The 53180-nt window shown below is 56.6% G+C and carries 69 protein-coding genes and 1 tRNA gene; 38 read left to right on the top strand and 32 right to left on the bottom strand.

From position 1 onward, the window contains the following. Positions 1-297 precede the first annotated feature (297 nt). A complete protein-coding gene (locus ACR0CE_RS18325) occupies positions 298-459 on the bottom strand; it encodes a hypothetical protein (RefSeq protein ID WP_480833391.1) in 162 nt (53 codons plus the stop codon). A 79-nt stretch (positions 460-538) separates the two neighbouring features. On the opposite strand from ACR0CE_RS18325, the gene ACR0CE_RS18320 reads away from it, so the two are divergent. Then, entirely contained in the window at positions 539-2080 is a 1542-nt protein-coding gene (locus tag ACR0CE_RS18320) for an anti-phage dCTP deaminase (protein WP_480833390.1), read from the top strand. A 42-nt stretch (positions 2081-2122) separates the two neighbouring features. Here the strand turns inward: ACR0CE_RS18320 and ACR0CE_RS18315 are convergent, their stop codons facing one another. Together ACR0CE_RS18315 and ACR0CE_RS18310 are read right to left on the bottom strand one after the other, a co-directional pair. Beyond that, complete coding sequence (locus ACR0CE_RS18315; RefSeq protein ID WP_480833389.1) at positions 2123-2788, bottom strand: hypothetical protein; 666 nt, start codon at positions 2786-2788, stop codon at positions 2123-2125. 54 nt (positions 2789-2842) lie between these two features. Continuing rightward, the gene (locus ACR0CE_RS18310) at positions 2843-3082 is read right to left on the bottom strand and encodes a DUF2188 domain-containing protein (RefSeq protein ID WP_170753510.1); all 240 of its coding nucleotides are present in this window, start codon (positions 3080-3082) and stop codon (positions 2843-2845) included. 138 nt (positions 3083-3220) lie between these two features. Between ACR0CE_RS18310 and ACR0CE_RS18305 the strand changes: the two genes are divergently transcribed. After that, positions 3221-3541: a helix-turn-helix domain-containing protein gene (locus ACR0CE_RS18305; protein ID WP_480833388.1), complete on the top strand. Its 321-nt coding sequence runs from the start codon at positions 3221-3223 to the stop codon at positions 3539-3541. Positions 3542-3551: 10 nt separating this feature from the next. Continuing rightward, complete coding sequence (locus tag ACR0CE_RS18300; protein WP_480833387.1) at positions 3552-4469, top strand: ImmA/IrrE family metallo-endopeptidase; 918 nt, start codon at positions 3552-3554, stop codon at positions 4467-4469. A 478-nt stretch (positions 4470-4947) separates the two neighbouring features. Here ACR0CE_RS18300 and ACR0CE_RS18295 read toward each other — a convergent pair. The 4 genes from ACR0CE_RS18295 to ACR0CE_RS18280 form a co-directional block, all read right to left on the bottom strand. Continuing rightward, a tRNA-Arg gene (locus ACR0CE_RS18295) sits at positions 4948-5024 on the bottom strand. A gap of 64 nt (positions 5025-5088) precedes the next feature. Then, positions 5089-6471, bottom strand: coding sequence for an ATP-binding protein (locus ACR0CE_RS18290; protein ID WP_480508479.1), 1383 nt, complete (start codon positions 6469-6471; stop codon positions 5089-5091). 18 nt (positions 6472-6489) lie between these two features. Further along, entirely contained in the window at positions 6490-7908 is a 1419-nt protein-coding gene (locus ACR0CE_RS18285; RefSeq protein WP_480774290.1) for a dihydrolipoyl dehydrogenase family protein, read from the bottom strand. Between the two features lie 3 nt (positions 7909-7911). Next, positions 7912-8670: a TVP38/TMEM64 family protein gene (locus ACR0CE_RS18280; RefSeq protein WP_267366121.1), complete on the bottom strand. Its 759-nt coding sequence runs from the start codon at positions 8668-8670 to the stop codon at positions 7912-7914. 269 nt (positions 8671-8939) lie between these two features. On the opposite strand from ACR0CE_RS18280, the gene rpmH reads away from it, so the two are divergent. From rpmH to yidD, 3 genes are read left to right on the top strand one after another with little or no spacing between them, the layout of a single operon-like run. Then, positions 8940-9074 carry a 50S ribosomal protein L34 gene (gene rpmH, locus ACR0CE_RS18275; RefSeq protein ID WP_005980833.1) on the top strand — a complete coding sequence of 45 codons (135 nt, stop codon included), beginning with the start codon at positions 8940-8942 and terminating at the stop codon, positions 9072-9074. A gap of 26 nt (positions 9075-9100) precedes the next feature. After that, entirely contained in the window at positions 9101-9526 is a 426-nt protein-coding gene (rnpA, locus tag ACR0CE_RS18270; RefSeq protein WP_480833386.1) for a ribonuclease P protein component, read from the top strand. Further along, complete coding sequence (gene yidD, locus ACR0CE_RS18265; protein ID WP_209505895.1) at positions 9523-9756, top strand: membrane protein insertion efficiency factor YidD; 234 nt, start codon at positions 9523-9525, stop codon at positions 9754-9756. The genes rnpA and yidD overlap by 4 nt, the downstream gene beginning before the upstream one ends. On the opposite strand, the gene ACR0CE_RS18260 is transcribed toward yidD, so the two are convergent. Next, positions 9753-10688, bottom strand: a complete 936-nt coding sequence (locus ACR0CE_RS18260) for an alpha/beta fold hydrolase (protein ID WP_480833385.1) — start codon at positions 10686-10688, stop codon at positions 9753-9755. The two genes, yidD and ACR0CE_RS18260, sit on opposite strands and share 4 nt — an antisense overlap. A 114-nt stretch (positions 10689-10802) precedes the next feature. Here ACR0CE_RS18260 and ttcA point away from each other — a divergent pair, with 114 nt between their 5' ends. From ttcA to ACR0CE_RS18220, 8 genes are all read left to right on the top strand, one after another. Further along, positions 10803-11696: a tRNA 2-thiocytidine(32) synthetase TtcA gene (ttcA, locus tag ACR0CE_RS18255; RefSeq protein WP_480484755.1), complete on the top strand. Its 894-nt coding sequence runs from the start codon at positions 10803-10805 to the stop codon at positions 11694-11696. Between the two features lie 44 nt (positions 11697-11740). Continuing rightward, positions 11741-13297: a putative bifunctional diguanylate cyclase/phosphodiesterase gene (locus tag ACR0CE_RS18250; protein WP_480833384.1), complete on the top strand. Its 1557-nt coding sequence runs from the start codon at positions 11741-11743 to the stop codon at positions 13295-13297. A gap of 126 nt (positions 13298-13423) precedes the next feature. Further along, positions 13424-15253, top strand: a complete 1830-nt coding sequence (gene yidC / locus ACR0CE_RS18245; protein WP_480833383.1) for a membrane protein insertase YidC — start codon at positions 13424-13426, stop codon at positions 15251-15253. Beyond that, positions 15250-15987: an MOSC domain-containing protein gene (locus tag ACR0CE_RS18240; RefSeq protein ID WP_480833382.1), complete on the top strand. Its 738-nt coding sequence runs from the start codon at positions 15250-15252 to the stop codon at positions 15985-15987. Before yidC ends, ACR0CE_RS18240 begins: the two co-directional genes overlap by 4 nt. Further along, a complete protein-coding gene (yihA, locus tag ACR0CE_RS18235) occupies positions 15984-16637 on the top strand; it encodes a ribosome biogenesis GTP-binding protein YihA/YsxC (protein WP_480547311.1) in 654 nt (217 codons plus the stop codon). Before ACR0CE_RS18240 ends, yihA begins: the two co-directional genes overlap by 4 nt. Before the next feature lie 60 nt (positions 16638-16697). Next, positions 16698-17561, top strand: coding sequence for an acetylglutamate kinase (argB, locus tag ACR0CE_RS18230; RefSeq protein WP_267363778.1), 864 nt, complete (start codon positions 16698-16700; stop codon positions 17559-17561). A gap of 22 nt (positions 17562-17583) precedes the next feature. Further along, positions 17584-18270 (top strand): ferredoxin, encoded by a 687-nt coding sequence (locus ACR0CE_RS18225; RefSeq protein ID WP_480833381.1) that lies wholly within the window; start codon positions 17584-17586, stop codon positions 18268-18270. Further along, the gene (locus ACR0CE_RS18220; protein ID WP_480833380.1) at positions 18267-18764 is read left to right on the top strand and encodes a SixA phosphatase family protein; all 498 of its coding nucleotides are present in this window, start codon (positions 18267-18269) and stop codon (positions 18762-18764) included. Before ACR0CE_RS18225 ends, ACR0CE_RS18220 begins: the two co-directional genes overlap by 4 nt. Positions 18765-18808: 44 nt before the next feature. Here ACR0CE_RS18220 and ACR0CE_RS18215 read toward each other — a convergent pair whose 3' ends face one another. The 17 genes from ACR0CE_RS18215 to rplO all read right to left on the bottom strand — a co-directional run bounded on the left by ACR0CE_RS18215 (position 18809) and on the right by rplO (position 35161). After that, a complete protein-coding gene (locus ACR0CE_RS18215) occupies positions 18809-19600 on the bottom strand; it encodes an amino acid ABC transporter ATP-binding protein (protein WP_480484762.1) in 792 nt (263 codons plus the stop codon). A gap of 12 nt (positions 19601-19612) precedes the next feature. After that, positions 19613-20917, bottom strand: a complete 1305-nt coding sequence (locus ACR0CE_RS18210) for an amino acid ABC transporter permease (RefSeq protein ID WP_480547313.1) — start codon at positions 20915-20917, stop codon at positions 19613-19615. 1 nt (position 20918) lies between these two features. Further along, entirely contained in the window at positions 20919-22187 is a 1269-nt protein-coding gene (locus ACR0CE_RS18205; protein ID WP_480833379.1) for an amino acid ABC transporter permease, read from the bottom strand. Positions 22188-22315: 128 nt separating this feature from the next. Then, positions 22316-23332, bottom strand: coding sequence for an amino acid ABC transporter substrate-binding protein (locus tag ACR0CE_RS18200; protein WP_480474036.1), 1017 nt, complete (start codon positions 23330-23332; stop codon positions 22316-22318). A gap of 205 nt (positions 23333-23537) precedes the next feature. Next, entirely contained in the window at positions 23538-24245 is a 708-nt protein-coding gene (locus ACR0CE_RS18195; protein ID WP_480484764.1) for an ATP12 family chaperone protein, read from the bottom strand. A 3-nt stretch (positions 24246-24248) separates the two neighbouring features. Further along, positions 24249-24920, bottom strand: a complete 672-nt coding sequence (locus ACR0CE_RS18190; RefSeq protein WP_480833378.1) for an HAD-IA family hydrolase — start codon at positions 24918-24920, stop codon at positions 24249-24251. After that, positions 24917-25960, bottom strand: coding sequence for an RluA family pseudouridine synthase (locus tag ACR0CE_RS18185; RefSeq protein ID WP_480833377.1), 1044 nt, complete (start codon positions 25958-25960; stop codon positions 24917-24919). The genes ACR0CE_RS18190 and ACR0CE_RS18185 overlap by 4 nt, the downstream gene beginning before the upstream one ends. A gap of 186 nt (positions 25961-26146) precedes the next feature. After that, positions 26147-27457 carry a replication-associated recombination protein A gene (locus ACR0CE_RS18180; protein WP_480484766.1) on the bottom strand — a complete coding sequence of 437 codons (1311 nt, stop codon included), beginning with the start codon at positions 27455-27457 and terminating at the stop codon, positions 26147-26149. Positions 27458-27460: 3 nt separating this feature from the next. Beyond that, on the bottom strand, positions 27461-28846 hold the full coding sequence (locus ACR0CE_RS18175; protein WP_480484767.1) for a trypsin-like peptidase domain-containing protein: 1386 nt from the start codon (positions 28844-28846) through the stop codon (positions 27461-27463). 65 nt (positions 28847-28911) lie between these two features. Further along, positions 28912-29319: a hypothetical protein gene (locus ACR0CE_RS18170; RefSeq protein WP_480487313.1), complete on the bottom strand. Its 408-nt coding sequence runs from the start codon at positions 29317-29319 to the stop codon at positions 28912-28914. A gap of 109 nt (positions 29320-29428) precedes the next feature. Then, positions 29429-29851, bottom strand: a complete 423-nt coding sequence (gene rplQ, locus ACR0CE_RS18165; RefSeq protein WP_480474043.1) for a 50S ribosomal protein L17 — start codon at positions 29849-29851, stop codon at positions 29429-29431. Between the two features lie 175 nt (positions 29852-30026). Continuing rightward, positions 30027-31043 carry a DNA-directed RNA polymerase subunit alpha gene (locus tag ACR0CE_RS18160; protein ID WP_480484769.1) on the bottom strand — a complete coding sequence of 339 codons (1017 nt, stop codon included), beginning with the start codon at positions 31041-31043 and terminating at the stop codon, positions 30027-30029. Positions 31044-31157: 114 nt separating this feature from the next. After that, on the bottom strand, positions 31158-31547 hold the full coding sequence (gene rpsK, locus ACR0CE_RS18155) for a 30S ribosomal protein S11 (protein ID WP_170462414.1): 390 nt from the start codon (positions 31545-31547) through the stop codon (positions 31158-31160). Positions 31548-31562: 15 nt separating this feature from the next. Further along, positions 31563-31931, bottom strand: a complete 369-nt coding sequence (rpsM, locus tag ACR0CE_RS18150) for a 30S ribosomal protein S13 (protein ID WP_209505862.1) — start codon at positions 31929-31931, stop codon at positions 31563-31565. Positions 31932-32571: 640 nt separating this feature from the next. Then, positions 32572-33216 (bottom strand): adenylate kinase, encoded by a 645-nt coding sequence (locus ACR0CE_RS18145; protein WP_267363761.1) that lies wholly within the window; start codon positions 33214-33216, stop codon positions 32572-32574. Then, on the bottom strand, positions 33213-34577 hold the full coding sequence (secY, locus tag ACR0CE_RS18140) for a preprotein translocase subunit SecY (RefSeq protein WP_480508517.1): 1365 nt from the start codon (positions 34575-34577) through the stop codon (positions 33213-33215). The genes ACR0CE_RS18145 and secY overlap by 4 nt, the downstream gene beginning before the upstream one ends. Positions 34578-34687: 110 nt before the next feature. Then, on the bottom strand, positions 34688-35161 hold the full coding sequence (gene rplO, locus ACR0CE_RS18135; RefSeq protein ID WP_480496037.1) for a 50S ribosomal protein L15: 474 nt from the start codon (positions 35159-35161) through the stop codon (positions 34688-34690). A gap of 319 nt (positions 35162-35480) precedes the next feature. Here rplO and ACR0CE_RS18130 point away from each other — a divergent pair, with 319 nt between their 5' ends. Further along, positions 35481-36515: a fatty acid desaturase gene (locus tag ACR0CE_RS18130; protein WP_480833376.1), complete on the top strand. Its 1035-nt coding sequence runs from the start codon at positions 35481-35483 to the stop codon at positions 36513-36515. A 373-nt stretch (positions 36516-36888) separates the two neighbouring features. Here the strand turns inward: ACR0CE_RS18130 and ACR0CE_RS18125 are convergent, their stop codons facing one another. Beyond that, positions 36889-37632, bottom strand: a complete 744-nt coding sequence (locus tag ACR0CE_RS18125) for a DUF2971 domain-containing protein (protein WP_480833375.1) — start codon at positions 37630-37632, stop codon at positions 36889-36891. Positions 37633-38061: 429 nt separating this feature from the next. On the opposite strand from ACR0CE_RS18125, the gene rplB reads away from it, so the two are divergent. The 19 genes from rplB (at position 38062) to rpmD (ending at position 47270) form a co-directional block, all read left to right on the top strand. Further along, a complete protein-coding gene (gene rplB, locus ACR0CE_RS18120) occupies positions 38062-38904 on the top strand; it encodes a 50S ribosomal protein L2 (RefSeq protein WP_170531634.1) in 843 nt (280 codons plus the stop codon). 3 nt (positions 38905-38907) lie between these two features. Further along, positions 38908-39186, top strand: coding sequence for a 30S ribosomal protein S19 (gene rpsS, locus ACR0CE_RS18115; protein WP_005980699.1), 279 nt, complete (start codon positions 38908-38910; stop codon positions 39184-39186). Between the two features lie 3 nt (positions 39187-39189). After that, positions 39190-39570, top strand: a complete 381-nt coding sequence (gene rplV, locus ACR0CE_RS18110) for a 50S ribosomal protein L22 (RefSeq protein ID WP_039538267.1) — start codon at positions 39190-39192, stop codon at positions 39568-39570. Further along, positions 39570-40280, top strand: a complete 711-nt coding sequence (rpsC, locus tag ACR0CE_RS18105; protein ID WP_209505853.1) for a 30S ribosomal protein S3 — start codon at positions 39570-39572, stop codon at positions 40278-40280. The genes rplV and rpsC overlap by 1 nt, the downstream gene beginning before the upstream one ends. 12 nt (positions 40281-40292) lie before the next feature. Further along, a complete protein-coding gene (gene rplP, locus ACR0CE_RS18100; protein ID WP_267364819.1) occupies positions 40293-40706 on the top strand; it encodes a 50S ribosomal protein L16 in 414 nt (137 codons plus the stop codon). Positions 40707-40942: 236 nt separating this feature from the next. Further along, positions 40943-41563: a 2OG-Fe(II) oxygenase family protein gene (locus ACR0CE_RS18095; RefSeq protein ID WP_480496041.1), complete on the top strand. Its 621-nt coding sequence runs from the start codon at positions 40943-40945 to the stop codon at positions 41561-41563. Between the two features lie 253 nt (positions 41564-41816). After that, positions 41817-42023, top strand: a complete 207-nt coding sequence (locus ACR0CE_RS18090) for a cold-shock protein (protein ID WP_480474053.1) — start codon at positions 41817-41819, stop codon at positions 42021-42023. A 184-nt stretch (positions 42024-42207) separates the two neighbouring features. Continuing rightward, positions 42208-42711 (top strand): hypothetical protein, encoded by a 504-nt coding sequence (locus ACR0CE_RS18085; protein WP_480554839.1) that lies wholly within the window; start codon positions 42208-42210, stop codon positions 42709-42711. 202 nt (positions 42712-42913) lie between these two features. Continuing rightward, on the top strand, positions 42914-43120 hold the full coding sequence (rpmC, locus tag ACR0CE_RS18080) for a 50S ribosomal protein L29 (protein WP_209505847.1): 207 nt from the start codon (positions 42914-42916) through the stop codon (positions 43118-43120). 4 nt (positions 43121-43124) lie between these two features. Next, positions 43125-43355 carry a 30S ribosomal protein S17 gene (rpsQ, locus tag ACR0CE_RS18075; RefSeq protein ID WP_209505845.1) on the top strand — a complete coding sequence of 77 codons (231 nt, stop codon included), beginning with the start codon at positions 43125-43127 and terminating at the stop codon, positions 43353-43355. A gap of 75 nt (positions 43356-43430) precedes the next feature. Continuing rightward, positions 43431-43799: a 50S ribosomal protein L14 gene (rplN, locus tag ACR0CE_RS18070; RefSeq protein ID WP_005621870.1), complete on the top strand. Its 369-nt coding sequence runs from the start codon at positions 43431-43433 to the stop codon at positions 43797-43799. Positions 43800-43801: 2 nt separating this feature from the next. Continuing rightward, positions 43802-44113: a 50S ribosomal protein L24 gene (rplX, locus tag ACR0CE_RS18065; RefSeq protein ID WP_480474055.1), complete on the top strand. Its 312-nt coding sequence runs from the start codon at positions 43802-43804 to the stop codon at positions 44111-44113. After that, on the top strand, positions 44106-44666 hold the full coding sequence (gene rplE, locus ACR0CE_RS18060; protein ID WP_209505843.1) for a 50S ribosomal protein L5: 561 nt from the start codon (positions 44106-44108) through the stop codon (positions 44664-44666). Before rplX ends, rplE begins: the two co-directional genes overlap by 8 nt. A 19-nt stretch (positions 44667-44685) precedes the next feature. Further along, complete coding sequence (gene rpsN, locus ACR0CE_RS18055; protein ID WP_142639784.1) at positions 44686-44991, top strand: 30S ribosomal protein S14; 306 nt, start codon at positions 44686-44688, stop codon at positions 44989-44991. A 13-nt stretch (positions 44992-45004) separates the two neighbouring features. Beyond that, positions 45005-45397: a 30S ribosomal protein S8 gene (gene rpsH, locus ACR0CE_RS18050; RefSeq protein ID WP_209505841.1), complete on the top strand. Its 393-nt coding sequence runs from the start codon at positions 45005-45007 to the stop codon at positions 45395-45397. Positions 45398-45408: 11 nt separating this feature from the next. Beyond that, a complete protein-coding gene (rplF, locus tag ACR0CE_RS18045) occupies positions 45409-45942 on the top strand; it encodes a 50S ribosomal protein L6 (RefSeq protein WP_170467582.1) in 534 nt (177 codons plus the stop codon). 11 nt (positions 45943-45953) lie between these two features. Beyond that, complete coding sequence (gene rplR, locus ACR0CE_RS18040) at positions 45954-46313, top strand: 50S ribosomal protein L18 (RefSeq protein ID WP_010437103.1); 360 nt, start codon at positions 45954-45956, stop codon at positions 46311-46313. A gap of 186 nt (positions 46314-46499) precedes the next feature. After that, positions 46500-47069, top strand: coding sequence for a 30S ribosomal protein S5 (gene rpsE, locus ACR0CE_RS18035; protein WP_209505839.1), 570 nt, complete (start codon positions 46500-46502; stop codon positions 47067-47069). A gap of 12 nt (positions 47070-47081) precedes the next feature. Continuing rightward, the gene (gene rpmD, locus ACR0CE_RS18030) at positions 47082-47270 is read left to right on the top strand and encodes a 50S ribosomal protein L30 (protein WP_267364815.1); all 189 of its coding nucleotides are present in this window, start codon (positions 47082-47084) and stop codon (positions 47268-47270) included. A gap of 101 nt (positions 47271-47371) precedes the next feature. On the opposite strand, the gene ACR0CE_RS18025 is transcribed toward rpmD, so the two are convergent. Next, entirely contained in the window at positions 47372-47803 is a 432-nt protein-coding gene (locus ACR0CE_RS18025; RefSeq protein ID WP_480833374.1) for a MarR family winged helix-turn-helix transcriptional regulator, read from the bottom strand. Between the two features lie 77 nt (positions 47804-47880). Here ACR0CE_RS18025 and ACR0CE_RS18020 point away from each other — a divergent pair, with 77 nt between their 5' ends. The 3 genes from ACR0CE_RS18020 to ACR0CE_RS18010 all read left to right on the top strand — a co-directional run bounded on the left by ACR0CE_RS18020 (position 47881) and on the right by ACR0CE_RS18010 (position 49110). Beyond that, positions 47881-48249 carry an antibiotic biosynthesis monooxygenase family protein gene (locus tag ACR0CE_RS18020; RefSeq protein ID WP_171638091.1) on the top strand — a complete coding sequence of 123 codons (369 nt, stop codon included), beginning with the start codon at positions 47881-47883 and terminating at the stop codon, positions 48247-48249. A 21-nt stretch (positions 48250-48270) separates the two neighbouring features. Next, positions 48271-48732, top strand: coding sequence for a hypothetical protein (locus ACR0CE_RS18015; RefSeq protein ID WP_480484780.1), 462 nt, complete (start codon positions 48271-48273; stop codon positions 48730-48732). 165 nt (positions 48733-48897) lie between these two features. Next, a complete protein-coding gene (locus ACR0CE_RS18010; RefSeq protein WP_209505835.1) occupies positions 48898-49110 on the top strand; it encodes a DUF1127 domain-containing protein in 213 nt (70 codons plus the stop codon). A 282-nt stretch (positions 49111-49392) separates the two neighbouring features. Here ACR0CE_RS18010 and ACR0CE_RS18005 read toward each other — a convergent pair whose 3' ends face one another. The 4 genes from ACR0CE_RS18005 to rpsJ are packed head-to-tail and all read right to left on the bottom strand — an operon-like array spanning position 49393 to position 51358. Further along, entirely contained in the window at positions 49393-49689 is a 297-nt protein-coding gene (locus ACR0CE_RS18005) for a 50S ribosomal protein L23 (protein ID WP_170609990.1), read from the bottom strand. Then, positions 49686-50303, bottom strand: coding sequence for a 50S ribosomal protein L4 (gene rplD, locus ACR0CE_RS18000; RefSeq protein ID WP_480474058.1), 618 nt, complete (start codon positions 50301-50303; stop codon positions 49686-49688). Before rplD ends, ACR0CE_RS18005 begins: the two co-directional genes overlap by 4 nt. Further along, positions 50300-51025, bottom strand: a complete 726-nt coding sequence (gene rplC, locus ACR0CE_RS17995) for a 50S ribosomal protein L3 (protein ID WP_171638102.1) — start codon at positions 51023-51025, stop codon at positions 50300-50302. Before rplC ends, rplD begins: the two co-directional genes overlap by 4 nt. Before the next feature lie 18 nt (positions 51026-51043). Beyond that, positions 51044-51358: a 30S ribosomal protein S10 gene (gene rpsJ / locus ACR0CE_RS17990; protein ID WP_008756422.1), complete on the bottom strand. Its 315-nt coding sequence runs from the start codon at positions 51356-51358 to the stop codon at positions 51044-51046. A gap of 255 nt (positions 51359-51613) precedes the next feature. Here rpsJ and ACR0CE_RS17985 point away from each other — a divergent pair, with 255 nt between their 5' ends. Next, positions 51614-52696, top strand: coding sequence for a Fic family protein (locus tag ACR0CE_RS17985; RefSeq protein WP_480833372.1), 1083 nt, complete (start codon positions 51614-51616; stop codon positions 52694-52696). A 56-nt stretch (positions 52697-52752) separates the two neighbouring features. Here ACR0CE_RS17985 and ACR0CE_RS17980 read toward each other — a convergent pair. Beyond that, a partial coding sequence (locus ACR0CE_RS17980; RefSeq protein ID WP_480492742.1) for an EF-Tu C-terminal domain-related protein occupies positions 52753-53180 on the bottom strand: 428 nt, incomplete at its 5' end.

The raw sequence follows: 53180 nt of genomic DNA, 5'->3' as shown, positions 1-53180 counted from the left end.
CGAACAAAGAAGGTCAAGCGGCACATTGCCAACCGCTATCGCCAAAAACTACGCCGTACAGCAGTTTCGCTAGAGAACACGTTTGCATCGCCCAGCTGCCCAGGAGTTTGGGAGAAGACAAAGCGAAACTGCTGTTCGGAAGGTTAAAGGCAGGATCAACACACTATGGATTGTCGAGCACACGGGATTTCGGGTGGATTTGCGACCCAAAACTAAGCAAAAAGAAAAACGGTGCTGACTAGGTCAGCACCGTTTCTTTGTGTCTTGTCGCTATTAGTTAGCTCAACACTTATGAGGTCATTTCATCTCTACAACGTTTTCTTTTTCCTGACTCTCACGCCATTCTTGGGCGCGCTCAAAGTCGGCTTGTGTCGCTTCGGAAGTCTGTTCGTAGTCCTTTAGGGTCTGCTCAAAAGAGCTTGAGAAATCGAACTGCGGGGCCTGTTCTCGGTTCTGCATGGTCTCTCCCTGTCAAGATATAGTAGACACTGTTACACACGTACACTAGCGTGTCACGCGATCATTTGAGGTATCGTTTATGGAAAAAGTCGTAGATGTGGAACTTGTAGTTGGTCTTGTAGGACGTTTGGGCACAGACATGCCTATGGTCATAAAACGCATCGAAGAAACACTCCACAGCCTCCACTACCAGCATCACCACATCAAACTTACGGACTATGTCAAAGATCCCAATCGCCGTTTCGAAATCACCGAAACACCTATTGAGAAGCGTTATCAGACGTACATCAAGGCGTGCAACGAAGTGCGTAAAGAAAGCACTCGCGACGATTTTTTTGTGTCATACGCAATTGAACGGATTCGAGCAATCCGGCGAGAAAAAAACATCGATAGCAACGCGAATTTACCACTTCGACGCACTGCATACATTATTGATCAGATCAAGCGACCCGAAGAAGTCGCGGCACTGCGATCAATTTATGGACAACAGTTTATTTTGGTTTCTTGTCACTCGCCAGCGGATCACTTGAAACAAACATTGGCTCAGAAAATTGCGGACGGCCATTCTGACACCCCAAAATCAAGCAAGTGGCAGGCAGCGGCCATGGAGCTAGTAACCGTCGATGACGATGAAACTTCAGTGCGACATGGTCAGCGCGTGAGCGATGTGTTCCCACTTGCAGATGTAGTTGTTGACACTTCTGATGGGGAACAGCTCGAAAAACTTCTAAAGCGGTTCTTCTTCGCATTGTTCGGAAACTTTGTCATCTCTCCAACAAAAGGCGAATTTTTCTTGAACCTTGCGTATCAGACATCGTTGACTTCCTGCGACACGGCTCGTCAAGTTGGTGCGGCTATCTCTAGAGATAGCGATGTGATTTCGACCGGATACAACGAAGCGCCTAAGCCACTCGGCGGAACTTACTGGCCTGAAGATGGCGAAGATGGTCGAGATGTTGCACTTGGGAAAGATCCAAACACTATCCGCAAACGCCAGATGGTAGTGGATATTGTACAAAGACTGGCACGTTCTGGTGAACTTAAGAGGAATTTTGAAGATGACACGGCGATCGCTGGGGCGTTCCTGGATTCAAAAGATGCTCCTCTAAAAAAGGCTCAAGTTTTGGATACTCTAGAATATGGCCGCGCTGTGCACGCTGAGATGGCGGCAATTTCTTCTGCTGCACGATTGGGGCTCAGCTTGGCCGGTTCGACTCTATATTGTACAACGTTCCCATGTCACAACTGCGCTAAGCACATAGTGGCAACTGGTGTTCATGAGGTTTTCTACCTTGAGCCTTACGCCAAAAGCTTTGCGGATGACTTGTATCCTGACTCAATCGATATCGATCAAAAGAAGCCTGATACTGACAAGGTTATGTTTAAACAGTTTGTAGGAATAACGCCTCAAAGGTACAAAAACCTATTCTCAAAGTCGAAGCTGAAAGACAAGTCTGGGCATGTAAAGCCGTGGGATGCAGATACCGCGCAGCCCATCATCGAAAAACTGGATCAAGGCCACACTTCACGCGAAGTACTTTTCCAAAAATCCATTAAAGAAAATGTCGGTTCAAGCGCGCCTCATCTTCTTAGCAGCAGTCAACAAGCTGAAGATGCTTAGATTGCTTGTTTAAACGAGTTCCTTCACCATAACCTCACCAACTCAATATTCCATTCTTAGCTCTTCCCACCGCTTTAGCAGTTTTCCGTAGAGCAACTCGAAGGTTGCGTCTTCGTTGCCCTGCCATCGGCAGTCTTTTGGTGAGAAAGATGTCCCACGTAGAACGTCGAGTATTCTGAAGTCATCAATTTGATGATTTGGGAACGCCTTTGAGATTAACCAGAGACCCAAACGTGCATTTTTCTCCGATAGGGCGGGCTTCTCTGCAAAATAGGGGTAGATAAATCGCTTTTCTTGGCTGCCGACAGAAAGTCCTAGGAAATTCTCAACTTTCACCGTGGCGTCCAGCCCTTCAACTGCGAACTGCGCTTTTATCTCAGTCGGATACGGAACTATTGCCTCGTTGTTGAAACGTTTTTTGTTAAGCCACCAGTCCATAAAGCCTTCGTGAAGACTTGGGTACAATCGCTTACGTTGCTTGTTCGAGGCAACTCGCGTTTCGGTGCGCAGCGCTAAGTCGGTACCATCAAGCACGTAGCTCTTAGCATCGGACCAGAATGGAACGTGAAAGTCACCTCCGCCGCTTCTTTTACCGATCTCCTTGGCTACCTCAGATCGTATATCAGCACGTAACATACTGACTTGTTTTGGCTCCGTTGAGCCAAAAGCAGCTAGCAATTTGCGTAAGTGTATTTTTCGAAAAGACATCTGGTGCCTCCCAACGAAGTGTGGTCTGACTCCTCCCTTTCCAGACCGCTTAAGTTAACCTTTAGGCGGATGCGGGTCATTTCCATGACTGTCGCTTTGAGCGATCCGCCCATCCTTGTTGTGAATTCGAAACTCGGTTCCCTGATTTCGGCTGACTTGCCGGCCACTGTCAACGGCAGCTTGTTTGGTGTCGTGGTGACTGGTGGCGCGGCTGCTACCGCCTCGTTTGACGTCCCACCCTCCTTTTGGGTTTGGGACAACATGATGGCTGTCTGGTCCTTTCCTTTTGGTCATGGCGACCTCCTTCTATTCACGCATTAGCAAGAATCATAGTTCGCAATAACGAACATCCAATCGGTAAATTAGGGGGTGGTGTAAGTCAAGATCAAAAAGTATGGTAATACCGAACCATCAAATAAGTGGAGTGTTCCGATGCCCACACCTCTCGGAGACCGCATTCGTCAGCTTCGCAAAGAAGCCTCTATGACCTTGGAAGGGCTCGCAAAAAGAATTGACTCGAGTAAGAGCTATGTCTGGGAAATTGAAAATAAGGATGTCGCGAGGCCATCTGCTGAAAAGCTAGCGCGCATTGCAACCGCCTTGGAAACAACAGTTGACTACCTACTGCAAGGCACAAGCGTCACCGATGCTGAAGATGCACGCGACCAAGCCTTTTACCGGAAGTACATGAAACAAGATGCCGCAAAACGACGCCAGATGCAGAAGTTTTTAGACGCTTTAGATGAAGATTGACTGACGCTGGATGAAAAGAGCTCCGCAGAAAGAAGCTATTAGGCTTTCCACATTGCTAAAGATGACATTGGGTGAGGATAGGTTCCCTGTCGATGTTGCGTTGTTGGCTAAAGAAATTTCCAAGAACAATCCCGACCCAATAGATAAAGTGGTCGGGGGCGATCTTCCTGGGTTTGAAGGAATGCTACGGCCTCATTCAAAAAGACCTGCATGGCATATCGTTTACAACAACGATCCCAGGTACGATGGACGTAACCGTTTCACGATGGCCCACGAGCTAGGACATTATCAACTGCACCGACCGGTTCTTACGGAACAAAACTACAGGTCTGGGGCACTGGATAACGATACGCTTTTCCAATGCAAGCCGATGCAGAGCAACGCGTGGAAGGAATCTGAGCAACAAAGAGAGGAAGAAGCCGATACCTTTGCTTCCTTTCTGTTGATGCCGATTGATGACTACCGCGCGCAGGTCTCTGGTCAAAACATGTCAGCGGAGATGCTTGACCATGTGACCGACAGATACGGTGTGTCGCTCACTGCCGCAGCGCTAAAATGGATCGAATTTACGGATACTCGAGCTGCAATGGTGGTTTCACGAGACGGATTTGCGCTCTGGGGGCGCGCGAGCAAATCTGCATATAAAAGTGGAATATTTGTGCGATCCGGTATGGCTCTACCAGAGTTAGTTATCGGCGAAATCGATAGCTCGAGCCGAGGTTTTCTGTCTGACACACCCGTAGAACGTCCAAAGGGTGTGTGGTTTTTCAGCCGGGGTTCAGAGACTCTGCAAGAGCTAACCCTTCGGTCTGAGTTTCTAGATATTTCAATTTCGATATTGCAGTTTCAGGCAACACCGTCCTTGAACACCGACGAAGACCCAAGTGATTGGGACACCGTCGATCAATTCAACCGAGCCTCTCGTTAAAGCCAGCTTGGGTGCTTACACCCCAAGCAAGTCACACGCGTAGCATACTTCTGTTTTCTGCCTATTTTTGGCATAGTTAGGCTGATTTGCACCCTACTTGTGACAATGTAGCTCGTCCAGCCGCTCTTGTTCTGGGCCAGAGGGATTTGGACGAGCCAAACGCCTCTGGCCGTCAGGGGTAAGACGCTGCCTTCCCCCTCGGGCAACCCTATTAGACAACACCGTGTCCTCAGCTACGCCCGCGGGCCGCACCACCATTGTCGAATAGCATTGCCTCGCCCCCATCCGCGTTCGCCACGTGGCAGATCAGCAGGGACAGGCGCCTTCGGCGTCTGATCTGCCAATCAGCCCTGATTTTCCCAAAAGGGAAGTCAGGATCATTGAAATCGGTCTAGGTGCTGGATGAAGGAAGTGAGGCGAAAATGGCAAGGTTCTGTCGCTGGTGGCAGAACTATGTGTCGCCTGACAAGAAAACCAGTGGCGGACCGAGGAGGATTCGAACCCCCGACCCCTTGATTCGTAGTCAAGTACTCTATCCAGCTGAGCTATCGGTCCGCGTTGGTGAGGCGCTATTTAGACCTGTGGTCAAAGACGTGCAAGCCGATTCTTCAAAAAAAAATCAAAAAGTCATGTCACCGCGCGGAAGCCTGATTTCAAAGATCGTTCCTTCGGGTCCGGTCTCTTTCAGTGTCAGGTTACCGCCATGCCCGCGCACCAGTTCCTGAGAGATTGCAAGACCCAGGCCAGAGCCTCCTTTGCGGACCCCCCCCTGAAACGGTGTGAACAGGTTTTCACGTGCTTTTGGCGGAAGACCCGGCCCGGTGTCGCGAATTTCAAGACACCAGGCATCCTGATATTCACACCCGACGATGGTGATGTGACCCGGCTTACCCGAGGCTTCCAACGCCTGTCTTGCGTTACGCACGAGGTTCATGATGACACGAAACAACTGCTCGGGGTCGGCGCGGGCGATCAGATCTTCCGGCACTTCGTTCACGATCTCGACGCAGCCCCCTGCGACTGCCAGCTGTTCGCTGGTGGCGACGTCAGCCGCAATTGTCCGTAGGGGCACCATCGTCAAGGTGGGCGCAGGTTCTTCTGCACGGCCGAATGCCAATGTGCTTTCACACAGCGATACAGCACGGGTGATCGAATTCACCAACTTCGGAGCCATTCGCCGGACCAGCGGGTCATCACTGGATTCGATCCTGTCCGTGAACAGCTGCGCCGATGTCAGAATGTTGCGCAGGTCATGGCTGACCTTTGCAACCGCCCCGCCCAGTTGCGCCAGCCGCTCGCGCTGTTTGAGAGCCTGCGTCAGTTCCGTTTGCAGCATCTTCAGCGCTTCTTCAGCCTCGCGCAATTCCGTCACTCTGGAATTCGGCGAGATGATGCCGCGCGCGTCCTCGGGTGCGCTGGCATAGCGCTGCATATATCCAACCACGCTTTTGATGGGCCGGACAAGAACCACGCGCACCGCAAGGAACAGTAAGGACGCCGTGATGATCGAGATGACAAAAGACAGCCCCAGAATGCGCAGGCCGTAATCAACCATCGCCATACGCAGGGGGGCGCTGTCGATGGTGACCTCGATCAGCAGCCCCGCGCCCTTGACCGGCTCGCCAATGATACGGATGACTTCATTTTCAGGTATAAATATCCGGCTCACCGCATCCCGGATCAAAATCCATGGACCGGCATCCCGTAGATCAAATGTTTTGGTGATTGCCTCTGGAATCGGAGACGACAGCATGAGTTGGCGGACTTCATCCCGACGCAATACCACGTTGTAGACACCGGCATTCGCCAGCAATTCCGCCTCAAGATCTTCGGCCAGCATATCATCTGCCAACAAAGCCAGCGATGCGATCTGAGCGCGTTCCAGACGGTTCAGCAGGAAATCCTCGCGGAACCGGGCAATCGACGGGACAAAGATCAGGATTTCGGCCAACATAACGAAGACCGTCGTCAGGATCAGAAATCGGCCCGACAGCGAGTTCAATTTACGCTCCTTTACAGGTCAGGGAATCCAACGCTGAACAAACCTGACCACACGTTTAACTGTCTGATTCTCAAACAGCCTTGGAGAGAAATAAGCGCCAGCAACGCGTTTGTTAAGCTCTCCGATTGTCGGATAGGGTGAAACCATAGCAGCTATCTGCCCCATCTTCAGATTATTGGCCAAAGCCAGCGACCACATGTTTATCAACTCGCCCGCCTGATGGCCCACAATCGTGGCGCCGACGGGCCTGCCCTTCACCACCATGACCTTGATGAACCCTTTGGTTTTGCGCTCGGCCAAAGCGCGGTCATTGTGGTGATAATCAAAGCGCGCAACCTCCAGCCTGTCGCCATGCCGGTCGCGGGCCTGAGCTTCGGTCAGACCTACCTGTGCCAGTTCAGGATCGGTGAACGTTGCCCACGGGATATGCGCCGTTTTCGCCCTGGAGGGCAGGCCGAACAAGGCGGATCGAATGATGATACCCGCATGATACCCGGCAACATGGGTGAATTGCAGCCCCCCCACGACATCGCCAATCGCATAGACCCGGCGGTTTGACGTCCGCAAGCTGTCATCCGTCTTGATTCCGGTTCTGGTGCGGTCAATTCCCGCCGCAGTCAGGTTCAGACGCTCGATATTGGCCTTGCGCCCTACGGCGATCAAAAGGTGAGAGCCCCGGTGAATATCGCCGTTCTCGGTCACGACCTCCACAACGCCATCCTTTCCGCGAATCTGGGCCACCACGGCGTTTTCGTGGATCACGACACCTTCACTGCGCAAAGCCTCCAGCACAATGGACGCGGCCTCGGGGTCGTCTTTGCCCAACGCCCTCTGCCCTTCAACGACTGTTACCTTGCTGCCCAACCGGACATGAGCCTGCGCCATTTCCATACCCACCGGACCACCGCCAATGATCAGCAGGTGTTCCGGACGCTCGCGCAGGTCGAAGATGGTTTCGTTTGTTTGATAAGGTACAGTGTCCAGACCAGGGATTGGCGGAACCATTGGCGACGACCCGGTCGCAATCACGATCCGGCGCGCGGTGATGACATGATCTCCGGCCTGCACTTTGGTCGGGGAGATAAAGCTGCCATATTCGCGGATCACTTTGACACCCAAACCTTCGAAGCGCTCCTGGCTGTCCATCGGTTCGATCTGGGCAATCACATCCCGCACATGATCCTTCGCCGCTGCATAGTCGATCTGAGGGTTTACATCGGCCACGCCAAACGCGGCGGAATGCGCCTGACCAAAGGCCGCTTTGCCGCTTGCGATCAGCGCTTTCGACGGGACGCAGCCGAAGTTCAGGCAGTCGCCACCCATCTTGTGCCCTTCCAGAAGGATCACCTTCGCACCCATCTGGCTGGCACCGGCCGCAACCGATAACCCACCGGACCCGGCCCCAATGACCAGGATATCTGTCTTGAGGTGTTGCATGGGTCAGGCGTCCTTTCCGCCACGCAGGGACTTGATGACAATCGGCAAAGCAGCCAGCACACACAAGCCGACAATGGGGCCAATGACGAAGGGTTCCCACAACAAAGATACGTCCGGTGTTTCGCCACGGTCGAACACACCGCCCAGCCCAACGCCGATCCAGGTGTAAACGATACCCCCCGGAATAATGCCCAGCGCCGTCGTGATCAGAAAATTGCGAAATTTGACGCCCACCAGCGCAGGCACCAGATTGGCCACAAAGAACGGCACAACCGGGACAAGCCGCAGCAGGAACAGCACCGAGATTTCGTTCTCGCGCAACCTGTCTTTCAGCTTCCCAATCGTCCCCTTTGAAGCATCCAGCCGGGCCGTCAAAGCATTGCCCAACCCCCAGCGGGCAGCCAAAAAGATGGCCGATGCGCCAATAGTGGCCGAAAATACATTGAACACCGTTCCGGCAAACAGTCCAAACAGGAACCCACCTGTCATCGAGGCGACAGCAGCCCCGGGCAGCGAAAACGCGACGATTACGATATAGACGGCAACGAACCCGGCCACCATGGCCCAATAGTTTGCGTCCCGCCACGCCAGCAACGCTTCGCGGTTGTCGCGCAGGGTTTCGAAAGTCAGGTAATCACCCAGCGTGAAAAACCCCACCGCGGCGACACCGAGAATCACCAGCAAGGGGATATGACGCGCCAACCCGTTTCGTGGAGCGTGGCTTGTTTCGGACATCTGGCCTTCCGGTTCTTCTTGCTTCATCTTACGCCCAACATGCGCTGCTTGCGCTTTTGGCAACAGGGGGTTCACGGGGCCTTGATCTATGTGGCCGCGAACGTGACAGTTTCAGACGATAATCGACCGATTTGAAATCTTTTCTGCATCCGGTTTACAGAATTGTTGCAAAAGCCGCGAAAACCGGACCGTTGGGGTTTGACTTACACTTCGCTTGGCAGTAGAGGACGGGCTTCGAACACTAGGGCCAGGCGAATCCGCGCCGCACCCGACCGCTATAGATTGGAGACGGAGCGATGAAACGCACCTATCAGCCTTCGAACCTGGTTCGCAAACGCCGCCACGGTTTCCGCGCGCGCATGGCCACCAAAGCCGGCCGCAAGATCCTGAACGCACGCCGCGCCCGCGGCCGCAAATCGCTGAGCGCGTAAAACCGCCCACCGATCAGGGTATGAACATGACGCCGCCGGAGGCCCCTGAGGATGGTAAGAACCACCCCGGGAATACGCCCCCGGCGGCTTCTGTTTGTCTACCCACATCCCTGACGATCCTGAAAAAAAGAGCCGATTTCCTGAAAGCCGCCCGCGCGCGCAGGCAGGGAACGTCTTCGATGATGGTGCAGGCCCGCAGACGCGCTCCGGATGAAGCGGTGGGGCTGCGCGTTGGCTTTACCTGCTCAAAGAAAGTCGGCAACGCCGTGGCCCGCAATCGTGCCAAGCGCCGCCTGAGAGAAGTCGCACGGGCCGTCTTGCCTGTGTCTGGTCTTGAAGGTTGGGACTATGTGCTGATCGGGCGGGCTGATGTAACCGCCGATCTTCCTTATAACGTCCTGCTGAGCGACTTGCGGTATGCGCTTCGCAAAGTGCATGCGGATCGCAAATGACCTTCCTGTCCCATATCGTCGCCCTGCCCGTTCGCGCGTACCGGCTGATTTTCAGCCCCTGGGTTGGTTTCAACTGCCGCTATCAGCCCACATGCTCGGCCTATGCACTGGAAGCATTGGAAAAACATGGCGCGATCCGGGGATCGTGGCTGGCTGCGCACCGGATTTGCCGGTGCCACCCCTGGGGCGGTGACGGTTACGATCCGGTGCCCGACAATACCGACCCTTAAGTCAACGCCAGGTTGCCGCGGTCGGTGAAGCTGCGGGTCGGAATGACCTCTCGGTCCAGTTTTCCCATCAACGTATGGTGCAGGTCTTCGAAAAACCGGGACGAATCAAAATACCAATTGTGTGTCGCCGAAGGCCCATCCCCGTATTCATCGCGGGTATTCTTGAAATGGGACCCGCAATACAGACTGACCGCTTTCTCAGGCCGGTCGTTTGGCATTCCGACACGGCCCAGTCGGCGCGATACTCCGACACGCTTGACCTCTGAAATCGACAAAACCTCGTCAAAGGGGCTGTAATAGCATGTCAGCCTGGTACAACGTCGCATCAGAGAGGAGGTCTTGGAACTGCCGTCACGGAACGATTTCGCGGATACATCCGCCGCAACAAACGCGATCTGGCTGGTCATCCAGCTGTGTTGCGCGGTTTCATGGTCGTCATCGGCATAATCCATGGCTTCGCGCACCAAGAACGTGCCCATGGAATGCGCCAGAACATGGACGTTATACCGGCAATCCGCGGTCTGCATCCTGGACAGCCGCGTGATCCCGTGACTGAACAATTTTTCTGCCGCACGCCGCGCGTCAGCCCGGTCAACGTTATAGCCCAGAACCGATCCATCGCTTGGCCAATCATAGCTGATGACCACACCGTTAAAGCCATGCGCCTCGAGACCGGTGCGTATTTTGCGGTGACGTTCCAGCATCTGATATTGCTCGGTATTGAACCCGTGCACGAAGACGACAATATGCCCATTCACGGTAGCCGTCGCCCCGGCTTCGGCCTGAATCCGGCTTATCCATTGAGACTGCGGTATTTCATGCTGCCGTGCCGGTTGCCCGACATTTCCCGGAATAGCCAGATATCGCGCGGCACCCACCTTGTTTGAATAGTGATCGCCGCTGCGGGCGCGGACCGAAAAGAAGTAGTCCATAATATACCTCCTGAAAAATACGCGCAGGGTAACACGGGTGCAACTACGCTCCAAACGCGGTTGATCCTGCTTCTACGCCTTGCCCGGGCCTTCGGTCCGCTGTAACCACGGCGCATGTTTGATGATGCAGACGATATCCACCCGCTGTTTGCCGGCGCGCCCTCGACAACCGAGTTCAAGAAGCTGCGCAAACGTATTGTGCGCCAGACCCGTGAAGCGATCGAGCAATACGGGATGGTGGATCCGTCCGCCCACGACAAGGATGGCAAGCCACCCCGCTGGCTGGTCTGTCTTTCGGGTGGCAAGGACAGCTATACATTGCTGGCCGTTCTCTACGAGCTCAAATGGCGGGGCCTGTTGCCTGTCGATCTGCTGGCCTGCAATCTGGATCAGGGCCAGCCGGGCTTTCCGGCCACGGTCCTGCCCGAGTTTCTGGGTCGAATGGACGTACCGCATCGGGTCGAATATCAGGACACATATTCCGTTGTGATGGACAAGGTCCCGCAGGGCCGGACCTTTTGCGCCCTGTGTTCCCGTTTGCGCCGTGGCAATCTCTATCGCATCGCGCGCGAGGAGGGATGCTCGGCGGTCGTCCTGGGGCATCACCGCGACGATATCCTTGAGACGTTTTTCATGAACCTGTTCCACGGCGGCCGCCTGGCCACAATGCCGCCGAAACTGGTGAATGAAGAAGGCGATCTTTTTGTATTCCGCCCGCTCGCCCATGTCGCCGAAGCCGATTGCGAGAAATTTGCAAAGGCGATGCAATACCCGATCATTCCCTGTGACCTGTGCGGCAGTCAGGATGGGTTGCAGCGCCAGCAGGTCAAACAGATTCTGGATCAATGGGAAAAGAACAGCCCGGGTCGGCGACAGGTTATGTTCCGAGCGTTAACAAATGCGCGGCCATCGCACCTTCTGGATGGAAAGCTATTTGATTTCATTAACCTTTCGCTAAATTCCAACGAAAATTCCGGGAATTTGGAAGAGATTCCGCTTCTGCGTTAACGACTGACTCAGACTGGTTTCATAGGCTTTGCCTTGTGCAGATCATGCCCAGGGCCAGAAAGCTGATGCGGAACCATCCCCTTACCGACCGTTTTGTCCATTCGTTGAAAACCGTTCTGGGCGGCCCAGCAGCGCTGGCCTTTGTACCGGCGCTTTGTCTGAGTGCATTCTGGATTGGGGGTGAACAGGCCCTGGTTGCACTGGCCCTGATTTTGCCTCTGATCGTCGCAGGCATCAATGCGTTCGCAGCCAATCCGTCGCGTAAGGGGCTTTGGCGTCCAGGCGGTCTGCTGTCAAAGGACCAGTTTGAAACAGTTTTGGAGAAGGTATTTGCCGACGCCCGCCTGAAGGGGGAAAACTCGGCCTGTTTCGCGGTGGTTCTGGATGACTTTACGCAATTGCTTGATCTGCACGGACAGGCGGCGGCAAACCACGTTGCACAGCAATTCTGCTCGCGCGTTTTGTCCATGATCCGCTCAAATGATTGCGCAACCCGGATGGGTGGAAACAGGATGATGGTTGTTCTGCACCCGGCACGGCAACTGGATTTGGAAGCTTGTATTCAGATGTCGGGCCGTATGCAAAACGCCGTAGAAGATCCCATCATGCTGAATGGTACCGGCGTGTATATGTCCTGTTCCATCGGCTTTTGCCTGAGCAGCAATATCACTGACGGCTCTGCAATCGATTGGCAGGAGGCCGCAAATAACGCCCTTTTGGAGGCACAACAAAACGGGCCATCCACGATTCGCGCTTTTTCCTCTCAGACGCGCAGACGGGCACAGGTCAGGATCAACTTGCGCAAAGAATTCGAAGCGGCGCTGGACAGCGGTGAGATCCGTCCATGGTTTCAACCCCAGATCTCAACCGATACCGGGCGTATCAGCGGGTTTGAAGCTCTGGCCCGCTGGGAACATCCGAAAAAAGGGGTTCTTGCCCCCAATGTGTTCCTGCCCTTTGCCGAACAGGCCGAACTGATGGACCGGTTGGGTCAGGCCATGCGGCATCATTCCTTTTCCGCAATGCGCGACTGGGATCGGTCCATGCTGTCGGTGCCGCGCATCGGGATCAACTTTTCATCTGACGAACTGCGCAATCCGGGTCTGATCGACCGTCTGAAATGGGAACTGGATCAATTCGATCTGACCCCCGACAGGCTGGCGGTCGAGGTGTTGGAGACCGTGTTCTCCAGACGGCCCGACGATGTCATCACCCGCAATGTCACCGGGCTTGCCGCAATGGGGTGCTGTATTGATCTGGACGATTTCGGGACAGGACATGCCTCGATCGGTTCTATCAAACGGTTCAACGTATCCCGCATCAAGATCGACAGGTCATTTGTTGCCAAAGCGGATCTGGACCCAAGCCAGCAACAGCTTGCCAGCGCCATTCTGATGATGGCGGAACGTTTGCATCTGGAAACTTTGGCCGAGGGTGTCGAAACGCCGGGTGAACACGCTCTGATGGCCCAACTGGGTTGCGATCATGTTCAGGGGTTTGGCATCGGCAAGCCCATGCCATTTGAGAAGACCAAGGATTGGATCACGTCTTACCGCAACAAGATCGACGGTGTTCCCAAAATCGGGCGGCAAACGCGGTAGGGAACCGGAAATCGTGACAAAGAAGACCCCTCCGTGACGAAATGACGGGCGATTCCGCTTGACCTTTGGGTCTGCACTCTGTTGAACCCTGCGGGTGTCTTTCACTGCTCAAGGTGGCTGTCCCCGATGGACGATCAGAACAAGAACCTCATCCTCGCAACCGCGCTCAGCTTTCTCGTGATCCTGGTCTGGTTCGTGCTGTTCCCCCCTCCGGAACAGACGACAACGCCGGATCAGGCTGAAATAACCAGCGTCGAAGGCAGTGAGGTTCAGACGCCCAGCGCAGCGGACACCAGCACTGTCGGAGAGGCAACTGCGGCCGCCACCGAAGCTGAACCCGATGCCGAGGCGCCCCGCATCAATATCGACACGCCCCGCCTGACCGGCAGCCTGTCCCTTGCTGGCGGTCGGATCGACGAGCTGTCTTTGAAAGATTACAAGGTCTCGCTGGCCGAGAATTCTCCGATTGTCGAGTTGCTGTCGCCAGTCGGATCGCAATCCGCCTATTACGCCCTCTATGGCTGGGCCCCTGGCGCGGGCCTGACCGGTACCGATGTTCCCGGACCAAATACGATTTGGGCGCTTGAGCAGGGCGGAACCCTGGGTGTTGACACACCTGTGACATTGGTCTGGGAAAACGGCAACGGACTGACGTTCCGCCGCACCATCGCGGTGGACGACAACTACATGTTCACGGTAACGCAATCTGTCGAAAACGCTACCGGAACTGAAGTTGGATTGGCCCCTTACGGCATTCTTGCGCGCCACGGCATCGGCGAAGACGGGGACCTGCCCGGCCTGAAAAACTTCTTCATTCTGCACGAGGGTGTGATCGGTATGGCCGATGGCACTTTGACCGAAGTGGATTATGGCGACGTTCGTGATTTTGATATCGATCCGGACGAGCGCGCGCAGGCCGAGGTATACCAGGTCAAGGACAACGGCTGGATCGGTTTCACCGATCACTTCTGGATGACCACCCTGATTCCGGAACCCGGTTCTGCGTTCAAGGCGGCAGCCAAATACGACTCGCGTCGTAAGATTTACCAGACAGAAACGGTGTTGCCGACGCTGACTGTAGCACCGGGTGCGACCGAGCAGGTGACAACCCAGCTGTTTGCCGGCGCAAAAGAGTGGGAGACCATCCGCGAATACCAGGCTGACGGTGTGCAGAAATTCATCGACAGCATCGACTGGGGCTGGTTCTTCTTCCTGACCAAGCCAATTTTCTGGCTGCTACACAACATTCATGCGCTGATCGGCAATATGGGTTGGTCCATTATCGGCCTGACACTGATCATCAAGGCAATCCTGTTCCCGCTGGCCTTCAAGTCCTACGTCTCGATGGCGAAGATGAAGGAACTGCAACCGCAGATGGAAGCTCTGAAGGAAGCTGCAGGCGACGACCGCCAAAAGATGCAGCAGGGCATGATGGAGCTGTACAAGAAGGAAAAGGTGAACCCCGCTGCCGGTTGTTTGCCGATCCTGTTGCAGATCCCAATCTTCTTTTCACTGTACAAGGTGATCTTCGTCACAATCGAACTGCGTCAGGCGCCGTGGTTTGGCCCGTTCAGGGACCTGAGCGCACCTGACCCGACCTCGATCATGAACCTCTTTGGCTTGCTGCCCTGGGCTGGCCCGCAACCGGACACCCTGATGGCGCTGATCTTTATCGGCATTCTGCCGCTGCTGCTGGGAATCTCGATGTGGCTGCAACAGAAATTGAACCCGGCACCAACCGATGCCACACAAGCGATGATCTTCGCGTGGATGCCGTGGGTCTTCATGTTCATGCTGGGCGGTTTTGCCAGCGGTCTGGTCGTGTACTGGATTGCGAACAACACGATCACCTTTACCCAACAGTATCTGATCATGCGCAGTCAGGGCTATACGCCGGACGTGTTCGGAAACATCAAATCCGGATTTAAGCGATTGCCGAACACGGACAAGAAATGAGCGGAACAGTTTCAGGCCTTTGGCGTCACCCGATCAAAAGCCATGGGCGTGAAGCCCTGAGCCAGATTACCCTCAACCCCGGGCAGACCATGCCCGGGGATCGCGTTTGGGCCGTTGCCCATGAAGCGGCCAAGACCGACGGAACGGAATGGGCCCCGTGTGTGAATTTCAGTCGCGGTTCAAAAGCCCCCAAGCTTATGGCGATTTGGGCGAAACTGGACAGCGAGCAGGTCACGTTGCACCACCCGGACCGCCCGAATCTGAGCTTTCATCCTGACACAGAAGAATCGGTTTTCCTGGACTGGGTAAAACCGCTTATGCCCACGGATCGCGCTGCGTCCGCCCGAATTGTCCGGGTGCCCGGGCGCGGCATGACCGATACCGATTTCCCGTCAATCAGCCTGTGCAACATGGCGTCTCATCGCGCTGTTGAACAAAAGCTGGGCCAGTCTTTGTCTGCGGCGCGATGGCGCGGGAACATCTGGTTCGAAGGCCTGCCTGAGTGGAATGAATTCGACTGGCTGGGCCGTAACCTTCGCATTGGCGAAACCGTGCTCCGGGTGCGCGAGCGTATCATTCGCTGTCTGGCCACCACTGCAAATCCGGAAACCGGCGAACGCGACGCGGATACTCTGGGCGCGCTGAACAGCTGGGATCATCAGGATTTCGGTGTCTATGCAGAAGTAATTCAGGGTGGTGAAATCTGCCTGAATGATACGCTGGAGGTGCTATGACCACGCTTCCGTTTCCGCTGGCCGAAGAGCCGGATGACTTCGCCAAAGAACGCGGTCGCAAGCTGTTTGCCGGCCCGTCTGAATTTGTCAAAGGCGTGGTCGCCATGACGGGCCTGCCCGCCCCTGACCGTCTGGAGGTTTGTTTTGCCGGTCGCTCGAATGTCGGCAAATCCAGCCTGATAAATGCGCTAACCGGAACAAAGGGTCTGGCGCGTGCCTCGAACACACCGGGCCGCACGCAAGAAATCAACTTTTTCACGCAAGGCCCGGACCTCTATCTGGTCGACCTGCCGGGCTATGGGTATGCCAATGCACCGGTTAACGTGGTGGAAAAATGGCAGAAGCTTCTCAAGCAATACCTGAGCGGCCGTCAGACACTGCGCCGTGCCTTTGTCCTGATCGATGCGCGCCACGGGGTTAAACCGGTCGACGCTGAAATCATGAAGTTGCTGGATACCAGTGCCGTGACCTTTCAATGCGTTCTCACCAAGGCCGACAAGGTCAAGGCCAACGAGCGCGAGAAGGTTCTGGAACAAACCCGTGCGGCTTTGTCCAAACATCCCGCCGCATTCCCGGAAATCGTCCTGACTTCGTCCGAAAAAGGCGACGGGATTCCGACTCTGCGCTCGATCATTGCACATCTGGAATAGCTTCGCCCTTGGCAGCGCGGTGCAAAGGCCCTAACACGGACGGTCAGAGGGACCTTAGCAATGAAGACACGTGACATGAACCGGGATTGGATCGCCACCGCAGCAACCCTGAACAGCGCATTGCCCTATCTGCAACGCTATGATGGGGCCATCGTCGTCATCAAGCTGGGCGGGCATGCCATGGGCAGTGACGAGGCTATGGAGAGCTTTGCGCGCGATGTCGTCTTGATGCGGCAGGTCGGCGTGAACCCGGTTGTTGTGCATGGTGGTGGTCCAATGATCAACGCAATGCTGAACAAGCTTGATATCCAGTCCGACTTTGTGAACGGCAAGCGCGTGACCGACACGGCAACCGTCGAAGTTGTCGAGATGGTTCTGTCTGGCCTGGTGAACAAGCGCATCGTTCAGGCTATCAATGGACAGGGCGGTTCGGCTGTGGGTCTGTCGGGCAAGGATGCAAACCTGATGATCTGCGACCAGACGGATGCGTCTCTGGGTTATGTCGGCACCCCGTCCGAGATGAACCCGAAAATCCTGCATGATCTGTTCTCACATGATGTGATCCCGGTCATCGCCCCTCTGGGCGCGGGACGTGAGGGTGAAACGTTCAACGTGAACGGCGATACGGCTGCCGGGGCGATTGCCTCGGCATTGAAAGCTGACCGCCTTCTGCTGCTGACTGATGTCTCGGGCGTCAAGAACGCGGCTGGTGACGTGGTGACCGAGCTGAAAGCCGGCCAGATCCGCGAGATGACCCGCGAAGGCACCATCGCGGGCGGTATGATCCCCAAGACCGAAACGGCCCTCGATGCCCTGCACAGCGGCGTTCGGGCCGTCGTGATACTTGACGGGCGCGCGCCAAATGCGGTTCTGCTTGAACTGTTCACGGAACATGGCGCCGGGTCGCTGATACGGCCAGACTGATCGCAGCAACAGCCGAGGGAAGATGACAGACCTTGCGCAACCTTCCTCAGTTCCGGATGCGGCAACCTATGGCCGCGTAGAACACGCGGCGCGTCAGGCGGGGTTGATTGTCATGGGTGCGCTGCATCCTCATCGCGTGGCGGCCCGGCAACTTGACACTGGCACGTTGATCTTGCTGGGCGCAGGCTCTGATTTCTGGTCTGCTCTGAAAGCCTCGCCCGAATGGCGGGGGCCTGATCCAGTAGACCGCTGGTCAACCAGAATCGTCGGCCAGATGGCACATGCGTTCGGTGCACAGGCCTATTTCCCCTTTGGTGGTCCGCCCTATGCGCCTTTCATCGACTGGGCCCTGAAATCGGGACGCACCTTCAGCAGCCCGGTGGGGGCTTTGGTACATGACACGGTCGGTATGATGATCTCATATCGCGGCGCACTGCATTTCGCCCATGAGTTTGCCATCCCAGAAACACCCGGCGTTTCCCCCTGTAACACCTGCGCCGCTCCGTGCACGACGGCCTGCCCTGTCGGCGCGCTGAACGCGCAAAACTTCTATGACCTTGCAGCCTGCCACGACCATCTTGAAACCACTGAGGGTCAAACCTGCATGACAGGCGGCTGTCTGGCCCGCCTCGCCTGCCCGCTCAGCGCGGGCGCAGGGCGCGACCCCGGACAATCAGCCCATCATATGAGGGCTTTTCACCCATCATGACCCGCACTCTGATCCTGACGCGTCACGCCAAATCCAGCTGGGATAACCCAGGACTTGGCGATCATGAACGCCCCCTGAGCAAGCGTGGGCGCAGGTCAGCCCCGGCCATTGGTGCATGGCTGCGCGATAACGACTGGCTGCCGGATGAAGTGCTAAGCTCGACGTCAACCCGCACTCGCGAGACATGGGACCGGATGGGGTTAACGGCCGATAAGGTCCGCTTTCACAATGTGCTCTACCACGCCGACGCCGAAGACATGTTGCGCGAGTTAGCAGGTGCCACGGAACCGACTGTTTTGATGCTGGGCCATAACCCCGGAATCGCCGAATTCGCCAACCGCCTTGTGCAACGGCCACCGGATCACATGCGCTTTTTCGATTATCCAACTTGTGCAACCATTGTGATGACATTCAACGCCGACAGCTGGTCGGACGTGCGCTGGCATATGGGCACCGTGCTGGGCTTCACCACCGCGCGAGAGTTGCTGGAATAGAAAAAGGCGGGGCAAAACCCCGCCTTTCCACCATCTTGAGCCGTTCAGTGTCCCAGAATCTGGCTGAGGAACAGTTTGGTCCGCTCGCTTTGCGGATTATTGAAGAACTCTTCCGGTTCGTTCTGTTCCACGATCTGGCCCGCATCCATAAAGATCACACGGTTGGCAACCTGACGGGCAAAGCCCATCTCGTGCGTCACGCACAGCATGGTCATGCCTTCCTCGGCCAGCTCGATCATGGTGTCGAGCACCTCTTTGATCATCTCGGGGTCCAACGCCGATGTCGGTTCATCGAACAACATGATCCGCGGCATCATGCACAGCGAGCGGGCAATTGCCACACGCTGCTGCTGACCACCCGAAAGCTGACCAGGATACTTGTCGGCCTGCTCGGGAATTTTCACCTTTTCAAGGAAATGCATCGCGCGCTCTTCGGCCTCTTTCTTGGGCGTCTTGCGCACCCAGATCGGGGCCAGCGTGCAGTTCTCCAAAATGGTCAGGTGCGGGAACAGGTTGAAGTGCTGGAACACCATGCCAACCTCGGACCGGATCTTGTCGATGTTCTTGAGGTCATTCGACAGCTCGGTCCCATCCACGATGATCGTGCCCTGCTGGTGTTCCTCCAGCGCGTTCAGGCAGCGGATCAGGGTGGATTTCCCTGACCCGGACGGACCCGCAATAACAATCCGCTCGCCCTGATTGACGGTCAGATTGATGTCGCGCAGCACGTGAAAGGAACCGTACCACTTGTTCATGTTGGTGATTTCGATGGCGACCTCGTCGCTCACCTGCATTTTGGAACGGTCGATTTCGCGGTCAATTGCAAGTTCAGACATGTGTTGAACTCCTTAACGGTGGCCAGTCTGAAGCTTGCGCTCCAGATACATGGAATAACGGGACATAGAGAAGCAGACGATGAAGAACAGGAACGCGATGAACGCGAACAGTTCCCAATAGATGCCGTTCCAGGCTGTGTCGGCGCGGATAGCAGATGCCAATCCGATCACGTCGAACAACCCGATAATCGACACCAGCGTCGTATCCTTGAAGATCCCGATGAATGTGCTCACGATGCCCGGAATTGAGATTTTCAGGGCTTGCGGCATGATGATCAGCCTTTGCGCCTGCCAGTAGTTCAGGCCCAGACTGTCGGCGCCTTCGTACTGTCCTCGTGGCAGGGCAGCCAGACCACCCCGGATCACCTCGGCCATGTAAGCCGCCGAGAACAGGGTCATCATGATCATCACCCGCAGGATGATGTCAAAGTTGGTGCCCGGTGGCAGGAACAGGTTCAGAAGCAGCGACGCCACGAACAACAAGGTGATCAGCGGCACACCGCGAATGAACTCGATAAAGCCCACGCACAGGTATTTGACGATCAGCAGGTCCGACTGACGCCCCAGCGCCAGAACGATACCGATCGGAAGTGAGACACCAATGGCCACAACGCCCAGCAGGATCGCCAGCATGAAACCACCGAACTGACGGCTTTCAACAGCTTCGATGCCAATCGGCAGAACCGAGTCCATCGCGCCCGTGAAATAGCTGGATAGCACCAGCCACCAGATCACTGCGGCAACGACCGCACCGATCATACCCACCAGTTCACTCACCTGTTTGCTGAGAACCGAATACGCAAACCAACCGACGACAAACCCAAGCGCGGCCGAGATTGGCCCCCAGATGGTTCCGCCCCACATCAGGAACGGCATCAGGAACGGGTAGATTGCCGTGAAGATCAGCATCTTGGTTGGGACGCGGTCCGAATACAGAACCGGCGCCAATGCGACCAGCAACAGAACCAGCGCTAGGATCGGTCTCCAGTACAGATGGCTTGGATAGAAGCCGAACAGCAACTGTAACCAACGGTCATTGATAACCGCCCAGCAGGCGTGCCCATGGGTCGACCCCCAGGTGGCCATCATGATCTCGCGGCACTCGTTGAGAGAGTCGGCATTCCACACGGACTGGAAAATCCATGGCAGAACACCTGACAGCACGTAGTAGATCGCATAAAGCGAAACCACCGTCAGGATCGTGTTAAACCAACTTGAGAACAGGTTGTGCTTGACCCATCCCAGCGCACCGACCTCGGAAGCAGGCGGTGCCTGCTCGGGCAGCATTTCCGTGCGGACAAATGAAACATCACTCATATTACCGCTCCACCAGTTTTACACGGTTGTTGTACCAGTTCATCACCCCTGAGATGCTCAGCGAGATGGACAGATAGACCAGCATCAACAGCAGAACACATTCCAGCTCGCGACCGGTCTGGTTCATGGTGATGCCGCCAAGGGTCCCCGTGATGTCCATATATCCGACCGCGATCGCCAGTGACGAGTTCTTGGTCAGGTTCAGATAGTTCGAGATCATGGGCGGAATGATCACCCGCAATGCCTGCGGCAGGATCACAAGGCGCATGGTCCGGCCCGGGCGCAGACCCAGCGCCGATGCGGCTTCGGTTTGGCCTTTTGAGATGGCCAAGATACCCGCACGAACGATCTCGGCGATGAAGGCCGCCGTGTAAAGCGACAAGGCCAGCCACAGCGCGATCAACGAGTTACGCAAATGTGTGCCGCCGGTAAAGTTGAAGCCTTTCAGCTCAGGGAAACCAAGGTGAAACCCCAGGATGGTGAGAAGGACAATCATCGGCACAAACAGAATACCCAGCTGGATGTGCCAGATCGTCGGACGATCACCGGATGCCTCTTGCTTGGCTTGTGCCCAGGCGGACACCTTGCGCATCGCAAAGATGCTGCCACCAAGCACGATCAGAATGGCGATCAGGTCCAGCGAGATATCGAACCGCAGGCTCGACGCACCGAAGATGTGTATATCACCTAGGCTGCGCGAGAACAGGAACTCCGGGATATAGACCCCGCGATTGGTCACCGCGACTGTATCGAACAGATTCATCGTGGCTTCTGGGTTTTCTCCGCGGAACGCCCTTGGTGCTGGCAGGCTTTCGATCAGAATGGCCATGGCCAGAACGATCCACAGCAGCACAGGTACGTTGCGGAACATCTCGACATAGACGGTCATGATACGCGCAACCAGCCAGTTGTTGGACAGGCGCAGAACACCAACCAAAACACCGACTATCGTTGCTGTGATACAACCAAGAACCGCCACAACCAGCGTGTTCAGCAAGCCGATAAAGGCCGCGCGCAAGTGACTGTCGCGCGAATCGTATTCAAGCAAGCGCTGGTTGATATCGTAACTGGCCGGTTCTGCGAAAAAGCCGAACTCAACCGGTTTCCCAAGAGCTTCGAGGTTTTGGATGGTATTGGAAATGATCCAGGCTGCCAGAAGCATAAAACCAATCATTGCAATGACCTGAATGGTCGCAGATCGGTACCGCGTATCATAAAGGAGCATGGACAGCCGGAACTGCTCCTTCGGCGGGTCAGTGAGAGTCGTCATGACCTATGTATATCCCCGTGCATCCCGTAAATATGTCGGCAGAGTTGATCCCTGCTCAAAACCGTACGGGCGTGATTCTTATGGATGGAAAAAGGGCGCAGGTTGCCCTGCGCCCTTCTCCGTCGATATTAGCGGAACGGCGGCGAATACAGCAGGCCGCCTTCGGTCCACTGTGCGTTCAGGCCACGTGCCAGACCAATCGGGGTTTCTTCACCGATGTTCTTGGCAAACACTTCGCCATAGTTGCCGCCGGCTTTGATCGCCTTGGCTGCCCAGTCAGCGTTCAGACCCAGCATCTCGCCCAGGGTGCCTTCGGTACCCAGCAGGCGGTTGATTTCGGGGTTTTCGGTGCCAGCGGCCAGTTCATCGATATTGGCCGAGGTTACGCCCAGTTCTTCAGCCGAGATCAGCGCGTTCAGAGTCCAGCGCACAACGTCGCCCCACTCGTGGTCGCCGTGACGGACCAGCGGGCCCAGCGGCTCTTTCGAGATGATTTCAGGCAGCAGGATGTGATCACCGGGGTTTTCGAATGTGGCGCGGGTTGCCGCCAGACCCGAAGCGTCGGTGGTGTAAACGTCACATGCGCCAGCCAGGTACTGCTGCTGTGCTTCGGCGTTGGTTTCGATCGGAACCGGTTCGTAGCTGATGTTGTTCGAACGGAAGAAGTCCGCCAGGTTCAGCTCGGTTGTGGTGCCGGTCTGGATACAAACGGTTGCGCCGTCCAGTTCCTTGGCCGAGCTTACGCCCAGTGCCTTGGGAACCATAAAGCCCTGACCGTCATAGTAGTTCACACCGGTGAATTCGAACTTCAGGTCGACGTCGCGGCTGAAGGTCCAGGTGGTGTTCCGCGCCAGCATGTCGATCTCGCCCGAGGCCAGAGCGGTAAAACGTGTCTTACCGGTGGTCGGAACGAATTCTACCGCGCTTGCATCGCCCAGAACAGCAGCAGCAACGGCACGGCACAGAGATACGTCAAAGCCCTGCCATTCGCCATTGGCGTCAGGAGCAGCAAAGCCAACCAGACCGGTGGTCACACCACAGTTCAGCTTGCCGCGCGCTTTAACGTCGTCAACGGTCCCTGCCACGGCTGCGCCAGCAGCAAGACCGGCAATCGTTGCCGCGCCCAAGATTACGGATTTTTTCATTTTTACCTCTTCCTGATTTCCCGCCCCATCAGAGGCGGCTCTGCCCGGCAAGTGGATGCCGGATAGGTTACTCCAAAGGTGTCTCCCCTTTAGTGGCACTGAGTTTGGGCGTATTCATAAACAAACGTCAAGGGTCGGATCATCGAAAACGATGGATCAGACCCCAACCAATTTGAACATTTGGCCAAAAATCGGAAAATAAGGATCAAACCGACATATCAAAGAAGCGTTTAGCATGCAGAAATGCGGCTTTCTTCGTTTCGGCAACCGCATGGGCCTCGTCATCGTGACCCCATTGTTCGATCTGCCAGGTTTCGTCCAGCCTCGAAATGCGCCATATTTCGGCCGGTTCGCGCCAATCCATGGCCGCCGCAAACCCGAGAATCAATGACCCTGACAAGCTGACCAGATCGTGGAACGCCGCCAGTTGAAACGCATCCAGCGCATGGACGCGAGCACGCAGCGCCGACAGGGCAGCGGCAGATTGCGGCTTGTGCAACACACCTATAACCGGCTGCAAGCGAGCAGACAGCGCAGCCTCGGCCCAGTCCAGTGCCGGATCCCATTCGGCGCTTTGACGTTCCTGCAACTCTGTTGGATGTGTCGCTCGATAGCACAGCAGATCAGAATCGCCGTAATCCGCAAGCATATCGGCAACTTCCCCGTGCTGGGACCGAACCTTGTCGATTGCCGCATTCGCCGAACGGGTGCATGGCATCGTCGACGGATCTACCTCTTTCTGCTGGGCATCCCATTCTGACGCAACCGCTTCGGCCATGGCGCGGGTCGGCAGGATCAACGCCGCTTTGGCAGGGGTCTTGACGCGGCGGCCATCCAGTTCAACCGTAAACCCGCCGTCGACCTCGGTAATCCGGCTTTCTTTCCAGAAGCGTTTCGGTTTCCAGTCACTCATGTTTCAGTTCCATATCCCGGCCAGCGCAGTGGGCAACTGGTCAAAGGTCTCAATCACGCAGAAGGCCGAGGTCAAAGCAGACCGATCATGGTACCCCCATGCCACGCCGATGCCGCGCACTCCGGCAGCGGCAGCCATGTCCATGTCATAGCTTGTATCGCCGACCATCACCGCGCAGTCGGATTCGACACCTGCCTCGGCCAACGCGGCCTGCACCATGGAAGGATGCGGTTTCGACGGATGGTGGTCGGCGACCTGCCGGGTGATGAAGTAGCGCTCAAGCCCATGCACTTCGATCAACGCATCAAGCCCGCGCTGGGATTTGCCGGTTGCCACCCCAAGAAGCACTTCGGGTACGGCGTGCAAGGCTTCAATCGCCTCTCGCGCGCCGGGATAGAGTGGAGAGCTGGCAGCGCCCAAATCCAAGCGGTGCGCGTGATAAGCTTCCTTGTACCCTTCAACGAGATCGTTCTGTACCGAGGAAGGTTGGTCCGGCACCAATCGTGCGATGGCATGTGGCAGGGACAGCCCGACAATGGACAGGATCACCTCTCGCGTCGGTACAGGTACCGACGCCGCCTGAAAGCTGGTGGTCATGGCGTGAACGATACTGCCCTGACTGTCGACCAAAGTGCCATCAACATCAAACAGAACCAGCCGCAGGGGTGCGCTCATTGCAGCGCCTCAAACGGGTCGTCGGCGGCCAGATCCTCGGTCCAGCCGAAGGTGTCCCAGCTGTGTTTCATATGTTCTGGCAAGGGCGCTGTCACGGTCACAGGTTTGCGCGTGATCGGATGCAGGAATGACAGTCGCCGCGCGTGCAGATGCAGCTTTTTGCTGATGATCCCACCCAATTGTGCGCCCCAGCCATCACCCAGGTTTTCCTGCCCCGAGCCACCGTATTTGCCGTCGCCGATGATCGGATGCCCGATCGCTGCCATATGCGCGCGCAGTTGGTGGGTGCGGCCCGTGATTGGCTCCATCGCCACCCAAGCGGCGCGCCCGGCCACCCGGTAGAGGGTCGCATAATGTGTATGTGCCCGTTTCGCACCGGGGGTGCTGTCGATCTCGTTCATATGGACGGGGATCATCTTTTCACCCTCGCCGTGGGCGCCATGACCGGCTGCTTTCACAAGACCCGTCTTGATTTCACCCAGATATGGCGTGGGAACACCTGCAACCAGCGCCCAGTAAATCTTGCGTGTATCGCGGTGACGGAAAGCGGCTGTCAGCCCCTTCGCGGCTTCGCGCGTGCGGGCCAGCAGCAGAACACCTGACGTGTCCTTGTCCAGGCGGTGAACCAGACGCGGGTTTTCGTCATATCCAAACCGCAACGCCTCAGACAGGCTGTCGACATGTCGGGTCTGCCCGCTGCCGCCCTGAACCGGCAGGCCCTGCGGCTTGTTCAGGGCCAGAATGTGATCATCACGGTAGATCACGCAGGACTGGATCATCTTGGCATCCGCATCCGAGATACGATGCTTGACCTCAACCGGTTTGTGATCAGGCCCCGGCAATGGCGGCACACGAACCACCTGCCCGACCTCCAATCGGGTCGAGGCCTTGGCCCGGCCACCATCCACACGCAGTTCTCCCTTGCGGCACATCTTTTCGATGCGGCCCTGGCTGACATGCGGGAACAGGCGGCGCAACCAGCGGTCCACACGCTGATCGCCGTCCCCTTCAGCGACTGTAATCATCTGTACGCCACTCATGCCATTGCCCCTTGCGCCGCGCGGGTGATCCGCCCGGATTGCGTCTTTGTCCGTGTCCCAGAAATCATGGGGGTCTCTCGCGCGCAACGCGGCAAGAGTCAAGGTATCAGACAGGAACGTTTGGCGTTCGTGGGGGCTCAGCGTCGCCCGCCACTCCTCGGCGCGGTCAATACATTCCCAGCCAGCCTAGCTGTTGCGCTGGGTCCGAAGCTTGGCGAAGTAATCGAGGCGCTTTTTCAGTTCACGCTCGAACCCGCGCTCGACCGGTTGATACAGAACCGGGCGTTTCATTGTTTCGGGAAAATAGTTCTGACCGGAAAACCCGTCTTCGGCGTCATGGTCATACGCATAGCCAGCACCATATCCCTGATCCTTCATCAGTGATGTGGGGGCATTCAGGATATGTTTGGGCGGTGGCTCGCTGCCTGATTGCTTGGCCAGCCGCATCGCTGCCTTATAGCCGACATAAGCACCGTTGGATTTCGGGGCCAGGGCCAGATAGACCAGCGCCTGCGCCAGCGCCAGCTCACCTTCGGGGGAGCCGAGCCGCTCATACGTTTCCCAGGATTGCAGGCAGATGGCCTGCGCCTGCGGGTCGGCCAGACCGATATCCTCGACCGCCATCCGTGTGATCCGACGCGCCAGATAGCGCGGGTCTTCGCCCCCTGTCAGCATTCGCGCAAACCAGTACAGCGCCGCGTCCGGGTCGGACCCGCGCACCGATTTGTGCAGGGCTGAAATCAGGTTGTAATGTTCATCGCCCGACTTGTCATATTTCGCCGCCCGCCGCATCAGCCGCGTCGACAGCGCGTCCGTGTCCAGTGGCGCATCCACCTTCCAGGCCGAGACCTGTTCGATCAGGTTCAGCAACGCCCGCCCGTCACCATCGGCCATTTCCTGCAACGCATCGCGGGCTGCGGGTGTCAACGGCAGCGCGCGGTCCAGCTCTTTTTCGGCGCGCTGGGTCAGGCGTTCAAGATCGGAAAGGCCAAGCCGTTCCAGCACCAGAACCTGCGACCGGCTGAGAACCGCGGCGTTCAGCTCAAAGGACGGGTTCTCGGTCGTTGCCCCGACCAGAAGGATCGTGCCGTCCTCCATATGCGGCAGAAACCCGTCCTGTTGCGCCTTGTTGAAGCGGTGTATCTCGTCCACGAACAGCAAGGTCCCCTGCCCGTTCTGGCGCCTGATCTTGGCCGCTTCGAAAACCTTCTTCAAATCCGGAACACCGGTGAAAATCGCACTGATCTGAACGAATTGCAGATCGGTTTCCTGCGCCAGCAACCGTGCGATCGTCGTCTTGCCGACACCGGGCGGCCCCCAGAAGATCAGGCTGGACAGACTGCCTGACGCCAGCATGACCCCCAGCGGTGCATCCGGGCCAAGAACCTGTTCCTGACCGATGACCTCGGCCAGTGACTGCGGGCGCAACCGGTCCGCCAGGGGACGGTGTGGCGCAGCGGTGGGTTCCGTTGGCCCGGTATCGAACAGATCGCTCACGGGTTACAGCCGGAACCGCAATGAGACTGACCGGCCACCGCGCAGAAGACCCATCTGCACACGACGACCCGGATCTGTCAGCGCATTCTCCACATCCCCAGGACGTTCGATGTCATTGGAATTGATGCTTTCAAGAATATCCCCCGATCGCAAACCCGCGCGTCCACCATAGGGGCCGGGATCAACAACAACGACACCTGTCTGGGACAGTGGCAAGCCCATATCGGAGATCACCGCAGGATTGACGCGGGACACCACCAGCCCCGGCAGGACAGTGTCTTCATCCAATGTCGTCTTTTCAGCGGCGGGGGTTTCCGGCGCTTTGATCAGTGCCACCTCAACCTCTTCGCTCTGGGTGCCGCGCAGCCGTGTCAGAACCGAAGTCCCCCCCACCCCCGCTACGGACATGCGAAACTTCATCTCGGCAGGCGAGTTCACTTCGTCCCCGTCCACATGGGTCACGACGTCCCCCACCTTAAGCCCCGCCTCGCGCAGCGGGCTAAGGTCATGAAGGTCCGAGATGACAACACCCAGCGGGATGGCAAGACCAAGGGATTCAGCAATATCCGCGCTCATATGTTGACCGGTCATGCCTGCCCAGGGGCTGATAAAACTGTCATTGCCCTGCTGGGCCTGTTTCAGAAACTCGGCCACAAGATTTGCGGGGATGGCAAAACCGATGCCATTCGACCCGCCCGAGCGTGTTAGAATAGAGGTGTTGATCCCGATAAGGTCCCCGTTCACATCAATCAGCGCACCGCCGGAATTCCCCGGATTGATCGCTGCATCTGTCTGAATGAAATACCCGCGCGCATTGCCCGTCGCCGTACCTGTACGCGCCAAGCCCGAGATGATGCCAGAGGACACCGTCTGCCCCACCCCGAACGGGTTGCCGATGGCAAGGGCCAGTTCGCCAACCTCGACCTGATCGGAATCGCGCAGGGTCAGGTAGGGCAGATCTTGCGCCTCTTCCAGACGCAGGATCGCAATATCGCTTTCTTCGTGCCCCAGTACGACCGTGGCAGAAAACTCGCGCCGATCGGTTGTCACGACCCTGATCTCGGTCGCCGAGCCTACAACATGGTAGTTGGACACAACGTAACCATCTTCAGACAGGATGACCCCGGAGCCCAGCGAGTTCTGAACCCGCGGCTGCGGCGTTCCCAGGCTGCCGCCAAAGAAATCCCGAAAGAACGGGTCCGAGTAAAACGGGCTGGCCCGCCCCTGCCGCACGATCTTGGCGTAGATATTCACCACCGCAGGCGAGGCCTTTTTGACCACCGGAGCAAAGCCCAGAGAGATTTCGGACTGCGATTGCGGGACGCGGGTTTCGGCAAATGCTGGCAGGGCCATGACAAGCATAAGAGAGATAAAGGATGCGCGGATCATGGGGGCTCCGGATTTGATTATCTTTGGGATATGCGGGGCAAAGGCAATAAATGCAAGCCGCGCGCTCAGCTTCGGCGGCGCAGGAACTTGAGCCCGGACCAATCGGCGTCAATCGCGCAAACCTTCACGTCGACCCAGCCCAGCGGCAGGATTTCACTGCGCAGCATATCCTCGGTCACACCTGCGTGCAGGGGCGAAGATTTCTTGGCCCAGGAGACCCACAGCATTCCTCCGCTCCGTATGTGGGCGATTTGCTCAGCGGCCAATTCGGCGATCTGGTCCGGATGGTTCAGGAACATGTGAACCGCATCCGCAGGATCGGCTGCAGGGTCGAACAGAACACCGTCGGCACCTGCAGTCAGGTTGGGATAATGGGCAGGAGCGTTGAGCGTACGGACCGCATATCCGGGTTTGAAACCCAGTTTCGACCAGAGCGGTTTGCCTGAGTATCCTGCTGCGGGTTCACTTGCCATAACAGCCTGAACTTATGGCGCAAATCGAATGAAGGCAATTGGTTAGCTGAGGCACAAAAAAGCCCGCCCGATTGCTCGGGCAGGCGCATCAGGTCGATGACCGTCGTGCTTATTCTTCGGCTGCGGCCTCTTCGGCGGCAGCGCGGGCTTTGTCCGCGGCGCCTTTGGCATCGATGTCGCGATCGACGAATTCGATGATCGCCATCGGAGCCATGTCACCATAGCGGAATCCGGCTTTCAGGATGCGGACATAACCGCCCTGACGCTCAGCATAGCGGGGGCCCAGAACTTCGAACAGCTTGGCGACGTCTTTGTCTTCTTTCAGCTGAGCTGCGGCCTGACGGCGGGCGTGCAGGTCGCCGCGCTTGCCCAGGGTGATCAGTTTTTCGATGATCGGGCGCAGTTCTTTTGCTTTGGGCAGAGTTGTCTTGATCTGCTCATGTTCGATGAGCGAGCCAGCCATGTTTGCAAACAGAGCCTTGCGGTGCTCATGAGTACGGTTCAGGCGGCGGTAACCACGTGCGTGACGCATTTTTCAATTCCTTCTTTCGCGTTTTGCTTTGTCCGGCCTCCGATGCGTGTCAGAGGCTCACCTTGGGGCGGGATTGCCCGGATTGTACGTTTTGTACCGGCTTTCAGACCCCATTGGTCCGAAATGTACAAAACCTGCGACGGCAGGTTGGCCCCGCCGCCGCAGCCGAAGATGCTTAGAACGCGTCTTCGAATTTCTTTGCCAGATCTTCGATGTTGTCGGGCGGCCAGTCCTCGACATCCATGCCGAGGTGCAGACCCATGCCGGACAGCACTTCCTTGATCTCGTTCAGCGACTTGCGGCCGAAGTTCGGGGTGCGCAGCATCTCGGCTTCGGTCTTCTGGATCAGGTCGCCGATATAGACGATGTTGTCGTTCTTCAGGCAGTTTGCCGAACGGACCGACAGTTCCAGCTCGTCCACTTTCTTGAGCAGCAGCGGGTTGAACTCCAGACCATCGTCCTCGTCCTGACGGTTTGCTGATTCCGGCTCGTCGAAGTTGACGAAGATCGACAGCTGATCCTGCAGGATGCGCGCGGCATAGGCCAGTGCGTCATCGGGGGTGATCGAACCGTCGGTGTCGATCTTCAGGGTCAGCTTGTCATAGTCCAGAACCTGACCTTCGCGGGTCGGCTGCACGTCATAGGCGACTTTCTTGACCGGCGAATAGATCGCGTCGATCGGGATCAGGCCGATGGGCGCATCTTCCGGCTTGTTCTTTTCAGCCGAAACGTAACCCTTGCCGGTGTTGACGGTCAGCTCCATGAACAGGTCGGCGCCGTCGTCCAGGTGACAGATGACGTGATCGCGGTTCAGAACCTCGATGCCTGCGCTTTCGCTGATGTCACCAGCCGTAACGATTGCCGGGCCTTTGGCATTGATCGACAGGCGCTTGGGGCCTTCGACTTCCATGCGCAGGGAAACCTGCTTGAGGTTCAGGATGATGTCGGTGACATCTTCACGCACACCCGCCACGCTCGAGAACTCGTGCAGGACGTTGTCGATCTGGACGCTGGTGATGGCCGCGCCTTGCAGCGAGCTCATCAAAACGCGACGCAGGGCGTTGCCCAGGGTCAGACCAAAACCACGTTCCAGCGGTTCGGCAACCAGTGTCGCCTGACGCGCAGGGTCGTTGCCCGGCTTGGCTTCCAGCTGGGTCGGCTTGATCAATTCTGCCCAATTCTTGTGGATCATGTAATCCCTCCATTCCTGCCCGCGCCCCATGACCAACAAGGTGCAGACGCCCGAGGTTCAAAATGACGTGCTGGGGCCGTGCAAAAACACAGCCCCAGCTTAATTCCAGATCGCTTAGACGCGACGACGCTTCGGCGGACGGCAGCCGTTGTGAGCAATCGGGGTCACGTCGCGGATCGACGTGATGTTGAAGCCCACGGCAGCCAGCGCGCGCAGAGCCGATTCACGACCCGAACCGGGGCCCTGAACTTCGACTTCCAGCGTCTTGACGCCATGTTCCTGCGCTTTCTTGCCTGCGTCTTCCGCAGCCATCTGCGCGGCATACGGGGTAGATTTCCGCGATCCCTTGAAGCCCATGGTACCGGCAGACGACCACGAGATGGCGTTGCCCTGTACGTCCGAGATCAGGATCTTGGTGTTGTTGAAGGTCGAGTTCACATGGGCAACGCCCGATGCGATGTTCTTGCGCTCTTTGCGCTTGATGCGAGTCTTATCGCGTGCCATCGGTCAGACCCTCCCTTATTTCTTCTTACCGGCAATGGCCTTTGCGGGGCCTTTGCGGGTACGAGCGTTGGTGTGGGTACGCTGACCGCGAACCGGCAGGTTGCGGCGGTGACGCAGACCGCGATAGCAGCCCAGGTCCATCAGACGCTTGACGTTCATCTGAACTTCGCGACGCAGGTCACCTTCGACGGTGTAGTTGGCGTCGATATGTTCACGGATGGCCAGAACTTCGGCATCCGACAGTTCATTGACGCGGCGGTGCGCTTCAATGCCCACGGCTTCGCAGATTGCGTTGGCCGAGGTGTTGCCGATACCGGTGATATATGTGAGGGCGATTGGAACCCGCTTTGCAGTCGGGATGTTTACGCCGGCAATACGTGCCACGTGTCACTTTCCTTTTTGTTGCGGTTCCGTAACTCCGGAACCTTTTTTCACAACACTTTACCGTGGCAGTGACGCCAGAGGGTCCAGTATTATTCGAGGTGGTCGGGGCAATTGGGACGAATCCCGCATGCGGTCTTGATTCCCTTTAGGGATGGGGGTCGATATGGGCTTTTGGCGCTGGCGTCAAGTCCGAAACGAGGACCGTCAATCTCGAAGGTAATTACAGAGAACTCAAAAGCCTAGATATCGCGAACTTTGGAGCAGTTAAGACCACTTATCAACGCTGATGTTTGACCCTGGATCGTGAGCGATGCTCAATCCCTTTCGTTGAAACTCATACTGAATAGCGAAAATCTGGTTTTGCAAAGCATCCCGCTTACGGCGGATATCCCACGTGATCAAAGCAGGTAGACCAAATACAGTAAGGAGGTAAAACAGAGACACGCTGATATGCTGCAAAATGTACTCTGCCAAGAACAGCCACAATGCAACGATGGGTAATCCAAGCAAGAACCATCGCTTCGTAGACTTTATGAAAAGGCAGCGCCCCTCTTCCAAAAGATCTCTATAAAGATCAATCTTTGGCTCCAATTCAGGAGGCACAGCTGCGTTTCGATAAATCATACGAAGTCCCGGCGGACTAACCCAGTATCGCCTCGATCGACGCGGTGACTTCCTTGATATCCGCCAGCCCATTCACCGGACGCAGATCGCCCTTGGCGTAGTAATAACCGATCAGCGGCGAGGTCTTTTTATAGTACTCCATCAGGCGCGTGCGCAGGCTGTCTTCGTTGTCATCGGCGCGGCGCTGGAAGTCATTTTCCTTGCCGCAATTGGTGCATTTGCCATCCGCCGGGATCGGCTTGGTGTTGTCGTTGTAGACTTCACCACATCCGCCGCAGGTTGACCGCGCCGTGATCCGGCCCACCAGCGCGTCGTCATCGACGCGCATCTCGATCACGGTGTGCAGCGACTGGCCCAGCTTGGCCAGCAAAGCGGCCAGAGCATCTGCCTGCGCCAGCGTGCGGGGAAAGCCGTCAAAGATGAAACCGGCGCCTGTTTCGGTGGTCAGTTTCTCTTCGATCAGGCCGATCACGATTTCATCGGTGACCAGCTTGCCCGCATCCATGATCGCCGCAACCTTCCGGCCCATCTCGGTGCCCGAGGTCTTGGCTTCGCGCAGCATGTCGCCCGTGCTGAGCTGTACCATGCCGCGTGTTTCAACCAAGTGACGCGCCTGCGTTCCTTTCCCAGCCCCCGGGGGGCCCAACAGAATGATATTCATCGACGAGAGGGTCCCTTCCTGCCGCGTTTCTTGCTTTTGCCGCGCAGTTGAGACTTTTCGATAAGCCCTTCGTATTGGTGCGCCAGAAGATGGCTCTGAACCTGCTGGATCGTATCCATGGTCACGGAGACGATAATCAGAACCGAGGTGCCGCCGAAATAGAACGGGATGGCAAATTGGCCCCGCAGGATTTCAGGCAGCAGACAGACGGCAGCCAGATAGGCCGACCCCAGCACCAGTACGCGGTTGACCACGTATTCCAGATACTCGGCGGTTTTCTTGCCGGGGCGGATACCGGGCACGAACCCGTTCTGCTTTTTCAGGTTGTCCGCCACATCATCCGGTTTGAACGACACGTTGAACGTGTAGAAATACGCAAAGAACACGATCATCGACGCGAAGAACAGCAGATACAGCGGCTGTCCGGGGCCGAAATTGGCCAGCAGCCACGACATGACCGGCCCGTTTGCCGCGCCCGACGAGAAGGTCGAGATCGTCACCGGCAGCAGCAGCAGCGAGCTGGCAAAGATCGCCGGGATCACGCCCGCGGGGTTGACCTTGACCGGCAGGTGGCTGGAGCCGCCTTCGTAGATTTTCATCCCGGCCTGACGGCGCGGGTACTGAATATGGATCTTTCGCAGCGCCCGTTCCATGAAGACCACGAACATGATCACGGCGATCACCATTACGATCACACCAACGATCACGGCGGGGCTGATTGCGCCCGAACGGCCCGACGCGAAGAACTGCGCCAGGGCGGCGGGGACCTCGGCGATGATGCCGACGAAAATGATCAGAGAGATACCGTTGCCGATGCCGCGTGCGGTGATCTGCTCACCCAGCCACATCAGGAACATGGTGCCGCCGACCAGCGTGATCATGGTCGACATGCGGAAATACAGCCCCGGATCGGTCGCCAGATCGCCCGATTCCAGTGACACAGCCAGACCATAGGCCTGAACGGTGGCCAGCGCCACGGTGCCGAAACGGGTGTATTGGTTGATCTTCTTGCGGCCCTGCTCGCCCTCTTTCTTGAGCTGTTCGAGCGCGGGAACCATCGATGTCAGCAGCTGCACGATGATCGAGGCCGAAATATAGGGCATGATGCCAAGGGCAAAGATGCCCATTCGGCCAAGCGCCCCGCCTGTAAACATCGAAACCATGCCGCCGATGCCCTGCCCCGCTTGTTCCATGAACTCGCGCAATGCTGCTCCGTCGATCCCCGGCACCGGAATGAAGGTGCCCAGACGATAGACGATCAGCAAACCCAGCGTGAACAGGATGCGGTTGCGCAGATCGGTGGCCTTGCCAAGGGCAGCCCAGCTTGTGTTGGCTGCCATTTGTTCTGCTGCTGATACCATAAAGTCGGTCTCTCTTATGCAAACGCCGCCCGGAACCGTTTTCCGGCTCGGACGGCGTCTTGGAAAACTCTGAAGTCTATGTAAGCGGGTCTTTGCCCGCTCACAAGCGCTTACTCTGCCGCAGCGGCTTTTGTGACTTTCAGTGAACCGCCCGCTTTTTCAACTGCCTCGACAGCAGCTTTCGACGCACCGGTCACTTCCAGATCAACCTTGGCGCTGATCTCGCCTTTGGCCAGAACGCGGATACCGTCCAGCTTGCGGCGGACCAGACCGGACGCAACCAGAGCGTCTTCGGTGATCGCAGCCTTGGCGTCCAACTTGCCGGCTTCGACGAATTTCTGGATCAGGCCCAGATTGATGACGGCGAATTCCTTGCGGTTTGGCTTGTTGAAGCCACGCTTGGGCAGACGCTGGTACAAGGGCATCTGACCGCCTTCATAGCCATTGATGGCCACACCCGAGCGGGATTTCTGGCCTTTGATACCACGGCCACCCATTTTACCTTTGCCGGAACCCGGACCACGGCCAACGCGGGTGCGTTTTGGGGCGGCGCCAGGATTGTCGCGCAATTCGTTCAGTTTCATTTCGCTTCTCCTAAGCCGGATATGACCCCCGAAGCGTGATGGGCCAAACACGGCATTTCTTGGTTTTGATTCTCGCGGCCAAAAAGCCACCGCAGGCGTATAGGCCCGATGGCAGGGCTTGGCAAGACTGTAGATCGCCAGCCGCTTGTCATGACCGGCAAAAGCCCCGGGACCGGCCCCGCGGGTGAACCCAAAAGGACACCTTCACCGGGGTCTGACCGAAAATCGAGCACGAAATATGGCGATTTTGGCAATTATCGCTTGCCATGACCGGGCGGTAGTCTATCCGGATTGCCACAAACAAGAACTTGGCAGGCGCATGACTGAAACCACTCTCTCGACCCGGAAACAGCCGGAGACTACCGCTGCACGTGACTGGGTCACAACGCTTGCCAAATATCGCGAACCCGATCAGCTGCGCAGCGCGTTTGAACTGGGCGTCAGTATCATCCCCTTCTTCGCGCTTTGGGCCTTGTCCTGGATGTCGCTGTCGGTCAGCTATTGGCTGGCTTTTGCGATTTCCGTTCTCAACGCGGCCTTTCTGTTGCGCCTGTTTGCCATCCAGCATGATTGCGGGCACGGCGCGTTCTTCAAGAACCGCACGGTCAGCGACTGGGTTGGACGCACGATCGGAGTTCTGACGCTGACACCTTATGATGTCTGGCGCCGCACGCATTCCACACATCACAACAGTTCCGGCAATCTGGGCAAGCGCGGGATGGGTGATATCCACACCCTGACCGTGGCCGAATATCAGGCGAAAACCCCGATGAACCGGTTCTGGTATCGCGTGTATCGAAACCCGATCACCCTGTTCGTCTTTGGCCCCGGCTATCTGTTCCTGTTTCAGAACCGCCTTCCACTGGGCCTGACCGACAGCGTCCGGTTCTGGGTCAGCGCGATGGCCACCAATCTTGCCATTCTGGTTGCGCTTGTGGCCATCTACTATTTTGGCGGGCTGATGCCGATGGTACTGATCTTCCTGCCCTCGACCCTGATTGCCGCCACCGCCGGGGTATGGCTGTTCTATGTGCAACACCAGTTCGAGGACACGCATTGGGACGCCGATGAAGACTGGCAGTTGCACGAAGCGGCGCTGCACGGAAGCTCTCATTATATATTGCCGTCCGTGTTGCAGTGGTTCACCGCCAATATCGGTATCCACCACGTGCATCATTTGTACAGCCGCATCCCGTTCTATCGCCTGACCGAAGTGCTGCGCGACCATGATGAGCTGGCCAACAGCAACCGGATGACCATCCGCGAAAGCCTCGCCAACGCGCGCCTGCACCTGTGGGATGAGAAGAACCGCCGTCTGCTGTCCTTTGCCGAGGCCCGCGCGCTTTACGGGTGAGGTCTTCTGCGGCGTCGAGCGCAGGCGGAGTTTTCAGAGTTACCGGTCCGTGAGCCGCGCCGGTGACGGCCCGAGGGGTGACGCAGTAACGGCTGATCAGCGCGCTTTATGGTGCCAGATACATCCGAATTCCTAGCGAGGCGCTAACGCCCCCAAAGCGCCAGCCCGCCGGGACAGGCAGTCGCTGGCGCGGCGGGCTTTGGTTTTGGTGTGCGCTTGGGTGAGAAAACGGAAGGACGTAGGGATAGAAAACTTGACCTTGGAAGACGGCAAAACTTTCATCGTGTTTATGGGTTTCCGAATGTGTTTCCCCTTTTGGAAACATAGAAACCAATGACAATCATAGACTGTCTCGGCAGGCAAAAAGAGTTGATTAGCGAAAGCTCTCAAGTTCAGACGTTTTTACTTGGACGTGTTCTAATCCAACAGAGCTCAAGAATGCATGCATCCAGTCTAGATGTGATTGATGCTTTGGCCCCAATACGATTTCTTTGATGACCGATTTCGCTGGGTCAGCGATGAGGCAAGTAATGTAAGGCCGAATAGAGCTTTCATCGGCAATGAACTCGAGCTCAGGTAAAGCAACGCGATGTCTATACCTCAGTAGCCTCCATTCACATTCCTCGAAAAACGTATGCGGTTTCGTCTCATAGATTCGGGAATGCAAAGGAGCCAGCGCTTTGAGCAGTTTTGAAAGATGTGTTGAGTTGTCAGCAGATTTTGATTGAAATAAACTTGGTACCTCTCCAACTCGATAATTCATCTCCTTTAGGGCCATGTCTTTTGAGACCCCGTCTTTGAGTGTAACGAATTCACCAAGATCCAAAAACTCTTTGCAAAGTTCTTGGACAGTTACCTGAATGGATTGGCGAAGTTCTTGCTCTCCGTAATTCACCTTAATTAGTTCAAAAAAACTCTTGCCGAAGTTTACCGCTCCGAAATCCTCCTCCAAAATCTTTGGTGAAAACCCGATTGAAATCCCAGTTCCGTTGTTGGCGTAGGCTCTCCACTGGCTCAGGAGGTCTCCGTGCTCAGAAAGGCAAAAAGCGAACCCTTCAGTTGCATCTGGAAAACCTTCTACTATTACAGAAGCTACATCTGCAACTCCTTGGGGCAATTCAGATTCTTCAACGAGTTTGGTGAATACACGTCCGAGAACTCGGCCTTCGAGCGTGTCATTCGCTGAAGATAGAGCGGATAGGCGTATTGTTCGAGACCGTAGGATCGAAAAGGCAGTTTGGGTTGAGCAATAGTGGTACAAAAGCCTTTCAGACAAAGTCGGTGTTCCGTTTCTTGAATTTTGTTATCTTAAGCTATCAATTCTAACCTGTAGCAGTTCGGAATATTATTCGACACTCTATTTGTGCCCCTTGCCACCCACCCCCAACACTGCTAAACGCACCCAATCTTGCGGCCTCGGATTCGTTCCGGGGCCTTAGATATTTTGCAACCGGGGACCTTCGGGGCCCTATACCTTTGGCACCTACGGGGGCCTATCACATAGCGGGGGACCTCCCCTGCACTTGCTAAACGGAAGACAGAAAGCATGGCACTCAAGTCGTACAAGCCGACGACGCCGGGCCAGCGCGGGCTGGTGCTGATCGACCGTTCGGAGCTTTGGAAAGGACGTCCGGTCAAGTCTCTTACAGAGGGTTTGACCAAATCGGGCGGCCGGAACAACACCGGACGGATCACTTCACGCCGCCGCGGCGGTGGCGCAAAGCGTCTCTACCGGATCGTTGACTTCAAACGGAACAAATTTGATGTCGCGGCAACCGTCGAGCGGATCGAATATGACCCGAACCGGACCGCGTTCATCGCACTGGTAAAATACGAAGACGGCGAGCAGGCGTATATCCTGGCTCCGCAGCGTCTGGCTGTTGGTGACAAGGTCATCGCGTCGGCAAAGGCCGATATCAAGCCGGGCAACGCAATGCCGTTCTCGGGCATGCCCATCGGTACCATCGTCCACAACATCGAGATGAAGCCTGGCAAAGGCGGTCAGATCGCACGTGCGGCCGGTACTTACGCGCAATTCGTGGGCCGCGATGGCGGTTACGCTCAGATCCGTCTGAGCTCGGGCGAGTTGCGCATGGTCCGTCAGGAATGCATGGCCACCATCGGTGCCGTGTCCAACCCCGACAACAGCAACCAGAACCTCGGTAAAGCCGGTCGTATGCGCCACAAGGGCGTGCGTCCGTCGGTTCGTGGTGTTGCTATGAACCCGATCGATCACCCGCATGGTGGTGGTGAGGGTCGTACCTCGGGTGGCCGTACGCCGGTTACGCCATGGGGTAAGGACACCAAGGGTAAGCGTACCCGCAACAAGAACAAAGCGTCCCAGAAGCTGATCATCCGCTCGCGGCACGCCAAGAAGAAGGGACGTTAATCCATGTCTCGCTCTGTTTGGAAGGGTCCTTTCGTCGATGCTTACGTGCTGAAAAAAGCCGAAGCAGCGCGCGAGTCGGGCCGCAACGAAGTCATCAAGATCTGGTCGCGTCGTTCCACCATCCTGCCCCAGTTCGTGGGTCTGACCTTTGGTGTGTACAACGGCCAGAAGCATATCCCGGTAAACGTCTCGGAAGACATGATCGGTCAGAAGTTCGGTGAATATTCGCCGACACGGACCTATTATGGCCACGCCGCAGACAAAAAAGCGAAGCGGAAGTAAGTCATGGGCAAGGAAAAGAACCCCCGCCGCGTGGCTGAAAACGAAGCAATGGCGAAAACGCGCATGCTTCGCACCAGCCCGCAGAAACTGAACCTGGTTGCGCAAATGATCCGCGGCAAGAAAGTCGAGAAGGCCCTGACCGACCTGACTTTCTCGAACAAGCGCGTCGCGCAGGACGTCAAGAAGTGCCTGCAGTCCGCAATCGCGAATGCCGAAAACAACCACAACCTGGACGTTGACGAGCTGATCGTCGCCGAAGCCTGGGTTGGCAAGAACCTGGTCATGAAGCGCGGTCGCCCGCGTGCCCGTGGCCGTTTCGGCAAGATCATGAAGCCGTTCTCGGAGATCACCATCAAGGTGCGTCAAGTTGAGGAGCAAGCCTAATGGGACATAAAGTCAATCCGATCGGCATGCGCCTTCAGGTCAACCGCACCTGGGACAGCCGCTGGTACGCAGATACCAAGGACTACGGTGATCTTCTGCTGGAAGACCTCAAGATCCGTGAGTTCATCCAGAAAGAGTGCAAGCAGGCCGGTGTTGCCCGTGTGATCATCGAACGTCCGCACAAAAAGTGCCGCGTTACGATCCACACCGCACGTCCGGGTGTCATCATCGGCAAGAAAGGTGCAGACATCGAAGTCCTGCGCAAGAAGCTGGCCGCGATGACCGACAGCGAACTGCACCTGAACATCGTCGAAGTGCGCAAGCCCGAGCTTGACGGTCAACTGGTTGCCGAGTCAATCGCTCAGCAACTGGAACGCCGTGTTTCGTTCCGCCGCGCGATGAAGCGTGCCGTACAGAACGCCATGCGCATGGGCGCCCTGGGTATCCGGGTGAACGTCGCTGGCCGTCTGGGTGGTGCCGAAATCGCACGGACCGAATGGTACCGCGAAGGCCGTGTGCCGCTGCATACGCTGCGCGCCGACATCGATTACGCACATGCCGAAGCGATGACCCCCTACGGGATCATCGGGATCAAGGTCTGGATCTTCAAAGGGGAGATCATGGAGCACGATCCGCAGGCACGTGACCGTAAAGCACAGGAACTCCAGGACGGCCCTGCACCTCGTGGTGCTGGTGGCGGTCGTCGCTAAGGAGGGAAAGATATGCTTCAACCAAAGCGTACAAAATTCCGCAAGTTGCACAAAGGCCGGATCAAGGGCGAAGCCAAGGGCGGCTCTGATCTGAACTTTGGCACCTACGGCCTGAAAGCGATTGAGCCTGAGCGTGTAACCGCACGCCAGATCGAAGCTGCACGTCGTGCCATGACGCGTCACATGAAGCGTCAGGGCCGTGTCTGGATCCGCATCTTCCCCGACACTCCGGTCACTGCAAAGCCGATCGAAGTTCGTATGGGTAAAGGTAAGGGTTCGGTCGACCGCTGGGTTTGCAAGGTCAAGCCCGGTCGCGTGATGTTCGAGATCGACGGCGTCAATGACGACATCGCCCGCGAGGCCCTGCGCCTGGCTGCGATGAAGCTGCCGATCAAGACCCGCGTCGTGGTTCGCGAAGACTGGTAAGCGATCCGGGGGCACCCCCGCTCGTGACAAGATTGACCCCCGTCGGAACACCGGCGGGGGTTTTTCTATAGGGGGCTCTGCCCCCGTCGCGCGTGCCGCGCGCCTCCCCCGGGATATTTTGGGCCAGATGAAGCAGGGGATCCGTTCTTCATCTGGCTGCAAATATCCCGGAGCGCGAGGCAGAGCCTCGCAAAACAGCCATCGCCTTCACCGCGCGGCTGGTTTAAGACAGCGCCATGCCACAGATTGAATCACTTTTCGTCACCCGCCTCTATCGTGCCTCCTTGTCCGAATTCGGTCCCCCGATCGATGCGGAGGAGTTGGAAAGCTCATGCCTTGTCATCGCCGAGGATGACGAGGCCGGTCAGGACTGGTGCGAAGAAAACGGCTATCCCGGTTACACCAGCTATGCTTCGCTGACCGACCTGCCCTGGCGGTTTCCGATATTCGCCGATCTGGTCAAAGCGCTGGACAGCCATGTGGCGGCTTTTGCCAAGGATCTGGAGTTTGATCTGGGTGAGGGTGAGCTGAAGCTGGAAGACCTGTGGATCAACATCCTGCCCGAGGGTGGCATGCATTCCAGCCATCTGCACCCGCACAGTGTGATTTCCGGCACCACCTATGTGGCAATGCCCGAAGGCGCGAGCGCGCTGAAGCTGGAAGACCCCCGCTCAGGCCGCATGATGGCCGCGCCGACGCGGCTGAAAGGCGGGCGACGCGATTTGCAGCCCTTCATCTATGTGAAGCCGCAGGTGGGCGATGTTCTGCTGTGGGAAAGCTGGCTGCGCCACGAGGTGCCGATGAACATGGCCGAGGAAGAGCGGATTTCAGTGAGTTTCAACTATAAGTGGGAGTGAGCATCAGCTCATTGCACGGTAGTTGTTCAGTGTAGCGTTTGCGAGACGAACGGGCGGCCCCCTACCAATCACGATTCACAAAGAGTTTTCGATAACACTTGCAATATGTGCCGACATGGACCATGTGAGGCACGCTTACGTTTTTCTTTTTCGACCACTGTCTCCCGATATTCGGCGTTCAGTCTCTCGATCCAGACCGACCACGCCGCGCTGTCGCAATTCCGCGGACAGCAATTATTTGGAGAATACGGATATGGCCAATGGCACCGTAAAATGGTTCAACACAACTAAAGGTTTTGGCTTCATCGCACCGGAGACCGGTGGCAAAGACGTGTTTGTACACATCTCTGCTGTCGAACGCTCGGGTCTGACCGGTCTGGCCGACAACCAGAAAGTAACATTCGACATCGAGCCCGGCCGTGACGGCCGCGAGTCGGCTGTGAACATCGCTCTGGCGTAAGTCGCCCAGACTTAGACAGTTGCAGACGCGGTCTCGTGCAAACGGGGCCGCGTTTTTCGTAAAAGCGAATTTGAGCCATCTGATCTCAATCATTCCATTGGGTTCAGACACACGATAGAATCCAAGCTATGCACCCGCCCGTCATGTTGAGGTGTATTGTTCAGGCTTTGGTCAGGCATTTACGATGCAAGCCCTATTCTCATTCGTTCTGGTTGCGACAATTGCCTGCACGACAAGTGCTGTGGGGCAAGTTGCGAACCCGCACCGCATCTACGAAGACAGCTGTGCCGGATGCCACGCCCCCCATTCCGGTGATTTCGTTTGGGATGAGCTTGGTGTGTCAGATGGTGTGCTGGTCGGAGCCCGGTCCGGACGGGCGGTCGAAAATTACTTGCGCTCCGGTCATGGCGGGGTGACTACGGACAAGGCCGAGGTACTGCTTGCTCATTTCCGGATTATCCGGGACTCGGGCGGTGTCTTCATCGAGAAATGCCGTATTTGCCATGTGACCGCCGTGGAGCTTGTGCGAAACAATCTGATCCTTGACGAAGGGAAGCTGACGGGGCGATATACCGGGCGTGACATCGGAGCGTTCCTGGACGGTCATGGCCGTCTTTCGCCGGAAGAGGTTTCCGAGATGCTGTCCGTATTGACCAGAGTGGCAAATAGCCAGGGTCTGACACGGTGACACAAGCGGGTTTTTGATTTCGGGAAATTCCCTGTTCCCGCATGGCAAACTTTCCCTTGCCACCCCACCCCTAACCCCCTATAGAGCGGCATCTTGCGGTCTCCCGGCGTTGTCGGGCGATTCGTATGTCTATCATTCATCCACCAGGTCAAAGGTGACCCGAGTACGGGGCCTTCTGGTGTTTTGAGCAAAGGAAAAGGCGATGAACGCCCAAGAACTGCGTGACAAGACCCCTGATCAGCTCCGCGAGGAACTGGTCAACCTGAAGAAAGAAAGCTTTAACCTGCGCTTTCAACAGGCAACCGGTCAGCTGGAAAACACTGCTGGCATCAAAGCGGCCCGCCGCAACGCTGCCCGCGTCAAAACCATCCTGAACGAAAAGGCCGCTGCCGCGGCATCCGAGGAGTAATCAGATGCCCAAGCGTATCCTGCAAGGCACCGTGACCAGCGACGCCAACGAACAGACCATCACCGTGCTGGTCGAGCGCCGTTTCAAGCACCCGCTGCTGCACAAAACCGTTCGTAAGTCCAAGAAATACCGGGCTCATGACGAAAAGAACGCCTTCAAGGTCGGCGACTCTGTACGCATCATCGAATGCGCGCCGAAATCGAAGACGAAACGTTGGGAAGTTCTGGAAGCGTAAGCTTCCGGGATTTTTCATTTGTCGAAACCCTGGGGGATTTAATCAGACCAGCCCCCACAGGTCGGGAGAAACCACATGATCCAGATGCAGACCAATCTGGATGTCGCTGACAACTCTGGCGCACGCCGAGTTCAGTGCATCAAGGTCCTGGGTGGTTCCAAGCGTAAATACGCCTCCGTTGGCGACATCATTGTCGTCTCGGTGAAGGAAGCCATCCCGCGCGGCCGCGTAAAGAAAGGTGACGTCCGCAAGGCCGTCGTCGTACGCACCGCCAAGGAAGTCCGTCGCGAAGACGGCACCGCGATCCGTTTCGATCGCAACGCCGCCGTCATCCTGAACAACAACAACGAGCCCGTAGGTACCCGTATCTTTGGCCCCGTTGTTCGTGAACTGCGCGCGAAGAACTTCATGAAAATCATCTCGCTGGCTCCGGAGGTGCTGTAATTATGGCTGCTAAACTCCGCAAAGGCGACAAGGTCGTCGTGCTGTCCGGCAAGGACAAGGGCAAAGAGGGGACTATCACCTCGGTTGACCCCAAAGCCGGTAAAGCTGTGGTCGATGGCATCAACATCGCCATCCGCCACACCCGCCAGTCGCAAACCTCGCAAGGTGGTCGCCTGCCTCAGGCAAACCCGATCGAGCTGTCGAACCTGGCACTGCTGGACAAGAACGGCAAAGCAACCCGCGTTGGCTTCCGCATGGAAGGTGACAAGAAGGTGCGTTTCGCCAAGACCACAGGGGACGTGATCGATGCTTGATAACGCAACCTACACCCCGCGCCTGAAAGCGCAGTACGCCGAGACCATCCGTGCCGCTCTGAAAGAAGAGTTCGGCTACAAGAACGACATGCAGCTGCCCAAGCTGGAAAAAATCGTTCTGAACATCGGTTGTGGTGCTGAGGCTGTCAAAGACTCGAAGAAAGCGAAAGCTGCTGTCGAGGACCTGACTGCGATTGCCGGTCAACAGGCCGTTGCAACCAAGGCGAAGAAGTCGATCGCGGGTTTCCGCGTCCGGGAAGACATGCCGCTGGGTGCGAAAGTGACCCTGCGCGGTGACCGGATGTACGAATTCCTGGATCGTCTGATCACGATCGCGATGCCGCGTATTCGTGACTTCCGCGGTGTTAAGCCTTCTTTCGACGGTCGTGGCAACTTTGCCATGGGCATGAAAGAGCACATCGTGTTCCCGGAAATCGACTTCGACAAGGTCGACGAGGTCTGGGGCCTGGATATCGTAATTGCCACCACAGCGAAAACCGACGCTGAAGCAAAGGCACTGTTGAAAGCATTCAACATGCCGTTCAACGCGTAAGCGCCGGGAGGATTGAGACATGGCTAAGAAAGCAATGATCGAACGCGAGAAGAAGCGCGAACGCCTGGTGGCCAAATATGCCGCGAAGCGTGCCGAGCTGAAAGAAATCGCGAATGACGAGAGCAAGCCGATGGAAGAGCGTTTCAAAGCGCGTCTGAAACTGGCGAAACTGCCGCGCAACAGCTCGGCTACCCGTCTGCACAACCGTTGTCAGCTGACCGGTCGTCCCCACGCTTACTACCGTAAGCTGAAGGTCAGCCGTATCATGCTGCGCGAGCTGGGTTCTGCTGGTCAGATCCCCGGCATGGTGAAATCGAGCTGGTAAGGGAGACATAGATATGAATGATCCTATCGGCGATATGCTCACCCGTATCCGCAACGCGCAAATGCGCGGCAAGTCCACCGTTTCCACTCCGGCGTCGAAGCTGCGTGTTTGGGTTCTGGACGTGCTGGCGGACGAAGGCTACATCCGTGGCTATGAAAAGACGACCGGTGAAAACGGTCATCCGGCCATCGAAATCAGCCTGAAATACTACGAAGGCACCCCTGTCATTCGCGAACTGAAGCGGGTTTCGAAACCCGGTCGCCGCGTATACATGGGCGTCAATGACATCCCGCAGGTCCGTCAGGGTCTGGGCGTGTCGATTGTCAGCACTCCGAAAGGTGTGATGTCGGACGCAAACGCTCGCTCCAACAATGTTGGCGGCGAAGTGCTCTGCACCGTCTTCTAAGGAGGTCTGCAATGTCTCGTATTGGTAAAAAACCGGTCGAGCTGCCCAGCGGCGTAACCGCCTCTGTGTCGGGTCAGACCATCGAAGTCAAAGGTCCGAAAGGCACCCGCAGCTTCACCGCCACCGACGACGTAACGCTGTCGGTTGAAGACAACGTGGTCAAGATCGACCCTCGTGGCATGTCCAAGCGTGCCCGCCAGCAGTGGGGCATGAGCCGCACCATGGTTGCCAACCTGGTAACCGGTGTGACCACAGGCTTCAAAAAAGAGCTGGAGATCCAGGGTGTTGGTTACCGGGCGCAGATGCAGGGCAACACCCTGAAGCTGAACCTGGGCTATAGCCACGATGTTGATTTCACAGCTCCGGAAGGTGTCACCATCACCGCACCGAAGCAGACCGAGATCGTTGTGGAAGGTATCGACCAGCAGCTGGTGGGCGAAACCGCGGCCAAAATCCGCGAGTGGCGCCGCCCCGAGCCGTACAAAGGCAAGGGCATCCGCTATAAGGGCGAGTTCATCTTCCGCAAGGAAGGCAAGAAGAAGTAAGGACGCAGACAATGGCAAACAGCAAAAGAACCCTGTTTCTGAAGCGCCGCCTGCGCGTTCGGAACAAACTTCGCAAGGTCAACGCGGGTCGTCCGCGTCTGTCCGTACACCGTTCGAACAAGAACATCTCTGTTCAGCTGATCGACGACGTACGTGGCGTGACCCTGGCCTCGGCCTCGACCCTGGAAAAAGATCTGGGTGTTGTAGGCAAGAACAACGTCGAAGCGGCGACGAAAGTCGGCGCGGCCATCGCCGAGCGTGCCAAGAAGGCAGGCGTCGAAGAGGCCTATTTCGATCGTGGCGGCTTCCTGTTCCACGGCAAAGTGAAGGCTGTCGCCGACGCTGCGCGTGAAGGTGGCCTGAAGATCTGATGGTGCGCCGGGCTGAAGCCCGGCTTACCGGATACGACGCCGTAGGCCGGGCTTCAGCCCGGCACCGGCACTTTGAAGGCGGGTCCGCCCGCCTCGATGATCGGGGAGCCCCAGAATGTCATTCACGGGTTCACTTCGATTGAGTAATTGGCGCCGCAAGCGCCTCTAGAGAAAAAGGGATGCCAAATGGCAGAACGTGAAAACCGTCGGGGCCGTGGCCGCGACCGTGAAGAAACGCCGGAATTTGCAGATCGCCTGGTCGCAATCAACCGCGTGTCGAAAACCGTAAAAGGTGGTAAGCGCTTTGGCTTCGCCGCTCTGGTGGTTGTCGGCGATCAGAAAGGCCGCGTCGGCTTTGGCAAGGGTAAAGCGAAAGAAGTACCTGAAGCCATCCGCAAGGCGACTGAGCAAGCCAAGCGTCAGATGATCCGCGTACAGCTGCGCGAAGGTCGGACCCTGCACCACGACATCGAGGGCCGTCACGGCGCTGGTAAAGTGGTTATGCGCGCCGCGCCTGAAGGTACCGGTATCATCGCCGGTGGTCCGATGCGTGCCGTGTTCGAAATGCTGGGCGTCAAGGATGTTGTGTCCAAGTCGCTGGGCTCGCAGAACCCCTACAACATGATCCGCGCCACCATCGACGGCCTGCAGAAAGAGCAGAGCCCGCGTTCGGTTGCCGCACGTCGTGGCAAAAAGGTTGCTGACATCCTGCCCAAGCGGGACGACGCACCGGCTGCTGCTGAAGCAGAAGCATAAGGAGAGCACGTCATGGCAAAAACCATCGTCGTCAAACAGGTCGGTTCGCCGATCCGCCGCCCCGCCGAACAGCGCGCAACCCTGATCGGCCTGGGCCTGAACAAGATGCACAGAACCCGTGAGCTGGAGGATACTCCTTCGGTGCGCGGCATGATCCGCAAGATCCCGCATCTGGTAGAGATCATCGAAGAGCGCGGCTAAGCCCGCAGCTTCGAAGACTTAGAAACGCCTCCGACCTCGGTCGGGGGCGTTTTTTGTTTAAGGGCTTGCCTGCCGGTGCCGTGAACTGATCCTCCGTCAATTCACCTTGAGCGCATGCCGCCTATGACTCGACGCATATAGTTCATGAATTGTGCGCGCTCAGGGTCTTTCAAGACCTGTAATGCATCGGCATTCACGTTCTGAGCTGCCTCGTAGGCGCTGTTACGAAGTGCTGCGGCCTTCTCGGTCAACCAAATCAATTGCGCCCTGGCGTCAGCAGGGTTCTTCGTTCTTTTGATCAAGCCATCACGTTCCATACGGTTAAGCGTGTTGGCCAATGTCGCCTGTTCGACGTCAATTTTGGTCAGCAGATCCTTTTGCGTCACACCGTCTTTGAGCCAGAGTTCCAGCAAGATTGGGAATTGCCCGACGACGATGCCAAAGGGCGCAATGCGTTGCTGCAACTCCTTTGCGAACAATCGTGCCATGTGATTAACCAGATACCCGGCCGAGTTTTCTTTTTCGAAGTCCATGTCCTGGATTTACACTTGAATAGCATGCTATGCAATTTTATATAGCTTGCTATATTTCAGAATCGAAGGGAACCGAAATGGCTCGTATCAAAGAGTTGGACACGATCGTCACGCTGGCAGATCAGATGCAGACCGAGGAAGGACCGGTGGTGCTGATCAACCTGTTTACGGTGGACGCCGAAGACGAAAAGGCGCTGCTTCGGGCATGGGCGCATGATGCGGATTTCATGAAATCGCAACCGGGATATATCTCGACCCAGCTCCATCAGGGTATCGCGGGCAGTTCGACCTTTGTGAACTACGCGATCTGGCAGAACGTGCAAAGCTTTCGCGACGCATTCACTCATCCCGAGTTCCAGCGTCGGATCGCGGACTATCCAGCAAGCGCAGTGGCCCGGCCACATCTTCTTCGCAAGCTCGCAGTCGAAAACCACTGCGTCGCCTGACCCTCATTTGGGAGTAGCAACATGTTAAGAACCATCCACCCCATCGCCGGAGTAGTAGGCTTTCTTACGATACTCGTTTTCTGGACATCCACTTTGTACAGTGAGTTATTTGCAAACCATGAGACCGTCGCGGCAGTAAAGTCCATGATCGTCAGCGGGCTCTTTGTTCTGGTGCCTGCAATGGTGATTGTCGGTGCATCCGGGGCGACACTTGGGCGTCGTCGAAAAGATGCCCCTGCGCTCGCCAAAAAGAAACGGATGCCGATCATTGCTATGAACGGGCTCATCGTCCTTGTTCCAGCCGCCGTCTACCTGAGCGCAAAGGCAAACGCGGGCTCGTTTGATACCAGCTTCTATATTGTACAGATCATCGAACTGATTGCCGGGGCGACCAATCTGACACTGATGGGGCTGAGCATACGTGATGGTCGGGCGATGGCCGCCCGCAATAAAACGCGCAAAAGAAATGAAAGCGGCGTGTGATTGACGTGGCCCACGACATGTATAGCCATTCAATAGATGCATATCGGCTAGACCAAAATCTGCGTTGTTAGCGATAGCAAACGCTCCTATCTCTGCCTTGTCCAATGAAGGAACACAAAAGGAAACGTCAGGGAATACGCCCTGATACGAGAAAGGAATAAAGAGATGACAACTGCGACACTGACCCATACCGGCTTCAACTTCGGCACCCGGATCGCTGACATGATCACACGGATCAAAACAGCCCGCGCACGCGCTGCTGAGTATCAGCGCACCTATACCGAGTTGCAGCGTCTGAGCAACCGTGAGCTGGACGATATCGGCATCCGCCGCTGCGACATCGCAGATATCGCGCACCGGCACGTATATTGCTCGTAACCACTCACACAATTGAAACGACCCAAAGGCGCCTTAGGGCGCCTTTTCTATGCCTGTTGCAGCTCTGCCCCGCGTGCAGGCCGCTCAGAGGCCGCCAGAGGGTGCGATGGCTGGTTTGATGCGGCCCATGTGCTGTTGACGCCAGAATCCCCCTGAGCGGCCGCTGGAGGGCGTGTGACCGCCCTGCCCTGACGCGCAAACCCAAAGCTTTGACGCCTGAAACGAAATCGGCCCCGGAGGAGTGATCCACCGGGGCCGAAAAATGTCGCTGTAAGCGTTGGATCAGAGACCGGTGCTTACGTCGATTGTGTTACCCTCTTCCAGGGTCACATATGCTTTCTTGACGTCTTTCCGACGGCCCAACTGGCCGCGGAAGCGCTTGACCTTGCCTTTGGTCACGGTGGTGTTCACCGCCTTGACCTTCACACCAAACAGTGCCTCAACGGCCTCTTTGATCTGCGGCTTGTTGCTTTCGATCGCCACTTCAAAGACAACCGCGCCATTTTCGGACGCCATGGTCGACTTTTCGGTGATGATCGGCTTGCGGATCACGTCGTAGTGTTCTGCCTTCGCGCTCATTTCAGACGAGCCTCCAGTGCTTCGACAGCCGCTTTGGTGAGCACCAGGGTGTCACGCTTGAGGATGTCATAAACGTTTGCACCCATCGACGGCAGGATATCCAGACCTTCGATGTTGCGCGACGCCTTCAGGAACCCTTCGTTCACGGTCGCGCCGTCGATGACCAGAGCGCGTTTCCAGCCCAGGTTTGCAACCTGTTTGGCCAGTGCGGCGGTCTTGCCTTCGGCTTCGGCGTTCTCGATCACAACCAGTTCACCTGCTTTGGCTTTGGCCGACAGAGCGTGGCGCAGGCCAAGCTTGCGGAACTTCTTCGGCAGGTCGTGGCCGTGCGAACGAGGGGTCGGGCCCTTGTAAACACCACCCTTGCGGAAGATCGGTGCGTTACGGTCACCATGGCGTGCGCCACCGGTGCCCTTCTGGCGATAGATCTTCTTGGTCGAGTAGCTGGTTTCCGAGCGAGTCTTGACCTTGTGGGTGCCGGCCTGCGCGTTGTTGCGCTGCCAACGGACCACACGGTGCAGGATGTCCGCGCGCGGCTCGAGGCCGAACAGGTCTGCATCCAGCTCGATGTCGCCGGCCTTGCCGCCGTCCAGTTTGATTACATCAAGTTTCATGCTTCACCACCTTCCGCGGATACTTCTTCCGCAGGTGCTTCGGTTGCAGCCGATTTCACAGCAGCCGGGAAAGGCAGGCCTTCCGGTGCTTTCTTCTTCACGGCGTCCTTGACGGTGACCCAGCCCGATTTCGGTCCGGGAACGGCGCCTTTGATGAAGACCAGACCACGGTCGGCGTCGGTTTTGACAACTTCCAGGTTCTGGGTGGTAACACGGGCAGCACCCATGTGACCGGCCATCTTCTTGCCTTTGAACACCTTGCCCGGGTCCTGACACTGACCGGTCGAGCCGTGCGAACGGTGGCTGATCGACACACCGTGCGAGGCGCGCAGACCACCGAAGTTGTGGCGCTTCATCGCACCGGCAAAGCCTTTACCGATCGAGGTGCCCGACACGTCAACCTTCTGACCAGCCAGGAAGTGTTCTGCCGAGATTTCGGCGCCCACTTCGATCAGGCCATCTTCGGAGACGCGGAACTCGGCCAGCTTGCGCTTGGGCTCGACCTTGGCAGCGGCGTAGTGGCCGCGCATGGCCTTCGAGGTGCGTTTTGCCTTGGCAGCACCAGCGCCCAGCTGAACGGCGGTGTAGCCGTCTTTTTCAGCGGTCCGCTGTGCAACAACCTGCAGGTTGTCCAGGTGAAGAACAGTCACAGGAATCTGCTTGCCGTCTTCCATGAACAGGCGGGTCATGCCAACTTTTTTTGCGATAATACCAGAGCGCATAATCTATACCCTCCGATCTTACGACTGCAGCTTGATCTCGACGTCCACACCAGCAGCCAGGTCGAGCTTCATCAGCGCGTCCACGGTCTGGGGGGTCGGATCAACGATGTCGAGCAGACGCTTGTGCGTGCGGATCTCGAACTGGTCGCGGGATTTCTTGTCAACGTGAGGGCCACGGAGAACCGTGAACTTCTCGATCTTGTTCGGCAGCGGGATCGGGCCGCGCACATTCGCGCCGGTCCGCTTGGCAGTGTTGACGATCTCTTGCGTGCTGGCATCCAGAACGCGATAGTCAAATGCCTTCAGCCGAATACGGATATTTTGGCTTTGCATAATAACAGCCTTTTATCAGGCGTTGGGGTTGAGAGGAGGACAGACGCGCATCGCCAACCCTCATCGAACCCAAAAGGCGGGAATCATCCCGCCTTGATGTTCTTGTTGAGAACCTGCGCGTATTAGTGGGGTTGGCGGGGTTTGGCAAGACTCGTTATCCGTTACCTGGCGAGCATTGCAAAAAAAGATTCCCAAGCTTTACACATCTCACGTGACATGCAAAGTTTTTGGCGATTTCTTTACATGTAGGTCACAATGCTCAAACAAACTTACAATATCCCGAACCTACCACCCGAATTTAACTTCGACACTCTACCGATTCTCAAGGCGCTAACAGCGGCGACTAGGAGATTGGCAGAAGTTAAAGGGCTAGCCCAAGTCATTCCAAACCAGGGCATCTTAATCGACACGCTCTCTCTACAGGAAGCGAAAGACAGTTCGGAAATCGAGAACATCGTGACCACAAACGATGAGCTCTTCAGAGGAGGGTTGGACAGAGATAGAGCACTCAGCGGCCCGTCAAAAGAAGTAGCTGTTTATCGCGACGCATTACGTCTTGGGTTTGAACGTCTGTGTGAAACCGGTCTCATAACAAACCGCACGTTGACTGAGATGTTCCAACTTCTAAAAAACCGCGACGACGGCTTTCGAAAAACTCCGGGAACGGCACTTCAGAACAACGCAGGAAAGACAGTTTATGTACCGACGCAAGACGCGCTAGCCATTGAAAAGCAAATGGCTGAACTGGAGGCGTATATAAACACAGATTCGGATCTCGACCCTCTAATTCGAATGGCAATAATCCACCACCAATTCGAGAGCATCCACCCTTATCCGGATGGGAATGGTCGACTAGGGAGAATGCTCAATGTCCTTTATCTAACCAAAGAAGGCCTACTACGAATCCCCATTCTGTATATGAGCAGAGGTATCAACCGCACCAAAGCGGATTACTACCGCTTGCTGCAAGAAGTGCGTGAAACCGGAAACTGGGAAGACTGGATTGTTTATGTTCTAGATGTCGTAACAGAAACTTCGCAGGTCACTCTGGAACTTATTGAAGGTATCCGAGAAACCATGGCCTTCTTCAAGCATCATATTCGAAAAAACCACGACAAATTCTATTCCCAAGACTTGGTCAACAATCTATTCCGACATCCCTACACAAGAATTGAATTCGTTATGAGGGAATTGAATGTCTCGCGCCCAACTGCAACGAGCTATCTTGAGAAACTCACCGCAGATAAAGAATTACCATTAGAGAAAATCGTTGAGGGAAGAAATAATTACTACGTAAACATGGCCTTGGTGCAACTCCTTTCAGGAGACGAAGCCTAATCGAAAAAGGGCGCCCTGAGGGGCGCCCTTTCTGTCTGATCATTCGCTTAGGCGAATTATTCTACGATTTTCGACACGACGCCGGCGCCGACGGTGCGGCCGCCTTCGCGGATCGCGAAGCGCAGGCCGTTTTCCATCGCGATCGGGGCGATCAGCTCAACGCCGAACGACACGTTGTCGCCGGGCATGACCATCTCGGTGCCTTCCGCCAGGGTCACGGTGCCGGTCACGTCAGTGGTCCGGAAGTAGAACTGAGGACGGTAGTTCGCGAAGAACGGCGTGTGACGGCCGCCTTCTTCCTTGGTCAGGATGTAGGCTTCGGCTTCGAACTTGGTGTGCGGTGTCACCGAACCCGGCTTACACAGAACCTGGCCACGCTCAACGCCGTCACGGTCCACACCACGCAGCAGGGCGCCGATGTTGTCGCCCGCTTCACCGCGGTCCAGCAGCTTGCGGAACATTTCAACGCCGGTGCAGGTGGTTT

This window comes from Ruegeria sp. L11, assembly GCF_056531755.1.
The sequence above is the reverse complement of the archived record's forward strand: the minus strand, read 5'-3'. Positions and strand labels throughout refer to the sequence as shown.

Bases quoted from the DNA above. Each gene is read 5' to 3' on its own strand.
- rpmC (WP_209505847.1), top strand. From the start codon at position 42,914: ATGAACGCCCAAGAACTGCGTGACAAGACCCCTGATCAGCTCCGCGAG.
- ACR0CE_RS18005 (WP_170609990.1), bottom strand. From the start codon at position 49,689: ATGAGCGCGAAGGCAGAACACTACGACGTGATCCGCAAGCCGATCATC.
- ACR0CE_RS18300 (WP_480833387.1), top strand. From the start codon at position 3,552: ATGAAAAGAGCTCCGCAGAAAGAAGCTATTAGGCTTTCCACATTGCTA.
- ACR0CE_RS18010 (WP_209505835.1), top strand. From the start codon at position 48,898: ATGACAACTGCGACACTGACCCATACCGGCTTCAACTTCGGCACCCGG.
- ACR0CE_RS18190 (WP_480833378.1), bottom strand. From the start codon at position 24,920: ATGAGCGCACCCCTGCGGCTGGTTCTGTTTGATGTTGATGGCACTTTG.
- rnpA (WP_480833386.1), top strand. From the start codon at position 9,101: ATGACGCCGCCGGAGGCCCCTGAGGATGGTAAGAACCACCCCGGGAAT.
- ACR0CE_RS18175 (WP_480484767.1), bottom strand. From the start codon at position 28,846: ATGATCCGCGCATCCTTTATCTCTCTTATGCTTGTCATGGCCCTGCCA.
- ACR0CE_RS17985 (WP_480833372.1), top strand. From the start codon at position 51,614: ATGCTCAAACAAACTTACAATATCCCGAACCTACCACCCGAATTTAAC.
- ACR0CE_RS18015 (WP_480484780.1), top strand. From the start codon at position 48,271: ATGTTAAGAACCATCCACCCCATCGCCGGAGTAGTAGGCTTTCTTACG.
- rpsJ (WP_008756422.1), bottom strand. From the start codon at position 51,358: ATGCAAAGCCAAAATATCCGTATTCGGCTGAAGGCATTTGACTATCGC.
- rplQ (WP_480474043.1), bottom strand. From the start codon at position 29,851: ATGCGTCACGCACGTGGTTACCGCCGCCTGAACCGTACTCATGAGCAC.
- rpmH (WP_005980833.1), top strand. From the start codon at position 8,940: ATGAAACGCACCTATCAGCCTTCGAACCTGGTTCGCAAACGCCGCCAC.
- rplX (WP_480474055.1), top strand. From the start codon at position 43,802: ATGGCTGCTAAACTCCGCAAAGGCGACAAGGTCGTCGTGCTGTCCGGC.
- yidD (WP_209505895.1), top strand. From the start codon at position 9,523: ATGACCTTCCTGTCCCATATCGTCGCCCTGCCCGTTCGCGCGTACCGG.
- rplR (WP_010437103.1), top strand. From the start codon at position 45,954: ATGGCAAACAGCAAAAGAACCCTGTTTCTGAAGCGCCGCCTGCGCGTT.
- rpmD (WP_267364815.1), top strand. From the start codon at position 47,082: ATGGCAAAAACCATCGTCGTCAAACAGGTCGGTTCGCCGATCCGCCGC.
- ACR0CE_RS18095 (WP_480496041.1), top strand. From the start codon at position 40,943: ATGCCACAGATTGAATCACTTTTCGTCACCCGCCTCTATCGTGCCTCC.
- ACR0CE_RS18320 (WP_480833390.1), top strand. From the start codon at position 539: ATGGAAAAAGTCGTAGATGTGGAACTTGTAGTTGGTCTTGTAGGACGT.
- rpsH (WP_209505841.1), top strand. From the start codon at position 45,005: ATGAATGATCCTATCGGCGATATGCTCACCCGTATCCGCAACGCGCAA.
- ACR0CE_RS18310 (WP_170753510.1), bottom strand. From the start codon at position 3,082: ATGACCAAAAGGAAAGGACCAGACAGCCATCATGTTGTCCCAAACCCA.
- ACR0CE_RS18200 (WP_480474036.1), bottom strand. From the start codon at position 23,332: ATGAAAAAATCCGTAATCTTGGGCGCGGCAACGATTGCCGGTCTTGCT.
- ACR0CE_RS18195 (WP_480484764.1), bottom strand. From the start codon at position 24,245: ATGAGTGACTGGAAACCGAAACGCTTCTGGAAAGAAAGCCGGATTACC.
- ACR0CE_RS18215 (WP_480484762.1), bottom strand. From the start codon at position 19,600: ATGTCTGAACTTGCAATTGACCGCGAAATCGACCGTTCCAAAATGCAG.
- yidC (WP_480833383.1), top strand. From the start codon at position 13,424: ATGGACGATCAGAACAAGAACCTCATCCTCGCAACCGCGCTCAGCTTT.
- ACR0CE_RS18130 (WP_480833376.1), top strand. From the start codon at position 35,481: ATGACTGAAACCACTCTCTCGACCCGGAAACAGCCGGAGACTACCGCT.
- rplE (WP_209505843.1), top strand. From the start codon at position 44,106: ATGCTTGATAACGCAACCTACACCCCGCGCCTGAAAGCGCAGTACGCC.
- rpsS (WP_005980699.1), top strand. From the start codon at position 38,908: ATGTCTCGCTCTGTTTGGAAGGGTCCTTTCGTCGATGCTTACGTGCTG.
- ACR0CE_RS18160 (WP_480484769.1), bottom strand. From the start codon at position 31,043: ATGATCCACAAGAATTGGGCAGAATTGATCAAGCCGACCCAGCTGGAA.
- ACR0CE_RS18210 (WP_480547313.1), bottom strand. From the start codon at position 20,917: ATGAGTGATGTTTCATTTGTCCGCACGGAAATGCTGCCCGAGCAGGCA.
- rplP (WP_267364819.1), top strand. From the start codon at position 40,293: ATGCTTCAACCAAAGCGTACAAAATTCCGCAAGTTGCACAAAGGCCGG.
- ACR0CE_RS18020 (WP_171638091.1), top strand. From the start codon at position 47,881: ATGGCTCGTATCAAAGAGTTGGACACGATCGTCACGCTGGCAGATCAG.
- rpsQ (WP_209505845.1), top strand. From the start codon at position 43,125: ATGCCCAAGCGTATCCTGCAAGGCACCGTGACCAGCGACGCCAACGAA.
- ACR0CE_RS18145 (WP_267363761.1), bottom strand. From the start codon at position 33,216: ATGAATATCATTCTGTTGGGCCCCCCGGGGGCTGGGAAAGGAACGCAG.
- rplC (WP_171638102.1), bottom strand. From the start codon at position 51,025: ATGCGCTCTGGTATTATCGCAAAAAAAGTTGGCATGACCCGCCTGTTC.
- ACR0CE_RS18170 (WP_480487313.1), bottom strand. From the start codon at position 29,319: ATGGCAAGTGAACCCGCAGCAGGATACTCAGGCAAACCGCTCTGGTCG.
- rpsK (WP_170462414.1), bottom strand. From the start codon at position 31,547: ATGGCACGCGATAAGACTCGCATCAAGCGCAAAGAGCGCAAGAACATC.
- ACR0CE_RS18315 (WP_480833389.1), bottom strand. From the start codon at position 2,788: ATGTCTTTTCGAAAAATACACTTACGCAAATTGCTAGCTGCTTTTGGC.
- yihA (WP_480547311.1), top strand. From the start codon at position 15,984: ATGACCACGCTTCCGTTTCCGCTGGCCGAAGAGCCGGATGACTTCGCC.
- ACR0CE_RS18220 (WP_480833380.1), top strand. From the start codon at position 18,267: ATGACCCGCACTCTGATCCTGACGCGTCACGCCAAATCCAGCTGGGAT.
- ACR0CE_RS18260 (WP_480833385.1), bottom strand. From the start codon at position 10,688: ATGGACTACTTCTTTTCGGTCCGCGCCCGCAGCGGCGATCACTATTCA.
- ACR0CE_RS18305 (WP_480833388.1), top strand. From the start codon at position 3,221: ATGCCCACACCTCTCGGAGACCGCATTCGTCAGCTTCGCAAAGAAGCC.
- ACR0CE_RS18185 (WP_480833377.1), bottom strand. From the start codon at position 25,960: ATGAGTGGCGTACAGATGATTACAGTCGCTGAAGGGGACGGCGATCAG.
- ACR0CE_RS18280 (WP_267366121.1), bottom strand. From the start codon at position 8,670: ATGAAGCAAGAAGAACCGGAAGGCCAGATGTCCGAAACAAGCCACGCT.
- rplD (WP_480474058.1), bottom strand. From the start codon at position 50,303: ATGAAACTTGATGTAATCAAACTGGACGGCGGCAAGGCCGGCGACATC.
- rplN (WP_005621870.1), top strand. From the start codon at position 43,431: ATGATCCAGATGCAGACCAATCTGGATGTCGCTGACAACTCTGGCGCA.
- rpsC (WP_209505853.1), top strand. From the start codon at position 39,570: ATGGGACATAAAGTCAATCCGATCGGCATGCGCCTTCAGGTCAACCGC.
- rpsN (WP_142639784.1), top strand. From the start codon at position 44,686: ATGGCTAAGAAAGCAATGATCGAACGCGAGAAGAAGCGCGAACGCCTG.
- ACR0CE_RS18085 (WP_480554839.1), top strand. From the start codon at position 42,208: ATGCAAGCCCTATTCTCATTCGTTCTGGTTGCGACAATTGCCTGCACG.
- rplO (WP_480496037.1), bottom strand. From the start codon at position 35,161: ATGAAACTGAACGAATTGCGCGACAATCCTGGCGCCGCCCCAAAACGC.
- ACR0CE_RS18090 (WP_480474053.1), top strand. From the start codon at position 41,817: ATGGCCAATGGCACCGTAAAATGGTTCAACACAACTAAAGGTTTTGGC.
- argB (WP_267363778.1), top strand. From the start codon at position 16,698: ATGAAGACACGTGACATGAACCGGGATTGGATCGCCACCGCAGCAACC.
- ACR0CE_RS18325 (WP_480833391.1), bottom strand. From the start codon at position 459: ATGCAGAACCGAGAACAGGCCCCGCAGTTCGATTTCTCAAGCTCTTTT.
- ACR0CE_RS18240 (WP_480833382.1), top strand. From the start codon at position 15,250: ATGAGCGGAACAGTTTCAGGCCTTTGGCGTCACCCGATCAAAAGCCAT.
- ACR0CE_RS18025 (WP_480833374.1), bottom strand. From the start codon at position 47,803: ATGGACTTCGAAAAAGAAAACTCGGCCGGGTATCTGGTTAATCACATG.
- rplB (WP_170531634.1), top strand. From the start codon at position 38,062: ATGGCACTCAAGTCGTACAAGCCGACGACGCCGGGCCAGCGCGGGCTG.
- ACR0CE_RS18285 (WP_480774290.1), bottom strand. From the start codon at position 7,908: ATGCAACACCTCAAGACAGATATCCTGGTCATTGGGGCCGGGTCCGGT.
- secY (WP_480508517.1), bottom strand. From the start codon at position 34,577: ATGGTATCAGCAGCAGAACAAATGGCAGCCAACACAAGCTGGGCTGCC.
- ACR0CE_RS18250 (WP_480833384.1), top strand. From the start codon at position 11,741: ATGCCCAGGGCCAGAAAGCTGATGCGGAACCATCCCCTTACCGACCGT.
- ACR0CE_RS18225 (WP_480833381.1), top strand. From the start codon at position 17,584: ATGACAGACCTTGCGCAACCTTCCTCAGTTCCGGATGCGGCAACCTAT.
- rpsE (WP_209505839.1), top strand. From the start codon at position 46,500: ATGGCAGAACGTGAAAACCGTCGGGGCCGTGGCCGCGACCGTGAAGAA.
- ttcA (WP_480484755.1), top strand. From the start codon at position 10,803: ATGTTTGATGATGCAGACGATATCCACCCGCTGTTTGCCGGCGCGCCC.
- rplF (WP_170467582.1), top strand. From the start codon at position 45,409: ATGTCTCGTATTGGTAAAAAACCGGTCGAGCTGCCCAGCGGCGTAACC.
- ACR0CE_RS18205 (WP_480833379.1), bottom strand. From the start codon at position 22,187: ATGACGACTCTCACTGACCCGCCGAAGGAGCAGTTCCGGCTGTCCATG.
- rplV (WP_039538267.1), top strand. From the start codon at position 39,190: ATGGGCAAGGAAAAGAACCCCCGCCGCGTGGCTGAAAACGAAGCAATG.